Here is a 57,671-nt window from a genome sequence, read left to right as displayed (position 1 = left end):
CGGCACCGCCGGCCGCCCGAGCACCACGTCCTGCCCGTGGAATTCGCCGAGGCCGATCCGGGCCAGCCCCGCCTGCCGCAGTACCGGCCGCAGCCGGGGCTCCGCGTACTCCCAGCTGTCCGGGCTCAACCCCGCCGCGATCGGTTCCAGCAACTCGGCCACCGCCTGTTCCAGTTCCGGTCCGATCTCCCCGTCGAACCGCCGGAACAGGATGTCCAAGCTGAGTTTGGCCTGCGCACTGCCGCAGCGATAAGTGATCTCATACGAATCCGGGTCGTACTCCGCGACATCGACGCCCTCGAATGCCAGCACCTGCGCAAGAATGTGCTTGCCGAATCGATCTCGCGGCGAACCGAAGATCCTCCCCATGAAGCTCACTTTGCGGACTATACGGCCGAAAGAGTGGTAGTGGGACGGTCGTCCGAGTACGAGCACAACGGCCCCGACTGTGGAAAGCTGTAGCGCCATGAGCACGCCCGTCTCCACCCTGCCCGAAGAGTTCCTCCCCCGCGATACCGCGGATGTGGTTCGGACCGTTCGGGATTCGCGAAGTTCGACGAAACCCCTGATCATCCGGGGTGGCGAGCGACCGGAGGACGATCTCGGACTGCCGGATCAGGGCGCGGTCCTGAGCATGCGGAAGATGAACCGCGTGCAGGTGGTCGACGCGGACGCGCGCACGGTGCGCGTGCAGGCGGGCGCGCGACTGTCCGATATCGATCGCACTCTCGGCGCGCACGGGCTCGGGCTGCCCATCGTCGGCGACCATCGGGAGATCACGGCGGGGGGATTCGCGGCAGTGGGCGGGCTGTCGGCGGCCTCGCACCGTTTCGGCATGTTCAGCGACAATGTGGTGGAGCTCGAATACGTCGATCAGGACGGACGTTTCGGGACCTGCGGGCGGCATCATCACACCGAGCGGTTCCGGCGGATCCTGGGCGGCGGCGGCCGCACCGGCATCATCACCGCGCTCACCCTCGAGGTCACGGATGTGGACAAGGACCGCACCTGGCTCACCACGGACGCGCATCGGTTCCTGGATTTCGATACCTGGGTGGAGCACTCCTACAAGGAGATTCAGTCGCCGGGTGACGCCATGCTGCAGGTGGGCCGCTGGGTGGATACCGCGCCCCTGAAAGTCGCCCGACCGGTCGGTACGGGCACCGTGCAGCTCGGCACCGTCCGCTTCGGCCAATGGTCCAGCCTGCACCCCACCACCCCCAACCTCTCGCTGCGCGCCCGCCGCGAGGTCGGCGCCCGCGCCCGGAAGTCACTGGGCGCCATCGCCGCATCCGCGGGCGGCCGCGCCGGCATGCCCGTCCGCAATGCCGCCGCGGGCGCGCTCATGTTCGCTCCGAAGGTGCTGACACTGCGCGATGCGGAGTATCTGGCCGATACGGTCATCAGCTCCTCGGAGCGCGGACCGGCCTACCGCGTCTCGGTTTTCGCACCCCTCTCCAACTACGCGCGGGTCTTCCACGGCCTGCACGACCTCTTCTCCGGGCACCGCGAACGCACCGGTTGCTTCACCGTCATGTCGGCCATGACCTACGGTGTGCGGTCGCGCTACCTGCGGGAACTCGATAACGAGGACCACGGCTTCATCACCTTCACCTGCCGGCTGCGCCCCGCCGCACTGCCCTCGGAACTGTTGCGCGACATCGTCTCCGGAATCGACGAGATCTGCGTCTCGGAACGCGCCCGGCGTTATGACCCGACCGATTAGAATGTGTTCCGCCGCACTTCCAGCAACCGGTTAGCAGCCGGGAAAGCGCGGCGGCTTCGGCACTGTCGGCGGGGTGCCGGTGCATGGTTCATGCTCAATCCTCAGATGAAGGTTGCTGTTCCATGATCGAATTCCGTGCTGCCCGCCGTCCCCGCACCGCCGTGACCAGCGGCTCCACCCGAGCCGAGGCGCCCGAATCCATTGCGGCCAAACGCGTCGTCGTCACCGACGCCTGCTCCGACATCGGCCGCGCCACCGTGCGGCTGCTCGCCCTGCACGGCGCCGAAGTGATTCTGGTGTCGCGCAACGGGAGTGAACTCGTCGAAGAATGCGCCCAGATCATCGAGGCCGGGGGCCGCGCGCACTGGTTCCGGTGCGATCTGTCCGCGCTCGGCGATGTGGATCAACTCGTCGAGTATCTGCTCACCGATTTCGACAGCATCCACGTGCTGGTCAACAATGCCGGACGGCCCTCCCGGCGGCCCGTGCTGCAATCCCTGGATCGCTTCCGCGACTACCAGCGCATGATGGCCACCAACTACTTCGGGCCACTGCGATTAACCTTGGGCCTGCTACCCGCGATGCTGGCCGGCGGTTCCGGCCACGTCGTGAATGTGGGCCCCTGGAGCCTGACCACCGGTGCGGCCCCGAACTTCGCCTCCTACGCCAGTTCCCAAGCCGCCTGGACCACCTTCGGCCAATGCGCCGACGCCGAACTCTCGCCCCGCGGCATCCACGTCACCACCGTCCACTACCCGGCCTTCCGGATGGACGACACGGTCTCGGACAACTACTCCGAGAACCCGATCCTGGACCCGGCCGAAGCGGCCCGCTGGATAGAGACCGCCATCCGCACCCGCCCCACCCACCTGCACCCCCGCTTCCCCCGCGCCCTCCTCGGCCTCACCGGCGTGAACCCCCGCATCCGCCTGAAACACGCCCTCGGCATCTGACCCGGTAACCCGCACCCCGACCCGACCGATGAGGGGAGAGCGGGGCCGCCCACCGGAGATGGGCGGCCCCGCTTTCTGGTTCCGGGTCTTCTCGCAAAAGCACTTCTCGCAAAAGCAAAGCGCCCCACCCGAATTCGGGTGGGGCGCTGCACAGCTGTCAGCTCAGTGCTTTTCCGGGCCGAGGTGGTACTCGAACACCAGTCCGCCCGCGGCGAACAGGATGCAGACCACGCCGAGGCCGATCAGCCAGAACTGGAAGAACGCCAGGCCCAGAGCGGTGATGGACCCCGCGCCGGCCAGCAGGATGGGCCAGAACGACCCGGGCGAGAAGAAGCCCAGATCGCCCGCGCCGTCCACGATCTCCGCCTCTTCGAAGTCCTCGGGACGCAGGTCCAGACGACGGGCGACGAAGCGGAAGTAGGTGGCCACGATCAGCGCCAGACCCGCCGAGAGCACGATGGCGGTGGTTCCCGCCCACTCGACGCCGGTCCGCGACTGGCCGGTGAAGTAGCCGTACACGACGGCCACGATCACGAAGAAGACCGTGATCAGTTCGAAGATGCGAGCTTCGACCTTCATGTCAGTTCATCCCTCACTTGACTTCGGAGGCGAGTTCGTTGCCGCGCGCATCACGCTTGGTGTTGAACGGGTGAGTGGTGGTGGCTACCGGCGACTGTCCGATGCTGGCCAGCGCGTCGGCGTTGGTCATGCCGCCCTGCCGCGCCTTCAGGTACTTCTCGAAGTCGGCCGGCGAAACCGCCCGGACCTCGAAGTTCATCATCGAGTGGAAAGTACCGCACATCTCCGCGCAGCGGCCGACGAAGGCGCCGGTCTTCTCGATCTTGGTGATCTGGAAGACGTTGTCCGAGTGGTTCTGCTTCGGGTTCGGCATGACGTCGCGCTTGAACAGGAACTCCGGCACCCAGAAGGAGTGGATGACGTCCGCGGCGGCCAGCTGGAACTCGATGTTCTTACCGGTCGGCAGCACCAGCACCGGGATCTCGGTGGAGGTGCCGACGGTCTCGACCTTGTCGTAGTTCAGGTACGAGATGTCATTGGCCGGCAGACCGTTGTTCGGGCCCGGCTGCGGGTGCCCGTCCTTGGTGCGCTCCTTGTACTCGTCCTGGATCTGCGTGTTCATGTCCTGGCGGGCATGGTCCACGCCGTCGTAGACGGTGCCGTCGCTCAGCACGACCTTCTGGTACCCGAACTTCCAGTTCCACTGGAAGGCGGTCACGTCGACCGTGACATCCGGGTTGCTGACCTTCTCCATCACGAAGTTCTGGACGACCACGGTGAAGTAGAACAGCACCGCGATGATCACGAACGGGATGGCCGTGTAGCTCAGCTCCAGCGGCACGTTGTAACCGGTCTGCCGCGGGAACTCCGGGGAGTTCGGCTTCTTGCGGTGGAACGCGATGGTCCAGAAGGTCAGACCCCACACCAGCACGCCCATCGCGAGCGCGGCCAGGACGGACCACGTCCACAGCTCGCGCATCCGGGTGGCCTGCGGGGTGACGCCCGAGGGCCAACCGAACCGAAGCCACGGGTTGTCGATCGAGCAGCCGGAGACGAGCATCGCGGTCATCCCGAGGGACACCGCCAGCCCGGCCCGACGAAGGATGCGGCCCCGCCGACCCCGGGCGGGTCGTGCCCCTATCGCTTCGCTCGCCTTGTGCGCCACACTCAACGCCTTCCTGGTCGTCATTCCGACTCCGCGCCACCCGGACCCGCTTCCGCCGGATGACACATGTTCAGCACGTATCAGGGACCTCAGGGTGCGACGCGCGAACGCGCCACAGCACCTGAGAGTTTCCCAAGTACTACGGAGCGTAGACCAAACCACGCCCCACGTTGTGATCGGGTCGGGCTGTGTCTAAATTTGCCTCCGCTTCGCTCCGGCGGTTCGCGGCCCTCGTGACCCCGGTTCTTCCCTCCCTCCGCTCCTCCGCTGCGCTCCCCCGCTCCACTCGGTCCAGAACCGGGGCGGGCCGCGAACATGGGTGCGTGCCAGCGCAATAGTGATCCGGCGGAGCGGGAGCAAGCCGACTGCGGCATACTCGGACAGTACGTTTCGTGCCCATCCCCGATTCCGGAAAGAGGATCTCGGCTCAGTGTGTGGACTGCTCGGTTTTCTGACAGCTGACACGGCTTCAACCGCGGATGGGCGGACGGTCGAAACGACCGCGGCACAGGTGTACGAGGCGCTGCACTGCCAGCGGCATCGCGGCCCCGATGAAAAGGGCACCTGGAACGACGAGCGGATGATCTTCGGATTCAACCGGCTCTCGATCATCGATATCGAGCACTCGCATCAGCCGCTGCGCTGGGGACCGCCGGAGAACCCCGAGCGCTACGCCATGACCTTCAACGGCGAGATCTACAACTACCTCGAGTTGCGCGAGGAGCTGAAGACCGCGCACGAGGCCGAGTTCGGCGATCAGCCCATGTTCCGCACCGAGGGCGATACCGAGACCATCGCCGCCGCATTCCACTACTGGGGCGCCAAGGCCGCGAGCCGGCTGCGCGGCATGTTCGCCATCGCCATCTGGGATACCGAGCTGAACAAGCTGTTCATCGCGCGCGACCCGTTCGGCATCAAGCCGCTCTACCTGGCCACCGGCCAGGGCGGCACCGCCTTCTCCAGTGAGAAGAAGAGCCTGCTGGAACTGCTTCCGGCGCTGCAGCTCTCGGACGACCTGGACCCGCGCGCGCTGGAGCACTACACGGTGCTGCAGTACGTGCCGGAGGCCGAGACCCTGCACCAGGACATCCGCCGCCTCGAATCCGGTTGCTACGCCTGGATCGAGCCCGGCGAGGCGCCGCGCGTCACCCGCTACTTCAACCCGCAGTTCCGGGTGCGGCCGTTCGCGGCGGGCTCGGAGCGGGCGCGGTACCGGGAGATCGCGGCGGCGCTGGAGGATTCGGTCGCCAAGCACATGCGCGCGGATGTGACCGTCGGCGCGTTCCTGTCCGGCGGCATCGACTCCACCGCGACCGCGGCCCTGGCCATCCGGCACAACCCGAACCTGCTGACCTTCACCTCCGCCTTCGAACGGCACGGCTACTCGGAGGCCGATGTGGCCGCCGAGACGGCCGCGGCCATCGGCGCCAAGCACATCGTGCGGATGGTGAGCCCGGAGGAGTACGCGGCCGCCATCCCCGAGATCGTCTGGTACCTGGACGAACCCGTGGCCGATCCGGCGCTGGTGCCGCTGTACTTCGTGGCCAAGGAGGCCCGCAAGCACGTCAAGGTGGTGCTCTCCGGCGAGGGCGCGGACGAGCTGTTCGGCGGATACACCATCTACCGGGAGCCGTTGTCGCTCGAGCCGTTCGAATACCTGCCGCGCGGGCTGCGCAAGCTGGCCGGCAAGCTGTCGGACCGGATTCCCGAGGGCACCCGGGGCAAGAGCCTGCTGCACCGCGGCTCGCTCACCCTGGAGGAGCGCTACTACGGCAATGCGCGCAGCTTCAACGACGCCCAATTGCGTTCCGTGCTGCGCGATTTCCGTCCCGAGTGGACGCATCAGGACGTGACCGGCCCCATCTACGCCATGCAGGGCCGTGATTGGGATCCGGTGGCGCGCATGCAGCATCTGGACCTGTTCACCTGGTTGCGCGGCGACATCCTGGTCAAGGCCGACAAGGTGACCATGGCCAACTCGCTGGAACTCCGTGTCCCGTTCCTGGACGCCGAGGTCTTCAAGGTGGCCGAGCAGATCCCGGTCGAGCAGAAGATCACCAAGGAGACCACCAAGTACGCGCTGCGCCAGGCGTTGGAGGACATCGTCCCCCCGCATGTCCTGCACCGCGCCAAGCTCGGTTTCCCGGTCCCGCTGCGGCATTGGCTGCGCGGCCCCGAACTCTACGACTGGGCCCGCACCCAGATCACCGAGTCCGGCACCGACCACCTCCTCAACAAGCCCGCCATCCTGGCCATGCTCGAGGAACACCGCACCGGCCCGCTCGACCACAGCCGCCGCCTCTGGACCCTCCTGATCTTCATGATCTGGCACGGCATCTTCGTCGAGAACCGCATCAAGCCCGAAATCCAGGAACCGGTCTACCCGGTCAACCTGTAGCGAGCAGCATTCGGCGGCCGCACCCTCGGACGAGGGTGCGGCCGTTCGCATTCGTGGGGGTTGATCGAACTGAAACGGCCGTCAGGTGCTCGCGTCCGTGCGGGCGATCGAACGGGAGGGGCCGCCAGGTGCGCTGCGGCCGTTCCGCGTTCAGTTCGCCGGCCGAATCCCGTACGCCTGAATCTTCCGATACAACGAGGACCGCGCGATCCCGAGATGCCGCGCCGCCTCCCGCCGATTCCCACCCGTCTGCACCAGCGCCCGCACGATGGCCGTCCGCTCGGCAGCCTCGATCGGCGTCAAACTCCGATTGGCCGACCCGAAACACGTCTCCGGCAGATCACTCTCCCTGAGATCCCCCGCAGGCCGCCGCCCCAACGCCACCCGCAACGCCTCCCGCAACTCCGCCACATTCCCCGGCCACTCATACCCCAGCAACACCCGCAACACCGCAGGCGAACACTCCACCGTCCGCCGCGGCGCCAGCACCCGCAGCAAATGCGGCACCACCTGCCGCAAATCATCGATCCGATACCGCAACGCCGGCACACTCACCCCCGCCCCGAAATGCCGCAACACCGCGTCCAGATCGCCCTGCCGAACGCCTTCCCCAGCCGAGATCTCCCCTGCGTCGGCGACTCGATCGTCCTCGCCGACACCGGTCTCCGCCGCACCCACCGCCCCGTCTCGAAGGCCATCGGCCGCGGTAGCGGCATTCGCGACAGCCGCCATCGGCGCGAGCCGATCTCCGACGGCAGCGCCGGTCGCGATCGTGGCGCGCTGATCGTCCACGCCGGCGCCATTTTTCGAGGCCGGCGCCTTTGCATCATGTCGATCGTCCTGGGTGGTGCCGATATTCGCGCCGCCGGCGACTCGCGTGCGCAGGTCATCCACCACAGCAGCAACATTCGCGGCAGCATCCGCTCCAGCACGCAGGTCGCCCACGGCAGCAGCGATATTCGCGGCGGCAGCGGCGCCGGCGCGGAGGTCGCCGACGGCGGTGACGGTGGCGGCGACGGCGACGGTGGCGGCGACGGCGACGGTGGCGGTGAGCCAGCCGCCGGGTGGGCGGGATTCCAGCCATTCGTCGAGGTCGGCGAGGAGGTCTGCCGGGAGTTCGTCGAGGTGGGCCAGGACGATGGTGGGGCGGCGGTCGGGGTCGGGGAGGTGGTGGAGGCGGGTCACGGCGTCCGGGGTGCGGCAGTCTATGGCGACCAGGGGGCGGGCGGGGTGGGCGCGGCGGTGGGCGGCGGCGATGACGGACAGCTTGCCCACGCCGGGTTCGCCGGTGACGACGACCGCGGTGTCGGTGCGGGCGGCGGCCAGGACCTCGCCGCAGACGGCGCGCCAGACCGAGGACGCGCCCGGCACTTCCGGCATACCGGTGGGGGCCGTCCGGGCGGCGGGCTCGCGGGCGGTGAGATCGACGCGCAGGACCACGCCGACCACGTCGCCGCCCGCCTCGACCGGATCGGGGCGGACGCGGGCCCGGCGGCCGGTCGGGAGTTCGACATCGAGCATCATGCTCTCGCGGACACCGGCCAGTCCGTGGGCGATCTCGCGGAGGAAAGCCTTCTCCTGGGGGCTGAGCTCCTCGTTGGCGCGGGTATCGCTCATGAAGACGTCACCGGCCAGCGACACCACCGGTCCGCGAGCATTGCGGCTGACGCGCAGGAATCGGTCCAGCACCGCGCGTTGCCGCACCGAACCGCTGGCTTGCAGGGCGGCCTCGATATTGCGGGCCGCCTGCTGCGCCAGCGAGTGCATGAAGGTGCTCGCGTCCTTGGCCAGGCAGCTGAGATCCAGTACGCCCTGCACGGACCCGGTCAGCGGATCCCGGACGGGCGCGCCCGCACACGCGAAAATCGTGATGTTCTCGGCGAAATGCTCCGGCCCGCGGATGAAGATTGCCCGCCCGGACGCCAGCGCGGTGCCGATTCCATTGGTGCCCACGGCTTCCTCGGCGTACGAGAAGCCCGGCGCCAGGAACACGTTGTCGAACCGCCCGCCCAGTCCGCGCTGATTGTCGCGCCGGATCAGCACCCGCGAATTCTGGTCGGTGAGCAGGATACTCACCGGAATATCACTCAATTCCTGTGCCAGCCGGTCGATCACGGGCTGCGCGCAGTGCACGAACCTGGTCTGCAGGTCGACATCCCCCACATACCCGCGATCCAGCACATTGGCGACGTCATTGACCCCCGCGTCGCGGGACCGCCGCCAGGACGCCGACACCACGCCGGACACCGCGTCCACGGGCACCTGCCCCGCTGTCAGGAAATTCTCGCGTGCCAGTTCGACCCGGTCGATGTCATGGGTCCGGTTCACGAGCGCTCCTCTCCGTCGGCTCCGATATCCGTCGAATATCGAGTGTCCCAAAGTGGGACATCGAGATCGAGCCGTTCTGGCCAGACTGAATGCACCAACGACCGCGACCATGGCCGCTGATGGATACGTGCCCCACGCCGTGGCGCTTGTTGGAAACGCCCACCCGCCCCGGCCTTCGGGAGACACCGTGGTCGCCCGAAAGCCACCGCCCAAGGCTGCTTCGGGCCGGGGCCGGTGGTGCATGGCACTCCCCCACCCGCACAGTGTGGGCTTGGCGGACTCACAGCTTCGGATTAGTCTCAGGTCTGATCTGGGGTGGAGTATCTGCGCCGGTCCCCCAGGGGAGTGGAGGTCGCAGTGCACGGCAGTAGGAGTTCGGGGTGAAGTGGCGCCGTTCGCGGGGCGAGGACGGGCGTGGTGAAACGCCGGGCGCCGAGGGTGCTGCCGGATCGGATTCGAGCGGGCCGGCGGCAACGGTTCCGCCGCAGCCGCGCATCGCACCGATCGGTGAAGTGACCTCACCGGTGTGGCGGAAGTTCCAGGACCGGCTCACCGCGGCCGACAATGCGGCGGATCCGGCCGAACGCACACGACTGATCGTCAAGGCGATCCACGAGTTCCTCGCACTCGGCGAGGATCACGAATTCCGGGCCGGTCGCACCGTCTTGCAGGACCGCACCGCCCAGGTCGCCACCGTCGACCCCGATGCGGCAGTCCGCCTGGTAGCCCGCCTGAACAGCTGGATCGGCATCGACGAACCCACCACCCGATCCGTCTACACCGCCTGGCTGCAGCACCCGAACGCCGAATCGTTCGCCGAAACCTGGTCCGCCACAAGCGACCTGCTCGAATCGGACGCGGAACTCGCGACCTGGCTCTGCAATACGGTCCGCGCCGGCACCGAACCCTCCCCCGAGTTCGCCCGCCTCGCCCGCACCCACCTCGTAGACCTGGTCGACAGCGACTTCACCCGCTACGAATTCTCCGGCGCGACCTCCCCCGTCTGGATGCTCCTCTACGCCCTGGGCCCCGCCACCCGCCCCGACTGGTTCCTCCACTTCGGCGACCGAGCCGCCGCACGCGGCGACGAGACCGAGGCCGCCCGCCGCTACGAATTCGCCGACCGCTTCGGCGGCGGCACCAAGGCCCGCACCCGCCTCCGCCACCTCCACGACATCGGCGCCTACCACCGCCTCCGCCGCGGCATCACGGCCTCGGACCAGCTCAAGGGCCCCGGCACCCCGACCCCGTACCGCAATCTGGTCCTGGCCACGGCGGCCGTAATGGAAGGCCGCCCGGCCGCCGCTGCCCTGACCGAGGTAACCCGCGAGGGCGACAAGCCGATCCAGCACTTTGCCAAGTTCCTGGCCGCCCTCGACCACCTCCGCAACGGCGACCGCGCCACCGCCCGGCGACAACTCCGCGAGCTACTGGACGCGACCGCAGGTACGCAGCCGCCGGCAAGCGGCCCCGGATCGATACCCAGCGACTCCGCGGCCGCCGGCATCGACTCGATGGTCGGCCACACCGGCACCGGGGCCGATGCAAACCTCAGCGCTGCGGGCACTGACGGCGCCGGCGACCCGTCGGATATCGGCCTTCGGGCCAATATCCGGCTCGTGCTGGGTGCGCTGGAGGACGACGATGCGCTCGTGGCCGAGGGCGCGAGCATGCTGCTCACCGAGTTCCGGGAACACTGGCCCAGCCGCGCGATGGTGGACGCCGCGACCGTCCTGACCGCGGTATCGCGCGTCGATGCCACGCTGCTGCCCGAGTTGATCGGCGCGGCCGACTCCGAATTGCACGGCGCCGGCGGCGAATTGGATGCGTTGCGCCTGAATACGGCGCGGACCTTCCTGTCGCGCGCGGCACGGGCGACCTTGTTCGCCCGCTTCGACCGGACCCGCACCCTGCTGGATCAGGCCACCCAGCTGCTCACCGGCGCGGACGGGGAGGCAGCGGATGAATTGCGGCAGCATGCGATCCTGATCTCCGAGACCATGGTCCGCTTGCAGACCACGGCGGCCCTGGAACGCCCCTTGGATCGGCTGGCGTTCGCCGCCCTCACCGAGGACGGCGCCGCCCGGCCCTGGACGCAGACCGCGCTGCGCCTCTGGCAGGACAACGACACCGAGAGCGAACCGAACCCGGACAGCCTGCACCATCTGGCCATTGCCGAGCACGCCCGCGCGTACCAGCTCGAAATCGAGGGCGACGCAGCTGCTTTCGAGCATTGGCGCAATGCGCTCGCCGCCTGGGCACGGCTGCACGCCGATGAAACCTTCTGGGATCGGCTGCGCACCCATCTCACCGCGGTCAGCGCCGCGACCACTCCGGACGAGGTGACCCGCGCGGTCGACGAGGCCCGCGGCGAGCTACCCGCCCAGGTGCTGGAACCACACGTCACCCGCGTCCAGGACCTGCGCAAGGACGAATTGCCCAGGGCGCGTGCCCATCTGGACCTCATCCGCACCGCCCCGTTCGAGCCCGCCGATATCAAGCGCGCCCGCGCCCGCCTGGCCCGTGAGGCGGGTGGCCAGATCCGTCGCATGACCCGGGAGGCCCGCTTCGACCGTGCCCTCGACGAGGTGCAGGCCTGGCTCGAGATCGATGCCGACAATATCCCGCTGGCCGAGCTGGCCCTCGACGTCGGCATCGAGACGGTCGAGGACGAGAACCGCCGCGGCGAGGGCTGGGGCGATCGCGCCCGGCCGGTGCTGGAGCGTGTCGACACGATGGTGGAGCCGCTGCGGGCCGAACTCGGCCTGACCGTGCGCCAGATGACGATCGGCACCCGCCCGGTCACCGAGGACAGCGATCGGGCGGCCTTCAGCGGCAAACTGGCCCGGCACGAGTTCTGGCTCGGCGTCTGCTCACTGGTGACGACCATCGATCGCGTCCGCGCCAACCCGTACGCCGATCGGACCGGATTCCGTTCCGCCGTCACACATTTGAACATCGCCCTGCGCCTGGGCCTGCCCGGCATCAGCCCCTACGACAACGCTCGTGACCTGCTCGTGGCCGCCGGTAAATGGGAGCGCGCCGCGCAGGGCGGCAGCGTGGTGGGTTTCTTCTAGCGATGACCTCCCCTATTCGTATCGGAGCAGCAATGAACCTCTGGTCGTGGCGTGACCGTAATCCCTACTACGAGACGGCCTTCCAGGTCCTGGACGTGGACCCGACCGCCGATCGCGCCGCCACCCGCGCCCGCATCGCCGCGCGCCGCAAGCGGATCTCGTACGATGCCAAGCGTTTTCCGCTGTTCGGCGCGATCCTCACGGTCGCGCAGGTCAACGAGGCCGAAGAGCAGCTCGCCACCCCGCGCGCCCGCATCGCGGCCGAGCTGCTCACCCACCGCCCCGAACCGTCCGGCGACGATCTCGCCGACCTGAACGACCTGCTCGAACTGAGCCGAACCCTGTCCACCGCAACCGAAGCCCCGGCCCAGGACCACGAGGCCGGCTTCGACTACCGGGTGCTGCTCGCCTTGCTGCCCGCCCCGGCCGACCAGGAGCCCTCCGCATGAGCATCGTCGCCGGTATCGATCTGGGGACCACCAACTGCTGCATCGCCATTCCGGCCGATGCCGATATCCCGGACAAGCAGCAGCTCATCGACAGCCGCCGCCTGCGCCCGCTGGGCGGCGCGCTGCTGGTCGCCAATCCGGATCTCTCGCTGACCACGCCGTCGGCGGTGTGGATCGGCCCCGACGGCACCCCGCTGGTGGGTGCGCTCGCGAAACGTAAAGCGCGCCAGCCGGGTACGCCGCCGGCCATGTTCTTCAAACGCAATATGGGCACCGATCAGCCGGTCACCGCGGGTCATGCGACACTGACCCCGTTGCAGGCGTCGGTGCATCTGCTGCGGCATCTCAAGTCGGTGGCCGAGCAGGCGCTGGGCGTGCCGATCGACCGCGCCGTCATCACCGTCCCGGCCTACTTCGAGACCAGCGCCAAGACGCAGACCACGCAGGCGGGCGCGGAGGCCGGGCTGGAGGTGGCCGAAACCCTCATGGAACCGGTCGCGGCCGCGCTGGCGCACATGCACGAGAACGGCGGCTCCGACGCGGAATCCCGCCGCTTCCTGGTCTACGACCTGGGCGGCGGCACCTTCGACACCTCGGTGGTGTCGTGGGATCCGGAGGACGGCTTCAGCAGCCGATCCTTCGACGGCGACCGCTATCTCGGCGGCTACGACTTCGACCAGGCCATCGTCGACTGGATGATCGCCCAGCTCCCCGCCTACGACCTGCGCGTGGAACCGGGCGACGCGGCCGACGCCGAACGCCTGGCCCGCCTGCTCGCGCTGGCCGAAACCGCCAAGCACGAACTGACCCGCGAGACCGAAACCGAGATCATCAACCAGGATCTGGAGGATCGCGCGGGCCTGCCCATGTCCATCAATCTGCCGTTGAGCCGGCACGAGTTCAACCGGCTCATCGACGGTCACGTCCGCGGCACCCTGGATCGTTGCGCCGAGGCGCTGGACAAGGCGCGGCTCACTCTCGCGGATCTGGACGAGATCGTGCTGGTCGGCGGCTCGTCGCGGGTACCGCTGGTGGCCGAGTTGCTGGCCGGGCGCTTCGGGCTTACCCCGCGGCTGTTCCATCCGGAGCTGGTGGTCGCGGTCGGCGCGGCGCTGAAGGCGGGGAGTCTGGCCACTCGCCGCAGCATTCTGGAGCTGGAAAACCTGGTGCCGGAGGGTGATTCGGTCGATATCGCGGGCCGAGTGCTGTGCGGGGAGCTCGAGGCCGGGGAGCTGGTGGTCGAGGTCGAGCCCACTGGCGGCGAGGTATTGCGCGAAAGTCTCGACGAGACCGGCACCTTCCTGTTCATCGAAGTGCCGCTGGACGAGACCGGCGAATGCACCGTCCGAGTGCTCGCCGACGGTGTGGAGATCGCCGCCGAACAGGTGGGCGTGCGCATCGAATCCGGCCCGGCCGTACCGGATCTGGCCGGCGATATCCTCGCCCACGACTTCTCGGTGGAGCTCCTCGACCGGCAACTGTGCCGAGTCGTGAAGGCGGGCACCAAGATTCCGCATCGCGTCTTCCAGCGCCTGGAGACCGCGACCCGCGGCACCACCCTTGCCGTGCGCCTCTACGAGGGCTGGATCCCCATCGGCACCGTCCGCATCCGCGACCTGCCGGATGATCTGGAACCCGGCACCCCGGTCGAGCTCACCCTCGAATTCGCGGTGGGCTGGACCATTCACGCCTCGGTCCGCATCCCGCACCTGGACCGCAGCGCCACCGCCGCCATCGAGATTCCGGTACGCGAGGTCGCGCCGTGGGCCGAATTGCGTTCCCGCACAGCCACGGCCCGCACCGACTGGCGCCAAGCCGGCCGCGAGGTGCACCGCGCCGAGGCCGCCAAGGCCGAACCGGAGATCGAATCCCGCCTGACCGCCCTCGAACCCCTGGTGGCCCGCACCCAGGACCAGGCCAAGGCCCACCACCTGCTGCTCGAGGTGGAAACCATCCTGCAGGGCCTCCTCCACAGCCGCGGCCCCGAAGACTATCTGGAACCCCCGCTCGCCGACTTCGAACGCAAACTCGAATCCCTCGACGACCTCGTCCTCTACCTGCAACGAGTCGAGCCGGACCGCGCCCCCGCCTTCCGCCTACGCCGCGAGGCCCTCGAATCGGAAGGCCGCGAAGCCTTCCAAGCAGGCGATTTCGTAGCCTGGCCCCGAGTCCACGAAAAACTCGAAGACCTCATCCAAGAGGCGATGGCCATCCCCGCGATCCGGGAAATCGTCATCATGCAACAAACCCCCAGTGCCCTCCGCGGCTGGCTCCGCGAGCGCATAGACGAGGTCGACACCGCCATCCGCACCAAATACGCCGACCTCCAATCCGATTCCCGCCTGGAACCCCAGGACCGCATCGAACTCCCCGCCCAACGCGACGACTTCTTCGCCGACCTGGCAGCCATCTCCCTCGCGGTAGACGACGTAGACCCCCAACGCCCCTCCGCCCCCGAACAACTCCGCAACATCTACTACGACAAACTCCGTCCCCTCCAACTCCGCATAGCCGGCTGGGGCCGCGAAGCCGGAATGCGCCAGTCCCCCTGACAGATTCAGCCTCGCCCCGGCCGCCGGTTCACCGCAGTCGGCGCGCATTCGCCCGAGCGCGGAGCAAGGTCCAGTCGGGCCGACGCACGTTCAGCGTGAGATCGGCCCCAGCACACGGGACATGGCCCCGTTGGGGTGATCCGTAGCCCGGGAGCACGTTCGCGGCCATATTCGGGCGGACGCGAGGTACGTTCCCCGACTCCGACAGAGCATTACCTGGCGGCGACGGTTCAGTTGGAGCGGATCTGGAGGCCCGGGACGGCCGCGATGACGGCGTCGATCGGCTGGGCGGTGATGGAGCCGGTGGGTGAGCAAGCGTCGGCGGAGGTGCTGGCGCTGACGATGCCGAGGGCCTTGGTGCCGGTCATGACCGAGCCGCCGCTGTCACCGTGCAGGCCGCAGGTGTTCACGCGGAAGAAGCCCTGCATGGTGACCTTGTCGGTGCGGCCGGGCAGACCGCCCTGCGAATAGCTGCGGCCGACCTCGAGGACTGTGCCGCAGGTGAATCCGGAGATGGCGCCGGATTTGCACGCGGGGGCACCCACCACCGGCGAGGCGGTGCCGTCGATGCGCAGTGGTTCGGACGCGGCGCTCAGCGGGGTCGAGGGCGTGGCGGCCTCGGGTGTGCCGGGTTCACCGCCGCTGCCGCTGGGCAGGGCCGTCTGGTCGTTGGAGCCTACGCTGCCGCTGTTCCCCGGCGCGTCCGCGGCAAGTTTGTCGGGTGTGTCCGCGGCGGGCTTGCCGGGTGCATCGCGAGTCTCGGTGGATACCAGGTTGTTCCGGAATCGCGCCGCCTGCTCGTCGCGTACGTGCACGATCGAGAAGTCGTGCGGCCCGAAACTGGAGGTCTCGATGACGCCGAGCTCCTCGCCCTTGCTGCCGTCGGAGTAGTCGTAGACCGGCTGCGGGCCCGAGCCTTTCACGCTCGGATCGAGATTGGCAGGATCGCAGTGGCCGGCCGTCAGGAACAGCGTGTTCCCCTTGGCATCGGTGGCATTGAACGCCACCGAGCAGCGCGCGGTCCCGCCGTGGAAGTCGAACGCAAAAGCCCGGCCGCCCATGTACTCGCCACCGGGCGCGCTGATCACCAGCGGCTGCACCCCGGTCGATTCCGGCGAGGGCCCGACCGAGGGCTCCCCCGCGCTGAGCACCCGCACCGGCCCCAGTTCCGGCGGCACCGGCGGCAGTTGCGGCGCCCCGGTGGTGTGCAGGACGACATCATTGTGCGCGACATCGATCCCGTCGCCGTACACCGTCCCGGTGATATTCGCAGGCTGGCCACTGATCCAGCGCAGCACCGCATCCCGCCGCTGATGCAGCGCGGCTTCACTGTAGGTGACGTCCTCGACAGTGAATCCGGCCCGCTCAGCGGCCTTTCCGGCATCGGCGCGGCTACTCCCCTTGGCCAGCGCGACAATCGCGCGATCCCCGTCCATGCGGACCCCCGCGAACGAGTCGTGGTACCCGACCCGCGCCACGGTCTCGAAATCGGCCAGATGCTTGGCCTGCTCCGCGCGCGCCAGATAATGGGTCGCGTCGAGCCCGAGATCGCGAGAGATCGCCGCGGCAAGCGTCGCGGGCAGATCGCCTTGATGCGGTGCGGGATCCGCCGCCGCGACACCGCTCCCGGCGGCCAGCAACAGGCAGCACCCGTATGCGGTGTGACGAGCAGCCTTCGGGAATGCCATCCGCCGTCCTCCCAGGACACCGCACCAATGAGACCGATCGTTTTCCCGAAACGGACTTTAACCGCCCCGAGCCACTCCGACGCCGCCCCACCGATTCCTGGGCGTGTCGGAAATGCGCTGGTCAACCGACCATTCATTGCACGCGGTGGCGATTTTCCCGATCTCGGGAGAGACTTCGGTGCGTGAATGCTTCCATCCGGAACCACATACAGCTGGAACGAGGAGCCGGTGACAACGCTCGCGCGCGGTGAAAACCGCCCCGCCCCGGGCGATCGAATGCTCGTCACCGTGACTTCCACTGCCCCACTCGACGTCTCGGCCCTCCTGCTGAGCGCCGACGGCAAGGTCCGCACCGACGGCGACTTCATCTTCTTCAACCAGCCCGTAGGCCCCGGCGTCACCTACCGCAACGGCGCCGGCGCCCCCGACCTGGTCGACATCCGAACCACCGCCCTCCCACCCGATATCGACACGGTCGTGGTCACCGCCAGCCTCGACGGCACCGGCCCCACCACCTTCGCCGCCGCGGCCCAGGTCACGGCCACCATCGAATCCGACACCGCCACACTGACTTTCCCCCTGACCGGCCTCACCACCGAAACAGCCGTGGTCGCCGTCGAAATCTACCGCCGCGCCGCCACCTGGAAAGTCCGCGCCGTAGGCCAGGGCTACGACGACGGCCTGGCCGGCATAGCCACCGCCTTCGGCGTCAACATCGACGACGAACCCGAAACCCCGCCGCCCCCGATCCCTCCGGCCAATACCACTGCCGGGCAGGGGCGCTCGCCGATGCCGGTGAATCCCTCGCCCGGGCCGAGTCTCCCGCCGGCGATGGCGCCCTCGTCCCCGGCACACCCGCCGATGCCACCTTCCAGCCCGATCCACCCGCCGATCCCACCGGCGGCGTTCGCCCCGCAGCAAGGAGCCCAGCCGATGCAGAGCGACCTCTTCAGCCCCGCACATGCCGAGGTCCAGGGCGCCGGAATCCAGAAGCAGAACGGCAAGATGATCCGGGTCGCGGTGAACGGGGAGGTCATGGCGCGCGCCGGATCTATGGTTGCGTACCAGGGCGACTTGAAGTTCCAGGCGCTGGGCGCGGGCGGGATCGGCCGGGCCATCCAGCAGCGGCTCACGGGTGAGGGCGTCCCACTCATGAAGGTGTCCGGCCGCGGCGACCTGTTCCTGGCCAACGGCGCCTCCGACGTCCACACCATCGACCTCGACGGCACCGACGGCCTCACCATCAACGGCGCGAACGTCCTGGCCTTCGACCCGACCCTCCGCTACGACATCCGCCTCATGCAGGGCGCCGCCGGATACGCCTCCAACGCAGGCTTCTTCAACTGCGTCTTCACCGGCCGAGGCCGCATCGCCATCATCACCCACGGCCACCCCGTGGTCCTCAACGTGGACCAGCCCACCTACGCCGACCCCCAAGCCGCCGTAGCCTGGTCCGCCGGCCTCCAAACCGGCATCAAACGCAACGACTCCTTCGGCTTCGGCCGCCTCATCGGCCGCAGCACCGGCGAAGGCCTCACCCTCGCCTTCTCCGGCCAAGGCTTCATAGTCGTCCAGCCCTCCGAACAACCCCCGGGCGGCCTCATCGGCGGCGAGGGCCGCGGCCAGCAAGCCGGCCAGAACGGCGGCATGCTCGGCGGCATCTTCGGCTGAGACCGGGCGATTTCGGGTCGACCCGAGGCGGCTGAGAACAGGAGATTTCGGGCCGGCCCGAGGCGGCTGGGAGCACGCGAATTCGGGTCGGCCCGAGGTGCCGGTTTCGTATACGGCACGGGCCCGGAACCATCGGTTCCGGGCCCGTCCCCTCAACGCCGCAATACCCTGCGGGCCAACCAGTTTCCGAGGAACTGGATGCCTTGTACCCCTGCGATGATGACCAGCGTCGCCACCAGGGTGACCTGCCAGTCGAATCGTTGATAGCCGTAGACCAGCGCGAAGTCGCCGAGGCCGCCGCCGCCCACCGTGCCCGCCATGGCCGACATGTCGACGATGGCGATCACCACGAAGGTGTAGCCGAGGACCAAGGGGCCCAACGCTTCCGGGATCAGGAGGGTGAGGATGATGCGCAGCGGGCCCGCCCCCATCGAGTGGGCCGCTTCGATCACACCCGGATCCACCGTCACCAGGTTCTGCTCGACGATGCGGGCGATACCGAAGGACGCGGCGACGATCATGACGAATGCCGCCGCATCGGTGCCGATCGTGGTGCCGACGACTTTCAAGGTCACCGGCCCCAGAGCGGCCAGCAGGATGATGAACGGGATGGGGCGCACCACATTCACCACCACGTTGAGCACCAGGTTGATCGGGGTGTTGGCGAGTAGACCGCCCTTGCGGGTGGTGTACAGCGCGGTGCCCAAGGCCAGGCCGATGATGCCGCCGACCACGAAGGTCAGCCCCACCAGGTAGATGGTGGTGCCGACGGCATCACCGAGCACCGGCCGCAGCCGATCCCAATCCGTGTGGACCGCTGCGTAATTCACCTCGTCGGCGTGCCAGCTCGTTCGCGCGGCCGCATAATTCGCCGCGGAATGCACGAGGCTCATACGGCCGCCCTCCGCTCCAGCTCGTCGACGACCTTGTTGACCGCGTCGTCCGGCCCTTCGAGCGTCAGCGTCACGCTGCCGAACGTCTTGTCCTGCAACGCGCTCACGCCGCCGTAGACCACCTCGAACCGCACACCGGCATGCGCGGCGGTGGCGAGCGCGTCCCCGATACCGCGCTCATCGTCGATATCCACGGTGACGAGCCGCCCGGAGTGCCGCTCGCCCAGCCGTTTCAGCTCGTCGACACTGGGCCGGTTGTGCAGCACCGTCTCGACGAACGACCGCGTCGGCACGGCCTGCGGTGCCGCGAACACCTCGAAAGTGCTCGCCAATTCGACGATCCGGCCCTCGGCCAGCACCGCGACCCGGTCGGCCACGGCACGGATCACATCCATCTCGTGGGTGATGACCACGATGGTGACGCCGAGCTCGCGATTGATCTTCTGCAGCAGCCGCAACACCTCCTGAGTGGTCTCCGGATCCAGCGCCGACGTGGCCTCGTCGGCCAGCAGCAGCGACGGCGAGGTGGCCAGCGCCCGCGCGATGCCGACCCGCTGCTTCTGCCCGCCGGACAGCTGATCCGGGTAGCTACGTGCCTTCTCCGTGAGCCCCACGAACTCGAGCAGTTCCGCCACGCGCGCCTTGCGCCGCGCACGTGGCCAGCCCGCGACCTTCAGCGGGTATTCGATATTCCCGGCCGCGGTACGCGAACGAAACAGGTTGAACTGCTGGAACACCATGCCGATATCGCGCCGCAACTGCCGCACCCGCGACTCCGGAACCCCGGTGATGGGGTCGCCGGAGATGAGCACACTGCCGCTGGTCGGCTTCTCCAGCGCGTTGATCAAGCGCACCAGCGTGCTCTTGCCCGCGCCGGAATAGCCGATCACACCGAAGATCTCGCCCCGTTCGATCCGCAGATCGATTTCCGACAGCGCGGTGTGACTCTGTTTACCGGCCTCGAAAACCTTGGTGACCGACCGGAATTCGACCGCGGCGGGCTTGTCACTCACTTGGTGTCGCGGATGGTCTGCTGCACCCGCTGCAGGATCTGTTCCAGCTCCGGCCCGCTCTTGGTCACCTCGACCGCGGTGCCCTTCGAGTTCTCGGCGACCGCCTTCTCCACATCCGGGTCGTGCCAGATGTCGACGAGCTTCAGGTAGGTGGGGTTGTTCTTGTCCGCAGCGCGGGTGACGAAGGCGTTGATGTACGGTGCCGCGCCCGGGCTGTTCGGATCATCCTTATACAGCGCGGAATTCGGGTCGATACCGGAACGCTCCAGGTAGGTGTTGTTGACCACGGACCCGTCCACGGAGGCCAGCGACAGCGCCGTCTGCGCGGCGTCCACCGGGGTGACCTTCACCTTGGAAGTACCCTTGTCGATATCGGCCGGCGTCGGCTGCGGGTTGCTGTCGGCGAGCTTCAGTAGCCCGGCTGCCTGCAGCACGAACAGGGCGCGCGCCTGATTAGTGGGATCGTTCGGCACCGCGATCTCGCCGCCCTGCGGGATGTCGGCGAGCGTCTTGTGCTTCTTGGAGTACAGCCCCAGCGGCGTGATCTGAGTGGCTCCGATAGGCGTCAGATCCTGATTGTTGGCGACATTGAACTGGCCCAGGAACTGCAGGTGCTGAAACAGATTCACGTCGATCTGCTTCTGTGCCAGCGCCTGATTGGGCTGCGAGTAGTCCGAGTAGTGGACGATGTCGATATTGATGCCCTGCGCTTTGGCCTTGTCCTTGAACACGTCCCACTGCGGATCGGTCTCGGTGGTGCCGATGCGCACGGTATTCGCGTCGGAGCTATTGCTGCTGCACGCCGTTGCCGTGAGGGTGAGGCCCGCGACTGCCGCTACCAGGACCGGGATCGCCAGTACCCGATGGAATTTCACTCGTACTCCCACATGATCGGTCGAAATCGAACCCGGCCATGCAACCGTGCGGGCAATCGACCGGCAATGATTGAGATCCGGCCGAGTCCAAACCTCGCGCTGGTACGTACCAGTCGCCTAGCTTGCGTGAAATGCGAAAATTGCGCCGCTACCTGGTGTTTCCTCTACTGCTAAGCCTGGCCTTGACCGCCGCGTGTGGCGGGGAACACCACGACAATGTGGTCCGCATCGGTGTGAACGATCTCGCACAACCGCACTGGGACGTCTTCAAGAAGAAGGCCGCCGCGGCGGGCATCACGGTGAGCTTCACCAACTTCACCGACTACAACCAGCCCAATCCCGCACTCTCCCAGGGCCAGATCGACCTCAACAAGTTCCAGCACGTCCGCTACCTGGCCAACTACAACGCCCGGAACAACGACACCCTGGTCCCCCTCGGCGCGACCGAGATCTACCCGCTGACCTTGCACTCGAAGAAGCACAAGTCGGTCACCGACATCCCCGAGGGCGGCGAAATCACCCTGAGCAACAACCCGGCGGTCGCGTCGGCGCCGGCAGGGCAGTGGCGAGCCTCCGGCGCGCCGTGCGCCCAGCCCAGAAGTCGCGGTGCATCGAGGCGCCGGACACCGGCGCCTCGGCACGCAGCTTGAAAGCGACGACGCGTCTTCGCGCGAGATACCGCCGCTTCGGGCGGGCCGGCTACAGGCGGCGGCGCATCTTTGCGCGGGCGGCGGCGATGATCGCGATGATTATGACCGTCATCATCTGCAGGGTGGTCCAGGCCGGGTGTGCGGGGACCGGAGTGGAGGCCACATACGCGGGCCTTGGACGAGGTGGAGGTACTGCCACGGGTGGCGGGAGAACCGGTGGTGTGACCTGCGGAGGCGGCGGAGGCGGCGGAGGCGGCGGGATGATCGGGGCGGCGGCCGGGACCACGGCCGGCGGTGACGGAATCTGCAGGGGGATAGCGGGTTCCTGCAGAGGGACGGGGAGCAGGAGCAGGCAGGTCAGCAGAGCGCTGCCGCTGGCGGCGCTGCCGACCGCCGCACTGCCCGCGGCGGAGCCGGGACCCACCAGGCTGGAGCCGCCGGGCCAGAGTCCGGGCCACCAGCCGGGACCGACCAGTCCCGAGCCCAGCGAACTACCGAGGGCACTGCCGACACCGGAGCCGAGTGAACTGCCGGTGAGAATGCCCAATCCGAGTGCGGCACTGCCGAGTACAGCACTACCCGCGCAGGCCGTCGCCACACTGCCGGAATCCAGTCCGGCCAGGCCTCCCAAGGTGTTCGGCGCCGCCACCTGACCGCCCAATGCGCTCGCAGCCTTCGGTGCGGCCAGCGCATGCCCATCCGACAGAGCGAGATTCGTGGGATCCGCACCGACGGCGCTACCGCTACTACTCCCCGAGCCTGAACTGCCATTCCCGAGGTAAGCACCGCCACCCGCCACTCGGCCCGCGCTCAGACCGAGTCCGCTCCCGGTCGCTGAGCTGCCCGCTCCGGAACCGGTTGCACCGCTGCCGCTCCCGAGCGACAGCGCGCTGCCCGAAGGAGCGTCCACGGCGCCGGGACCGGCGCTGCCCGAGGGCCCGCCCGCGCTGCCGCTGGCAATCTGATCGATCACAGTGGGTAGACCCGGGTCCGCCGAAGCAGGCCCGGCGAGTAGGAGCGCCGCGACGGGCACCGCCGAGGCCACCGCCAATCCTCGTGCGGCTCTGTGTGTTCTGGTCATTGGGTCCGCCTTGTCCAGGCGGGCGGTCGATTCCCGTTCATCGGTTCGGCACCCCGCTCGAGACCGGTGCATTGCCTGCGGGCGCGCCGGGAGCCGAACTGTCCGGCACCAGCGTCTTGCCGAGTTGGTCGTACCGTTGCTGCGCCAGCGTGTAGGCGTCCCGCGGCACCACATTGCCACCGGAGAACGGGCGGTCGAGCTGGTAGATCGACAGCATCACGGTCCCGACCACGATCCCGAACAGGGCCGTCATCAGCAGATTTCGCTTGGTCACCACCACACCGGCGAGCACCGTGCCGAGCAGCAGCATGACCGTGCCGAACCACAGCGCGACGTACAGAATCGTCGGCATGCGGTATTGCGCGTCCAGCCCGCGGTCATAGCGTGCGTCGGAGGCCGCATCCAAAGCGGTGGACGCTTTGTCCTGTGTGTCCTTCACATCCGGGTCGGTCGTCGGCACCGAATCGACCGCAGCCCGCAGTTCGTCGAAGGTGCCCTGCACCTTGTCGTCGAGCCGCTGATGATGGTCCATGGTCGACCATTCCTGCGTCACAACCTCTTTCGTGTACTCCCGGGTGAGCCCCTCGATATTGCTGCGATACGGCTCGGGCAGATCGTGCGCCGCCTCGTACACCGTCACCAGCCCCTTGGCCTCGGCCACAGTGTGCGAATGCGCGTCGTCATAGCTCTGCCAGCAGATCACCACGACGAAAGCGACAATCGCGGCAAAGAACATGTTCACCAGGTCCAGAACCATGGTGTGCGCACCCTCTTCGCCGTCCTCCTTCCGCCACGCTTTGGGCCGTACGCGATCCCCGACCACGAACACGATCACGGCGATCACCGCGAACAAAACGGGCAGCAGGAATATCCACTGCATGGTCACTCCATCCTCGGCGAACACGGTGACGGGACAGCCGAACACGCTGTATTCGCAACCACCGCCCAGTCGGATTGCGAGCCGCAACAAACGCCGTCACCACCCCCGGCGCGTCCCCCGGAGTGTCGCCCCACACTCCCAGCCGAGCCTCCCTCCACCCGGACCCCCACACCCCAAACCCCATCGCCCCCTTGGCGGCGCGCGACTCACTGCCCTCGGTGGTGCATGTCGTGCTCCCCCGGTGGTGCGCGACTCGCTCCCCCGGCGGTGCGCGACATATGCCGCTCGGCGTATGCGACTCAGCGGAAGGAGAGGACGCAGGCCGCTACGGTGACGCTGATTTCCAGTGCGGCGCCTAGCACATCACCGTTCAGGCCACCGAACCGCCGCACGCAATGGCGGACCAGCACCGCGGCCACCGCCAGCGCGAGCGCGACCGCGATCGGGCCCTGCCACCGATTCCCGCCCGCGAATACTGCCGCAACCAGAGCGATCCCGCCCCACACGGCCGCTACGACCGGCCCTTGAGTCCCTGCCACCAGCGCACCGAATCCGGCGCCGGGCGCCGCATCGATCCCTCGTCGACAGGCCAGCACCACCGCCACCCGCCCCACCGCGACAGCGAACACCACGGCGAGCCATCGCCCGTTCGCCGCCAGCCCCGCGAGCGAAACCGCTTGAATCCCAATAACGAACACCAGCGCAGCCACCCCGAACGGACCGGCCCCGCCGCTCTTCATGATCTCGCGAGCCCGCTCCGGCGGCCCGTAGCTCCCGAGCCCGTCCATGGTGTCGGCCAGCCCGTCGACATGCATTCCCCGCGTGATCAACGCCAGCCCGGCCACCGCCACCAGCCCACCCAGCAGCCAGCTACCCCCCAAAGCCCCTATCCCCCAAAGCACCCCGGCCGCACCCACCCCGGCCAATATCCCCACAACGGGCGCCCACCCGATAGCCCGTCCAGCTGCCTCCCGATCCACCTGCTCCGGCCCCCTGACCGGCAGCACGGTCAACCAGGAAACCGCCAACCGCAAACCATTCACCACCACACCTCGCGCGCAACAACGATTCTCCGCATCCCCGCCATACCGCCCCCGACACACGTCGCTCCGGGAACGCACGCGCAGGCCGACCTCACCTGGCCCGGCCGCATCGTCCTGCCCGACCGCATCGTCCTGCCCGACCGCATAATCGTTCGCGGCCGCATAGTCGTTCGCGGCGATGGCCGACCGGCGGACGGCCCCTGCCCCCGGCTTGCCACCGAACATAGTTCGGCGGCAAGCGTTTGGGAGCTGTCAGGCACCGGCGGGTTCGGGGGCGTCGGCGGTACTGACTCCCGCGTCGGCGAAGGTCGCCATGTCGGACAAGGTGGCGACGGACGCGCGAAGCAGCGGCAGCGCGGTAAGGGCGCCCGAGCCTTCGCCCAGGCGCATGCTCATTTCGAGCAGGGGCTCCAATTCCAGGCGGTCCAGGGCGATCTTGTGGGCCGGCTCACTGGAGCGGTGTCCGGCGATCCACCAGGCGCGGGCGCCGGGCGCCAGCTGATCGGCCACCAGGGCGGCGGCCGTGACCACGACGCCGTCCAGGATCACCGGGGTCCGCCGTGCGGCCGCACGGGCCAGGAAGCCGGCCATGGCGGTCAGATCCGCGCCGGATGCGGTGCGCAGCAAGGCAACCGGATCCTTGACGACAGGCCGCGCCCGCCACATGGCGTCGCGAATGGCCGCGGTCTTGCGAATCCAGCCCGCATCGTCGACACCGGTGCCCCGCCCCACCGCGACGACCGGTTCGGTGTCGGTGACGGCGGCGATCAGCACGGTCGCCGGCGTGGTGTTGCCGATCCCCATCTCACCGGCGATGAGAAGGTCTGCGCCGGAATCGATCTCCTCGTCGGCGATGGTGGCGCCGGCGGCCAGTGCGGCCTGCACCTCGGCCTCGGTCAGCGCGTCCTCGCGGTCGATGGACCCGCTGGACCGCCGCACCTTGTGCCGCGAAATCTCCGGCGTCGTATCCCCTTCGACGGCAATGTCTTCCACCCGCACGGTCGCATCGGCCAAGCGCGCCAGCACATTCACCGCCGCACCCCCGTGCAGGAAGTTGGCCACCATCTGCCCGGTCACCTCACTCGGGTAAGCCGACACCCCGTGCCGAGCCACCCCGTGGTCCCCCGCGAAGATCACCACCCGAGCCCGCTCGAACTGCCGAGGCGGACACACCCCCTGGCAAGCCGCCACCCAATTCCCGAGCTTCTCCAGCCGCCCCAACGCCCCCGCCGGCTTGGTCAACTGCAACTGCCGCTCCTCCGCAGCAGCCCGCACCCCCAAATCCGGCCCCATCACCGGCCCGAACGCAATCCGCACCCGCGGCTTGTTCAGATTCGGGCTCTCAGCACCGTCGACGCCGGTCCCCGCCACAACACCCTGAACTGCGGCCCCGGCAGCGCGGGCGTCGACCACGGCAGCGCCGGACACCGCCGCCGCGTCGTCTCCCGCCACGACACTTCCGGCCGACTCGAGCGGCGTTTCGACGTCGAACACCTCGGCGTCCGCCGGCGCGATAGTCCCCGCAGCGCGCGCGTCGACTGAAGCTCCCTGCGTAACAGCGGGGTTCATTGCATCGTCTGGAGTGACGCCAGGCAGATCGCCGAGCCCGGACACCGCACCGGCCGCGGCCACGGTTCCCCCGGTCGCCGCAACGGCTTGCGCCGCAGGCGAGTTCGCGGCATCGCGCAGAGCGGCCGCCGACACATCGCTGAGCTCGGTCACGGCATCGGTGACCACGGTGGCGCGATCGGGCTTGATCTGCAGCGCCTGGCCGGCGACAACGAGGTACACCTCGTCGCAGACCTGGGCCAGCCGCTGATTCAGCGTCCCGAGTTCATCGCGGAAGAGCCGCCCCGAAGCGGTCCCCGGGATGACCCCGAGCCCCACCTCGGGACTGACAATGACCAGCCGATGCCGATACCCGGTGACCGCCGCAACCAGCTCTTCGATATCAGGCCCCACCCTCCCCCGCGGCAACTCCCAAGCTCCGCGCGCATCGATCCGCGCGGTGAGCCAAGTCCCGAGGTCGTCGATCAGCGTCGCCCCGCCGCCCGCGCTCAAGGCCCCGATCGGGTCGCCTTCGACGGTCGTCCACTCCGCGGGCCGCCGCGCCCGATGCGCCGCAATGCGTTCGGCGAAGTCCTGATCATCGGCATCGGCTATGGCGGTGGCGACGTATCGCACCGCTTCCGACGCGACCAGCTGTTCCGCGAAGGCCGATTTCCCGGACCGGGCGCCACCGAGCACCAGCGTCCGCAGCGGCCGATCGGTTGTTTGAGCAGTGTGCGACACGACAGCACGGTATCAACAGCGGCTACCCACCGCTCGCACCGGATTCACGGCGTCGTCTGGTTGTGCACGCACTGGAACTTTCTGCTGACGGCGCTCTGGAACGAAGAGTCGGTACCGGCCGGGCATTCGGATGCCAGATCCACGGTCGCGATGATCTTCCCGTAGTGGTCCTTGTGGCAGTCGACCACCTTGATATCGAGCTTCCCCTGCGCGACGCAGTCGCCGGCCGCATCGGCGGCCTTACCGCATCCGGTAGCCGCACCACCCAGCACCACAGCCGCCGACAAGCCGATCACGAACGCTCCCCACCTCATGGCTGCGGATCGTAGCCGACTCGAATTCCCCGCTCCGAGCGGAAGTTCAGGAGGCGCGAACCCCGAACCGCCGGCGATATTCGACCGGTGCGATGCCGACCGAACGCTGGAAGTGGTGCCGGAGCAGGGCGCCGGACCCGAACCCGCAGCGGTTCGCGAGGGATTCCAGGTCGAGGTCGGTCTCTTCGAGAAGTTGCTTGGCGAGCAGAATGCGCTGGCCGGTAAGCCATTTCACCGGGGTGGTGCCGGTTTCGGCGGCGAAGCGGCGGGCGAAGGTGCGGGTGGACATGGAGGTCCGGTCCGCGAGCGCCTCCACGGTGTGCGGCAGGTCCAGATTCTCGCCCATCCAGTGCAGGGTTTCGCTCAGGCTGTCCGAGCTGCAGTCCACGACGGGCCGTTCGATGAACTGCCGCTGCCCGCCGTCCCGCTGCGGCGGCACCACCATGCGCCGGGCGATGGCATTGGCGACGCTGCTGCCGAGTTCGCGTCGCACCAGATGCAGGCAGGCGTCGATGCCGGCGGCGGTGCCGGCGCTGGTGATGAGATTGCCCTCGTCCACGAACAGCACGTCGGGATCGACTGTGGCGTGCGGAAACTCCCGCGCGAGCCGATCGACGTAGCGCCAGTGCGTGGTGCATTTGCGCCCGTCCAGCAGTCCGGCCTTACCGGCCAGGAACGCCCCCGAGCACACGGTGAGAATGGTCGCTCCGCGCTCCGCAGCGGCCCGTACCGCGTCCACGACCCGCTCGTCGTAGCCGTGGTCGATGGGGAAGGCCGGAACGGCCACGAGATCCGCGTCGAGTAGCTCGTCGAGGCTGTATTCGGGCGCTACGGTGATGCCGGGTGAGCTGGTGGTGAGGGGTTTCCCGGGTTCGGCCCCGCAGACGCGGAAGTCGAAGAGCGGCAGTCCGTCGGCGCTGCGGTCGAGGCCGAAAACCTCGCAGACGACTCCGAATTCGAACATGGCCAGGCGGTCGTTCAGGACGACGGCGACCTTCTGCAGCATGACCCGACCTTTCTGGCCGAATATTTGCGAACAATGACGTTACTGCCACTGTTGGCTGTAAGTTCTCTATAGAAAACTTACAGCCATGCAGCCCCTCACCGCAATCGTCACCGCCGGAACCGCCATCTGCGCGCTCGGCTACTTCACCTACATCGGAATGGCCTGGGGCTCCACCGATTCCACAGAGGAAGGCGAAAACCTGTCATGACTGCCATCACCCCCGCACCCGGAACCTTCCTGCACGTCACCGCCACCGACCGCGGACACGTCTTCACCCGCGTCGTCGCCCTGCTGTCGGCAGCCGGCCGTGCCGTCCCGTTCCACCGCGACTCGCTCCGGAACCTGGCCGGTTCCATCAATTTCGACGACCGCGACGCCCCCCGCGTCGCCCACGACCTCCGGGCCATCGCGACCTACCGCGAGCACGGATAACCGCTCGGAGTCATATGGACTCGGTGATCGCGAAGCACTCCGAGAGCCAGGTCTCCACCCACCGCACTCGAGTGCGCCGGCCATGGATGCCGACTGCGTCGGCCGCCGATAAGGCGGCCTCGCAGCGCACCAGAACTCAGATGCTGTCGCCCGCGCTGACCCGCGGCTTCGGGGCGCGCATGCGGCGCACCTGCGAGGCGCGCACGAAGGCGTACCAGCCGAGGGACATCGAACGCTCGGTCGTATCCGGGAAGCGCTCGCGCACGCGGCGGTTCACGATGCGGCCGAGGATGAAGCCCTCGGTAATCATGAACAGCATCATGATCAGCATGGCCAGCGTCACGATGGCCTGCAGACCGGGCGACAGGATCATGCTGAAGATCAACACCACCGCCAGCGGCATGAACAGGCCCAGCAGGTTGCGGCGCGCGTCGACGATGTCGCGCACGTACCCGCGAACCGGCCCCTTGTCGCGCGGCAGCAGGAACTGCTCCTCACCGGCGAGCATGCGGGCGCGCCGATCCTGGGCCTCCTTGCGGCGGTCGGACGAGCTCGCCTTGCGTTCCTCCTTGGTCCCGCGCAGCGACTTGCGCCGGGCACGGGCCTCCTTGGAGGTCATGGGCGCTGGGGCGACCGGGCCGCGACGGCGGCCTTCGGCCTCCCGTCGCTTGGGGGTCGGCCGGCCTTTGCTCAGGGTGACCGACTTGTCCTCGACCGTCGCCGTACCACCGGCTTCGACGCTGGAGGTATCGGTTGTGGGGTTGGACTCGCCACGGCGCAGGAACTTCACGCCGACCAGGCTATTCGATGACGCGTCCGCCGGAAAATCCTGGTCTGCCTGTTTGTTGTGTCGCCCACGCCCACAGCTACCTCCTGGCGACCAGGATCGCCGGGTCACGCCGGGGGAAAGCCCGCGAACAGGACAAGTGACAGACGACCCGCCATCCGCGCAACACCCTCCGCGTAGGATTGGGAATAGTCGCCCGCGAAGCGGCGTTGACAGGCGTCGAGCCGTACGCCTCTGACGGGTTGAAAACAGGTCCTTTAGGAGAGTTCATGACTGTGCAGAACGAGACCACCACTCACGGTGTGACTCTGACCGATGCTGCCGCCTCCAAGGCAAAGGCGCTGCTGGATCAGGAAGGCCGCGACGATCTGGCCCTGCGCATCGCCGTGCAGCCGGGTGGCTGCGCCGGCCTGCGCTACCAGCTCTTCTTCGACGACCGCACCCTCGACGGTGACCTGATCGTCGAATTCGCGGGCGTCAAGCTGGCCGTCGACCGCATGAGCGCCCCCTACGTGCAGGGCGCCTCGATCGACTTCGTCGACACCATCGAGAAGCAGGGTTTCACCATCGACAACCCGAACGCCACCGGCTCCTGCGCCTGCGGCGACAGCTTCAACTGAGGCACTAACCCACAGCGCGGAACATCCCACGGGAGGTTCCGCGCTGTTGCGTTGCCCGGACCAAATCCGCTCCGGAGACTCGGGCGAAGCCCAGACAGCCGCCGGGGTCCGGCCGAAGCCCACACAGCCGCTTCCGGGGCTCGGCCGAAGCCCAGACAGCCGCCTCCGAGGTTCGGCCGAAGCCCTGAGAGCCACCTCTGGGGGTTCGGGGGCGAAGCCCCTGAGAGCCTCCGAGAGTTGGGCCTCCCCGTCTCGGACAGAGTAGTTTTGTTACTGCGGCGATTCCCGCCGTTCACCCCCACCGAAGGATTCCCCGTGACCATCGCCGTGTCCGCGTCCATCGCGACCGATCACCTCATGCGCTTTCCGGGAAAGTTCTCCGATGTGCTGCTGGCAGACCAACTTCAGCACGTATCGCTCAGCTTCCTCGTCGATGACCTGACCATCCGCAAGGGCGGGGTCGCGGGCAATATCTCGTACGCCATGGGCGTGCTCGGCCAGCGCCCGCTGCTGGTCGGCGCGGTCGGCAAGGACTGGGGCGAGTACCGGAAGTGGCTGGAGGACAACGGAGTCGACTGCTCCGCCGTCCGCGTCTCGACCGAGGCCCACACCGCCCGCTTCGTCTGCACCACCGACGAAACCATGGCCCAGATCGCCTCCTTCTACCCCGGCGCCATGAGCGAGGCCCGCGACATCGACATCACCAAGCTCGGCCGCGACCTCCAGCTGGTCCTGATCGGCGCCGACGACCCCGAAGCCATGCTGCGCCACACCGAACAGTGCCGCACCGCCGGAATCCCCTTCGCCGCCGACCCTTCTCAGCAGCTGGCGTACGTGGACGGCGACACCATCCTGAAGCTCATCGACGGCGCCACCTACCTCTTCACCAACGAGTACGAGTGGGGCATCCTCCTCCAGAAGACCGGCCTGTCCGAGGCGGAAGTCGGTGAGCGCGTAGGCATTCGCGTCACCACCCTCGGCTCCAAGGGCGCCAAGATCGTCGACCGCGACGGCACCGAACTCCACGTGGACGTAGTCCCCGACACCGCGAAGGTCGACCCCACCGGCGTAGGCGACGCCTTCCGCGCCGGCTTCCTCACCGGCCGGTCCGCCGGCTTCTCCCTGGAACGCTCCGCCCAACTCGGCTCCCTGGTAGCCGTCCTCGTCCTGGAAACCGTTGGCCCCCAGGACTGGACCCTCGACCACGACGCCGCCATGAAGCGCCTCCGCGACGCCTACGGCCCCGAAGCCGCCGACGAAATCGAAGCCATCCTCGTCCGCGTGTAGCGCGCACCCACACCCCGAAGCCGCCCGCCGGACACATCCGGCGGGCGGCTTCACATTTCGAGGCCGGGCCCTGGGCTGCGCCAGCGCGATCAACCACCACAAGGCAGCCTCCACGAGCGGGCACTCACCAAAGTCCCCAACGGCGTGTCGCCACAATGAGTGCCCTCTCGCCACAGCCGAATCCGGGCCGCCTCGGAGGAGTTCCAGACTAGCGAGGTGCGGCCGTCGTCGCTGGGCCCGTGAGAGGGCACTCACCAAAGTCTCCGACGGCGTGTCACTTTGGTGAGTGCCCTCTCGCTGTGCCCCGGTTCCCGCGGGCGCGAGAAGTGGCAGCCTCGAGCGACTGCCGTCTCGCTGAGGATCGGGCCCGGGCCGGAGTTCGGGTGGGAGGGCGGGTCCGGGTGGGGCGGATACATCGCGCGCAATAGGCTTATGGGTATGGCCTCCGACCGTTTGTATTTCCGCCAGCTGCTGTCCGGCCGCGACTGGGCTGCCGGCGATCCGATCGCCACCCAGATGCGGAACTTCGCGTACCTGATCGGCGATCGTGAGAGCGGCGAATGTGTGGTCGTGGACCCGGCTTACGAGGCGGGGCAGCTGGTCGAGATCGCCGAGGGCGACGGGATGCGGCTCACCGGTGTGCTGGCCACGCACCATCACCCCGACCATGTCGGCGGCACCATGCTCGGGTTCACGCTGCGCGGGGTGAAGGAGCTGCTGGAGAAGACCGACGTGGCGGTGCACGTCAATGCCGAGGAACTGCCGTGGGTCGCGAATGTCACCGGCATCGCGCCGAGCGAGCTGACCGGCCATGCGCACGGCGACAAGGTCGCGGTCGGCGGGTTCGAGATCGAGCTCCTGCACACCCCCGGCCACACGCCCGGCAGTCAGTGCTTCCTGTTCGAGAACCGCCTGATCGCGGGCGACACCCTCTTCGTCGACGGCTGCGGCCGCACCGACTTCCCCGGCGGCGATTCCGACGCCATGTTCCGCAGCCTGCGGTATCTGGCTGGGCTGCAGGGCGATCCGGTCGTCTACCCCGGCCACTGGTACTCGGACGAGCCCAGCGCCTCGCTGTCCCACATCCGCGACCACAACTACGTGATGCGGCCGCAGACCTTGGAGCAGTGGCAGATGTTCATGCCGGGCTGATCGACTGCGCGGCGGCCCGGTACGCGTCAGGGCGTCCAGAGCGTCCCGTTCTCGGCGTCGTAGAGCTGATACCCCAGCCCGTCGACGAGCAGTTCGAGCACCGACCGAATAGCACCCGCCACCCCGACGAGCCCTGACCCCCGAGGTCTCCACCGTTCGGCGACATCTGCGGGCGTGACCCGCAGCGCCATGCCCGCGGCTTCGACGTGCAGCACCGCCCGCCGCGCCGAAACCGGCAATTCCTCGTTCCACATCCGCAGCCCGGCCGCGAGCAGCCGCAACTGGTCGTCGACCGGAATTCCTTGCTGCGCGCGCAGATACCCCGCGACCTCCCCCGGTGATGCGACGGCCCCCACCGGCAGCACCACGAATTCGTACCTCACCCCATCAACCGTAGCCCGGAATGCGGCTTTCATGAGTGCCTACGGGGTTGCTGATCCAGCTGGTATAACCCGGCGGCGGACCCGAATACGACGCCGCCCGCCCCGATTCGGTTCGGGGCGGGCGGTTTTCGTCGACGCTGTCAGGCGAGCTTGCGCATCCACCCGTGCTGGTCAGCGAAGGTGCCGCGCTGAATTCCGGTGAGCGTGTCGCGCAACGCCATGGTGACCTCACCCGGCGTCCCGTCCCCGATGGTGAAATCGCCGTCGTCCGAACGCACCGACCCGACCGGAATCACCACAGCAGCGGTCCCGCATCCGAAAACCTCGGTGATCTCACCGGATTGGACGCCCTTCCGCCACTCGTCCACGGAGATCTTCCGCTCCTCCACCTGGTAGCCGGAGTCGGCCGCCAGCGTGATCAACGAGTCGCGCGTGATACCCGGCAGCAGCGAGCCGGACAGCTCCGGCGTCACCAGCCGAGCCTGCGACCCGCTCCCGAACACGAAGAACAGATTGTTGGTGCCCATCTCCTCGACGTAGCGATGCTCGCAAGCATCCAGCCACACCACCTGATCGCACCCCTGTTCGGCCGCCTGTCGCTGCGCCAGCAGCGACGCCGCATAGTTGCCTGCCACCTTGGCCTCACCGGTGCCACCGGGCGCGGCCCGCGTGTACTCGGTCGACAGCCACACCTTGACCGGCTTCAACCCACCGGAGAAGTACGCGCCGGCCGGCGACCCCAGCAGCAGGTACTTGTACCCCGAAGCAGGTTTCACACCCAGCCCGACCTCGGTGGAGAACATGAACGGCCGCAGATAGAGGGACTCTTCCCCACCCGCCGCCGGCACCCAATCGGCATCGACTTCGAGCAGCTGCCGCACGGATTCGATGAACAGCTCCTCCGGTAGCTCCGCCATAGCCATCCGAGCCGCGGACCGCCCGAATCGCGCCGCATTGGCATCCACCCGGAAGGTGGCGATGCTGCCATCGGCCTGCCGGTACGCCTTCAACCCCTCGAAGATCGCCTGCCCGTAGTGGAACACCATGGTCGCCGGATCCATGGCCATCGGCCCGTAGGGCTCGACCTTGCCGTTGGTCCACTGCCCGTCGATGTAGTCCAGCGACACCATGTGGTCGGTGAAGAACCGCCCGAACCCGGGCTCCGCGAGAATCTCCTGCCGCCGCTGCGCCCCCAATGGCGCGGGATGCGGGACGCGAGCGAATTGTGCGGCAAGAGTCATGACCGGGAGTCTAATTCGCCCTCTCCGACGCGCCGGTGCCACCCTCCGCTGCCGTCAGCAAACCCCGGGGTAGGGGCCCGGTTCGACGGCAACGGCACAGCGGGGGCGGGCAGCGCGACTAGGAGGTCTTGACCTCGACGAAAGGCGGCTTGACTACCTCACAGCGGAGGCGGCGGCCACGGACATCGACCTCGACGATGTCGCCGGGCTGGATGCCGGAGGCGGTGTCGATGAGGGCCAGGGCGATGCCGAGCTTGAGGGTGGGCGAGAAAGTGCCGGAGGTGGTTTCGCCGACCTGATCGTCACCGCGCAGGACGGTCTGGCCCTGGCGGAGGACGCCGCGGTCGAGTCCCTTGAGGCCCAACAGGAGTCGGCGCGGGCCGGCCGCCTTCTCCTGTTCCAGTGCGGATTTGCCCCAGAATTCCGGCTTCTTCCAGCCGACGGCCCAGCCGCAGCGGGCTTGCAGCGGCGAAATCTCCAGGGAGAGTTCGTGTCCGTGCAGGGGGTAGCCCATTTCGGTGCGCAGTGTGTCGCGGGCGCCGAGGCCGGCGGCCTGGCCGTCGGCGGCTTCGACCTCGGCCAGTAGGGCGCGGAAGAGGGGCTCGGCGTCGTCCCATTTGGGGAGGAGTTCGTAGCCGTGCTCGCCGGTGTAGCCGGTGCGGCAGACGCGGATCTGGCGGCCGTCCCATTCGGCGTCCGCGTAGGCCATGTATTCCATGTCGGTGGGGAAACCGAGCTTGGCGAGCACTTCCGCCGATCGCGGGCCCTGCACGGCGAACACCGCGTAACCGCGATGTTCGTCGGTGACGGTGATGCCTTCCGGCGCGACCTTCTGCAATTCCGCCACCACGGCAGCGGTATTGGCCGCATTGGGCACGAGGAACATCTCGTCATCGCTGACGTAGTAGGCGATCAGGTCATCGATGACCCCGCCCTCCGGCGTGCAGCACAGGGTGTACTGCGCCTTCCCCGGCCGGATCCGCTCGAGATCGTTGGTCAACGCCGAGTTCACGAATGCCGCCGCGCCGGTCCCCTTGACGGTGGCCTTCCCCAGGTGGCTGACATCGAAGATCCCGACCGCGTTCCGCACGGCGGTGTGCTCACCGACGGTCCCCGCATACGAGACCGGCATCTCCCACCCCCCGAACGGAGCAAAAGTGGCGCCCAACTCGACATGGACGGCATGGATAGGGCCCTGCAGCAGCTGTTCGTCGGTCACCCGTGCGAGCTTATCGGTCAATGAGGTTGCGCGTAATTCGCCCGTTCCCGGCAATCACTCGGCGGCGGATCGGCCCTCAGATGCCCAGGCTGCGGGCCATTCCCGGCCAGGCCGCGTGGAAGTCGATCTGCCAGGAGGGCCAGTTGTGGCCGCCGTTGGGGAGGTAGGAGTAGGTCGCCGGAATTCCTAGTCGTTCAGTGGCGGACTGGAGGGTCTGGGTGCATGCGGCGACTGTGGATTCCAGCAGGTTGCTGGATACGGCAGGCTGGCTGAGGCCCATGTTGCCGTTCGCGCCGGAGGCGCCGTCAGGGCCCGCACCGGCGGCGATGTAGAGGTTGGTGCCGCGGAGTTTGACCAGATTGGCGTCAGTGGAGGGGTCGTGGGCGGTCCAGGAGGGCGAGCCATCGGGACCCCAGATGTTCCACGGGTTGGCGCCACCGGAAGCAACCGTTATCTGGAAGTACCGGCGGCCGGGATCGGTACTGGTCTGCGCGCAACCACTGAACGATCCGACACTCTGATACAGGCCGGGGGCGTCTTCAGCGAGCGCCAGCACCGAGGTTGCCGACATCGACACGCCCGCAATGGCATTGCGGCCCGAGGAATGGAGCGCGGAGTCGATTACCGGCGGCAGTTCCTGGGTCAGGAAGGTGGTCCACTTGTTGCGGCCGATCACCGGATCGTCGGCCTGCCAGTCCGTGTAGTAGCTGTATCGCCCGTCGAGGATATTGACGACATTGACGTTCTGATCGCCCATGTAGCTGACCAGATCCGTCTTGGTCTCCCAGGAGGTCTCCTGACCGTTCCCGTCGACCCCGTCCTCGGCGCCGTTCAGCAGATACAGGGTGGGCCGCGGCGCACTGCTGTCCGCGGGCAGGATGACCTGCATAGCGATCACCCGGTTCATGGCCGCCGAGTAGACGTAGAAGGTGGCGCGCCGATCATCGTGCTGCACCACATGATCGAGATGCGACCCATCCGCATCAACCTGTGCACTGGAGAATGCCGGAGGCTCGGCCTGCGCGACACCCGCGCAGAAAACCCCCAGCACAGTCGCGGCCAGGATCGCCCCCGCTCCCTGACACAACCGACCCCGTGCACTCTTCATATTGGCCTCGACATCATCGTCCGAAAGATCGTCTCCATCCTCTTTACCGACATCACCGGACCCCGGCAATGAAGTAATTCCCACACTTCAACATTCCGGCCGGTCGGGATTAGCTATTCCCCGGCAACAGGGAGTCGGAGGTTGACTGGGCGGTCGCCTCACAGTGTGTGGCCGACTCAGTGGCCGGCCCGAGCCGCGCAAGCAGTCCCTGCTCGTCGAGCACCTCGATCCGGTGACCGCCCGCCCGCAATTGCACGACCCGCGCCGCCTTGGTCGTGGTGAACGCCGCCGGATCACCACCGGTGAACCCGTCCCCGATGACGAGGCACGTAGTCCGCCTGGTCACATTCCGCGCCGGCGTCGCCCCGCAAGCCGCGATCGCATCCCACGCCTCCTGCCGCGTGAGTTTCGCGAGATCCCCTGTGAACACCACGATCTGGCCGTACAACGGATGTTTCGGATCCGTCCCCGTGATCTCGGGCATGACGAGTTCGGCACGCGGAAACCAAGATCCACGCTCCCGCCGCTCCCCCGCCTGCCGCTGCCCCGCCGGCCGCCGCATCCTCTCATCCGGCTGCTGGATCGCCGCGCTGGGATTCCGGATCGTCTCGCCCGGCAGGCGAACCACCTCGTCCTGCCGCCGGATCGTGTCGGCTGACGAACGTCCGGCCGCGCCCCACCTCGAATGCCGATTGCCCGACCGCTCCCGCCGATCCGCTTGCCCGCTCCGCCCATTGCCCGAACCTCGCGACGGCCGGTCCGCCCCCGACCGCTCCAACTCGGCCAGTGACCCAGCCCCGGTCCGCTCCGCCAGCGCGAGCACGATATCGGCCGCCGCGGCGGCATCCGCAGCCGCGTCATGATGGCTGAACCGCGCAATCCCCAGCGCCTCCGCCACACTCGGCAACCGATAGCTCTCCAAATCCAAATGCCTCCGCGAAATGGCCAAGCTGCAAGCGAACTCCCACTCCGGAGCCCGAATCCCACTGTGCCCACACGCTTCCCGAATAGCAGACTTGTCGAACGGTGCATTGTGCGCAATCACCGGCAGCCCCTCCACCATCCGCAACACCTCCGGCCACCGCTCCCCAAAGGTAGGCTCCCCCGCCACTCGCCCAGCCGAAATCCCATGCACCCGAACGTTATGCCAAGAAAAGAAGTCCACCCCCACCGGCGGCCGGCAAAGCCAAGACTCCGTCACCACCCGCCGCCCCTCCCTCACAACGGCCACCCCCACCGCACAAACACTCCCCCGAGCAGAATTAGCCGTCTCCACATCAATAGCAACAAACGACATTCCCCCCATACTCACCCCACCATCAACGGCAGTGCCCGCACCCCCACACCCCCGAACTCCACTAAAAACGGCCGCACCACCCGCAACGACTCGAACGCCGCCCACCCATCCGCCATCTCCGCCAACCCCCGAGCCACCCCCAACGCCGGCCGCACCACCTCCTCAACCTCATTCCGCGGCAACCCGGCCTCAGCAGGGTGAGCGATCACCGGCCACTCCGGCCGAATGAGCTTGTTCCCCGCCACCTCCTGATGCGCCGAGAACGCCTCATCAGCCGCAGCAATCTCCCCCTGCACGGCATCCACGGTGGCCTCCAAATCCACAACCCCCGCAACCCCCTCCGGCGCCTCCACATCCGAACCGCACCTGACAACCCACCGCCCCACAGTCAACGAAGCCAGTTCAACTGCGTCCGCATCCAGCACCCAAGCCCCCGACAGCCGCGAAAGCCCCAAAGCCGCCCCCACATTCACATGCCAGACCACCACCCGACCACCCCGCCGATCGAGCACCGCCACCGGATGAAGCCCAGCCGAAGAAGTCATGACCCTCCGAAGTCGCACGGACAAATACACGGGCTACCGTAAAGCATCGGTCCGACAAGTCCTGCACTCGCCCGAAGTCGAAATCCACAGCAGGACAAACAATTCCAACCAGTATGTCTACCCCACCCTGTCACACCCGCCGATTACCGTGACCACGTGGCCCAAAATCAGTCGCTCCCCCACCCCTCTCGTCATAGAAGAGGTCAACTCGGCCCTGGCCCGCCAGTTCGGCTACGGCAGCAACCCGAAGTAGGCCAGCTGCCGGGCATAAAGGGCGGTCTGCGAAGGCTATTCCGACGTCGCTCTCAACAGGCTCTCATGGAATCCGATCCACTGGAGATGCTCGTCGGGCTGGAGCGAAACCTCGCCCCATTCGACCGAGTGCAGGCCCTGCACAGAACTGCAGATCGCGACAACAACCAACCGGCCAATCGCGGGATCACTCAAGACACTCTGCGCGATCTCGACGAACTGCTGTTCCTCCTCGCTCAGCTCCGGATCCGGCAAGCCGAAGTCGAGCATCCCCTGCACAGGCCGGGGCCGCAGATTCGCCACCGCGAGCCGTGCGTCGGAGGTCCCGAACCGGCTGGATCCGAGGTCGCCCTCCGGATTTCTCGAGTGCCGCCATGGGTACAACGCCACTCCGTTCACGACAACTACGTGGTACGGAGCCCGGCCGGGCCGAACGAGCACGGCCCCCGGAAGCTCCCCGAAGGCGGCGAACCGCTCGCTGATCCCGGCGTAGAACTGCCCGTATACCGATTGAGAATGATGGCCACAGGCTTCCTGCGCACTGACCGATGCCGCATGCTCGGCCTCCACCATCTCCGCGATATCGTCACGAATCCGCGGGCCGTAGGTTCCGAACACTCCTATCGACCAGCGCCGCCCCTCGTCCATCGCTGCTCCTCCCGAACCTCCCCCCTTCCGACGGTAACGCGACCCGCGAAACCACGAAAAGTGTCTACAGCCAATCGAACTCATTGCGATATCGACGCCGATCCCGATTTGAGGCTCTCGAATCGACGCCGGACATCCGAGCCACGCACGGCACGGCCGATGCGAAGCCGACCTGAGAGTGCCGGTAGGAAACGGGCAGACTCGGCAAACTTCGTTGTGTTGTCGCCGCGCAAGATCGATTACAGACCACGCATACTGAGGGTCACCAGTGTGCGACGCCGAATCTGGCGATCGACGAGGGGATGATATGGGGTCCCACCCACCACCGAAGCCGGCCGTCGGCCACAGCCGCTCCCCCTCCAGCTCACCTCACTCCGGGGGGTAACGCGAGCAGGGCAATCGCGAAGTGTTCTCGCGCCCAATCGGATTCATTGCGATGCCCACACCGACTCCGGTTTGAGATACCCGGATCGACGTCTCGATATCCGAGTCCTGCATGGCAAGGTAGATCTGCGGACACTTATAAACTATTAAAAGGAAAACTAGTTGGTTTGCATTAGGCGAGTAACTCGAACGACCAAGAGCACAATCCGGTAAACCCTTGCAGCGCAACGCAATATCGACTGTATGCTGACCCGTTGTCAAATGGGAGGCGGAGGCATGACATCAGCAGAGGAACTCGAGGCACATGCGCTACGAACTACCATTGGTCTCGTCGATTACCTCTCGGACCTGACCGATTCTTCGACCCGAAAGCCATTACGGGACATCACAAGCGATCAATCGGGCGCAATTGAGAATATTCTGTGGATCGACGATTTTCCGCCCGACATAAGGCTCGAGTCCGATACTGAAGACACGCTGCTGATAATTCGCCCGGTACCGAAATCTTCACCACCGAAGCCGCCTCGCGAGCTAGCAGGGCGGATAGATTCACTATCGATCGCGAAGGCAGACGGTCCGGAACCAAGACTACACAGCGACTCCGAGAAGCCACTCGAATCTGACTATTCGGACCAATTGATTCAGCGCACCTTCGATGATTGGTTGCGAAAGTGGCGGTCATGGGCTGAAGCAGAGCAGCAATGTGCCCCTCGCCGCGTTCTGTACGAACATCTCGAAACCGCCGCGAAGATCATGGAGCAACAAGACGACGAGTACGAGCTCGTGCTCGGCATCGGCCTGGTGGCCATACCCGCGGAGGACGAGTCCGAACGCCGCTGTCGGCACTTGCTCACGGAGCAAGTAGTTCCATCGCTTGACCGGACCGGCACGATACAGCTCAACCGACCGGGCAAACGTCGCTTGGAAGACCGGGAGATCTTCGAAGGCCTGGCCGTCTACCGCCCCGATCGAGGCAGGGTCACCAAAGACGATTTACTCGGCGCCGACGAGCCGGTGCTGACCACCAAGACGATCGATGGCCTGCGTCAATGGCTGGGACTCGCGGTCGACGAGGTATTCGAATTCGAGGTAAAGCGCAGCAAATCAACGCAATTCGGTATAGGCCCACGCTTCACGCCCGCACCGGCGCTGATCCTTCGCAGGCGGAGTCAAGAGCGGATCTCGGAGGCGTACCGCAGGATCGGCGAAGCCCTCCGGCAACCGGGGGCCGAGATCCCGGTGGCGCTTGCCCAGATCGTCGTCGATAGCGAGCGCGTGGACCGCGAACGCTGGCTTGACCGTCAGGGCGCCGTGCGGGGCGATGTCCTCGGACGCGATCCTCTTTTCCCGTTGGATACGAACGATGAGCAGTTGCGTGTGCTGGAACTCCTCCGTACCGAAATCGGCGTCGTCGTCCAAGGGCCGCCCGGGACCGGAAAGACCCACACCATCGCCAACCTGATCTCAGCCCTACTCGCACAGGGACAGCGGGTGCTGGTCACCAGCCAGAAGGATCAGGCGCTGCGGGTCCTTCGTGACAAGATCCCAGACGAGCTCCGGCATCTGTGTGTGCTGCTCACCGGTGGCAGCAAGGACGCGTCGATAGAGTTGCAGCAAGGTCTCGATGCGCTGTCCACTGCCATCGCTTCCACCGACGCCACGTCGCTGGCCGCGGAAGCACGCCGGTTGTCCGACAAGCGGATTGAGCTCAAATCTCGAAACGTCGTACTCAATTCCGAAATCAGCGATCTCCGCGGGGATGAGTCCCGGCTGTACGAGCCGGTCGTCGCCGGATGTGGAGACCGGCTCTATCGCGGGACCTTGTCCGAGATCGTGCGTGACGTGAAACTCCAGGCGGCATTGCATGATTGGATGCCACCCGTTCCCGATACCGCAGACGATCTCCCGTGCCTGTCACCCGCCGAATGGACAGAACTGCGCTGCCTGCTGCTCGATGGCCTGCTTCCTGATCGCAGGGTTCACGCCGGGCAAAGTCTGCCACCGGACGGCCGGCTGCCCAATGTCGCGGAGATTGCGAACCTCGTCGCAGCCGAACGCGAATCGGTGACCGATGTCGAGAATGAGCCGGATCAGTCCGCCGCGCTACTCGGTCGCCTCACCGATGACGATCTGTCGCAGCTGGGCATAGCAGCCAACAATATGTGGGAGCGGTTGTACCACTATGGATTAGCAGGACCCGTATCACCGGAACGCCAGTGGGTAGCGCGGGCGGTCGATGACCGCCTGGGCGGCCGGAATATCGGACTCTGGGCCGGGCCGCTGCAGAGCATCGGCGAACCGGCTCGAATACTCATGGCTCTCAACGCTATTGCCGCCTCCGGCCACGTGATCGAGTTCCGTGCGCCGATTACCTACCAATCCCTCGGTGCCGCTCGTGCATGCCAGCGGACCGGTACCGCACTCGTCAGCTACCTGAAGGGCGGCGGGCAGCTCAAGGCACGCTTCCCATCCAAGCCGCAGAAGGAGGCACAGCCTTTTCTCAATTGGGTAGTGGTCGACGGAACCGCCCCCGACTCGGTGGAAGCGCTGGAAGCCGCGCTGGGCAGAGTTGACGCCGAGATCTCCGCGATACAGTTGAGCCACAACTGGTTCGAGTCCGGAATCCCGGTGGCGGCCGGCGTTCAGTTCGCCGCCCAGGCCAACCACATCCTGTACGAGCTGGCCGAGCATGCACGAATGCTCGGAGCAATCGGGGAGATCCACTGGGCGCGAGATCAGATCGCGGGAATCCTTGGTAGGTACTCAATTCCGCTGCCGCTCTACGACGTCAACTCGATTCGTGCCATGTTGCAGGCAGTTCCCGCTGCCGAGAAGCATGCGCAGTTGACGCGTGCGAAACGTCGAATCGACCAAGTCCGAGCCGACATCATCGCGCTGGCCTCGGTGCCCAACTCGTGCATCGAACTCGCGCAGGCAGTTGAGGCTGTTTCTCAACGGGATGTACAGCAATACGCCCAAGTGATCGATTCACTCGATTCGTTACGGACCCAGCAGACCCGGGAGCAACGCGCGAACCAGCTCGAACACGCGCTCATCGCGGCGCATCCCAGACTGCTGACGCTGCTGCACTCGACATATGCGGACTCGGTGTGGGAGGACCGGGATATCAAGGCAGCGTGGGCATGGTCGAAGGCGCAGCAATTCGTGAGCGTCCGACGGACCGCTGACCACGAACACGAGCTCCTCGACGAGTTCGAGGCAAATGAATCCGATATCAGGACGCTGTCGGCCCGGCTCGTCGCGATCGAAGCGCAGGCCGCGTGCCTGCGCCGCTTGACCGACGATCAGCAGCGTGCCCTGAATGCCTATCGGACCCATATGTCGAAGATCGGCGCTGGTACCGGCCGCAAGACCAAGGAGTTCCGGAAGGCAGCGCGCGCCGCGATGATCAAAGCGCAGGATGCCGTGCCGGCCTGGGTTGTTCCATTACCCAATCTGCTGGACAACATCGAGGCGGACCGCAATCGATTCGATGTCGTCATCGTGGACGAGGCCAGCCAGGTGGGTATCGAGCACCTCTATCTGCTGTGGATGGCTCCTCGCGTGATCGTCGTCGGCGACGACAAGCAATGCACTCCGGGCATGAGCACTCTCGGCCTGCTTGATCAGGTGTTCGCGCGCAACGATGAACACCTCGCCGACGTCAAGCTGGATATCAGCCGGCTGCTTACCTCACGGTCGAATCTGTACGAGGTGTTGTCGGCTCGTTCGGGCAAGGATGCCCTCGTGCGGTTGCGCGAGCATTTCCGCTGTGTTCCCGAAATCATCAACTGGTCGTCACGCCAGTTCTATGGCGACGGGTCCGGGCAGGGCGGCCTGATTCCATTGCGGGAGCGACGAAGCGACGCGCTGCCACCGCTGCGGGTCACGAAGGTCGAGGGCGGCTTCACCGAGGGGCGTGATATCCGACGTCGCAATCCGATCGAAGCCAAAATGCTCGTCGAGACGCTCGTCCGATGCCTCGACGATCCGGCGTACGAGCGCAAGACCTTCGGCATCGTCGTGTTGCAGAGCACGAAGTTCCACATCCAACTACTCGAGAACCTCGTCAACGAATCGATCTCACCAGAGGTTCGCGAGACACGCGGAATACGAGTAGGCACCGCACCGAACTTCCAGGGCGATGAACGCGACGTTATCTTCCTGTCGATGGTTGTCGCGGAGTCGCCTCGGCTGATCTCGTCCGAAATCTACCGGCAGGCATACAACGTCGCCGCGACCCGCGCCAAAGACCAGCTCTGGTTGTTCACCTCGGTCGGGCTGGATCAACTCCGGCCCGGGTGTCTGCGGGCGTCCCTACTCGGCTATATGCTCGATCCGCCGTCAGTGTTCGGAGACTCCCCCGCACTCAACGAGGTCTCCGAACACAAGCGAACACCGCCCTTCGAATCACTCTTCGAACAGCGGGTTTTCCGCATTCTTCGAGACCGCGGCTACCACGTTGTCCCTCAGTACCCTGTCGGTTCGCGAACGCTGGATCTCGTGGTCGTCGGCGATGACGGGAGGATCGCGGTCGAATGCGACGGCCACTACTGGCACACCGACATCACCGCGCAGGCGAACGACGCCCGCCGAGACCGCGAATTGTTCAGAATGGGCTGGACCACGGTCCGAATCCGGGAAAGCGAATTCGAATTCGACCCGGAACAAGCCATGATTCCAGTCTGGAAAGCCCTACAGGACAAGGGAATCCTGCCCGGAACCGGCAGCGGCAATGGCCGGCACGCCTGGCAACCCTCAACTCTCGCCGAAGAGGACGAGGCCGAACAGGAAGTGCAGCCATGACCGACGCCACCAGTCCGACTGTTCAACTCGACGAACGTGTGCTCGAGCACCTCGCCCTCTTGATCTGTGGCGAAGACGGCACCCCGTACTACCGGAGCGCGAAGGAATTAGAGAGGTTCTTCCGGGCAGCCGGGCTGCCCAGAGTTCCAGAATATGAAGGCTACCGCAAAGACTGGACCATGGATCGCCTGAACGAGATCCGGCAAGATTCGGAGAGTCTCCGAAAAGTGTTGCTGCGGTTGGCCGATCGACGCGAGTACATCGACAATGAGGATGGATACGCCGCAGTATGCGAGGAACTCGACGCCCTGCTGGCCATCGAGGCCTTGCAAATCATAGAAGAGCACGGACGCCCCCAACTCATCGAACGCTCAACCGAGACTTCGCGTCTCGCATCGAAAGCCCCTGCCGAACTGACCGCGAACATCTCGGACATCGTCACCGACACCGTCTTCGCACGACAGCTTCGCGAGCGCCTCGATGAGGCATACACCTGCTGGCAGTCCGGCGCCCCAACTGCCGCAATCATCCTCCTCGGCAGCGTACTCGAGGGCGTGCTCTACGACGTCGCCGTGAATCACAGCGCCGGCGGCAAACAGCCCACCGACCATCTGCAAACTCTGATCGCACGAGCCCGCGACGAAGAATGGATCGGCCGCGACGTCGCGGACTATGCCGACGTACTACGCAATCACCGAAACCTCGTCCACCCCAAGAAACAATGGAAGGAGCTGTACCGGCCCGAAGACGACCTCGTCCGAATCGCATGGAACGTCGTAGTCGCCGCGCTCAACGACCTGGCAGCGCTGCCGTAAAGGACCTCAACCGGATCCCAGGTTGGCTAGCTGTTAACCACCGGTTCGAGCGGAAGGCAGAGTGGCGTGGAGGTCCACATCTATACCGATGGTGCATGCAGTCCGAATCCGGGACCGGGCGGCTGGGGAGCCGTGTTGCGGTACGGCACCCGCGAACTGGACTTGTATGGCAGCGATTCCGGTCCGACGACCAACAATCGGATGGAGCTGACAGCACCCATTCAAGCGCTGGAACGACTCGAGCGACCATCACGGGTACGGATCTTCACCGACAGCACCTATGTCCGTGACGGAATCACCTCGTGGGTGAAGAAGTGGCAGGCCAACGGCTGGCTCACGCAGAAGAAGGAGCCGGTCAAGAACGCCGACCTCTGGCAGCAGCTGTATGCCGCATGCTCGGTGCACCAGGTCGAATGGGAGTGGGTGAAGGGCCACGCGGGGCATCCGGATAACGAACGAGCCGACCGGTTGGCAGTGCGGGGTGCCGTCGAAGCGGGCGGGTCGGCACAGCAGCCGACCGCGTCTCCACCGCGAGAACGTTCCCCACGCAACCCCGCGAACTCATCGACGAAACCCTGTCGCGCCCTGACGAAATCGGGCGCACCATGCCCGAACTCCGCCCGCGATTCCGGGCTTTGCCACATCCACGACCCAGCGCTGCAATGCGGTGCGATCAACCGAAAGGGGAAGCCGTGCAGCATTGCCACCGGCGGCGGCCGCTGCAAAACCCATCATGATGTCCCGGATTCGACGACGGATACCACACCATCGCTGCTCGACACATCCGGTTCGTGAACATTCTGCCGTCCCCAAACCTCCAGCACTGCCCGCCCCTCCCTCTCACCGACGTCGGACCGAAATCCTACCGACGCATCGGGCGCCGACACCGGTCCACCGCTGCTTCGAGCATCACTGCCTCTGCCGTTCGAATCAGGACTCCGAGCGGTGACCCTTACCACTCAGCTGAGCGATGCTGAATAGTTGCCGATAGGGTGTCCGATCGTGAGTGCTGAGTTCAGGGCCGATGCGGTCGAGTTGCGGTCGACCGCCGACGGCCTGGACCAGCTCACGACCGAGCTCACAGAGCGGCTCGACAAACACATGCGAGCCGTACGCGGGTTCGTAGGCGTCGAGTGGACCGGCACCGCGGCGAACTCTCATGAGGATCCCTGGGCGAAATGGGAGAACGGCGCCCGGCAAATCCTGGATTCCTTCCGCACCGACGCCGGTCTACTGCGCCGTGTGGCCGACGAGATCGGCGCGGTCGATCAATCGCGCGCGGCGGCGACGCAGCAAGCGGGCTCGAGTCTCGATCTGCCGGACGTGGTGTGAGTGGCCGGGTATCGAGTGGATCTGGTCGGATTGGGTCGATTGGTCGATGCATCCGCCGCATTGGAGTCGGCGATCGAAGAGACCGTGACCAAGATCGAACAAGACGTCGACAACCTGCACGTCTCCTGGGCCGGAGCCGCCGCCACAGCGCACCGCGAAGCACATGAGGCCCGCGTCCGCGCCGTCGGCGAGATGCGCGCCGCGCTGACCGAACTCCAGACCAAGCTGGACAACGCACAGCAGGCATACGGCAAGGTCGGCCCCACCAACGTGGAGATGTGGCCGTGAGCCCCACGCCGACCGTTCCGCTGATCCTGTGCCAGATCGACGATTATCACAGTGCCGCTGAGGTTTTCGCGTCCATCGGCACGGACGCCGCCAATACCCACATCGCTCTCCTGGGCGTACTCAACGCGAACGCCGGCATGGCCGGCAGCGACAGCATCGGCCAGGCATGGGCCAAGCCATACGACGAGGCCGCCGGCCTCGCACTCCAAACTTCCGACCGACTGATGACCGCGTGCGTCAGCACCGCGGACCTGGTAACCAGCGGAGCCCACAACCACGAACGCACGGAGGTCGGAGCCGACTACCGCGACGTCCCGGAACCCCCGCGCCCGCCGGCACGACCGATCCCATGCGTAGTGACTCAGGCGCTCTCGGCAGCAGGCGACGGACTACCGGAACCATTCGGCTGGTCGATCGTCAAGGATGCCGTCGGAGCCGCCTGGCCCAACGGACACCAGGACAAACTGCGCGCCGCCCAAACCGCCTGGACCACCGCCGCAACCGATTTCCGCGTCCTCGCATCCCGAGTGGGCGAGGCGAGCGCCCTCCTCACCAACCAGGAATCACAGGAAATCCCCGCCGCACTAGCCACATTCACCGACCGCAAGAACGACCTCTCCGCCCTCGCCGACATCTGCCAAACCCTCGGCGAAGCCTGCGGCGAATACGCCGGCCACCTCGACGAAGCCCACTCCAAGATCCTCCACGAGCTCGCCGAATTCGGCCTCGAAACCGCGTTGTGGGAAGCAGCTTTCGCGCTGCTCGCACCAGTAACCGCCGGCCTTTCGGAGGTGATCGGCAACTCCGGCTTGGTCGCCCGCGCCGCCGCGAAGGCCCAACGCATCGCGAACATCATCAGCCGCCTCGCCGCTCGCGCCGCAAAGATCGCCAGCGAGACCGTGCGCCCACTGGTCGAACGCATCAAGCCGTTGCTGGAGAAGATCAAGGCATGGGTCGCAGCCGCTCGGACGAAGATCGCGACTCTGGTCGAGACCCCGAAGCTGTACCCCTCCGGAGAAAGGCTCACCGAGGCGGAATATACGGCCAAGTACGGCGCACCCGGCAACTGGAGGTACCCGAGTGAACTTACAGGCGAATACGCAGTCGCGGGTACTCGCAAGGTCGTCGACCTTCCAGCAGGAACCCGAATGGACCGGTATGGCTACCCCGGCGGCGGATGGCTGGCGCCCGAAGGCGCCCCATACGCGGAACGTGCGCTACCGCCAGACACAATCCCCAATGGGAAACCTCTGCTCGGATACGTGACCACCGGCAGACCCCTCCCCCCGGGTTGGCGAATCGAACAATCCGAAGTGGCACCATGGTTCGGCGAACCAGGTGGCGGACTCCAATACCGCATCCTCAACGAGCACGGCGAAACCGGATCCGTCAACGAGCTGATCCGCGCGAAGTACCTGCAGGCACTGCCATGAGCGACAGCCGAGGAGAATCAATGCACACGCAGATCACTGTCGACCTCCGGCAGTTCCCTTCCGAACTACACCGCCTCGTCCTCGACTGGTACCGCTGGCAGGAAGCAACCCTGCGTGGCATCGGGCGGCAACTGGGCGGGAACCCGATCCCCAATGCCACTCCCGAATACAGCTTCTGGCATGCCAATCCGCCGCAGATGGCTGACGGCGAACTGATCCTCGACATCGGCGACATCAAGTACTACCTGTCGATCGAACCCACCGGAGTGTCGATCACCAAGCGGGAGCGCAACACCCGCACCCCGGTCGCACACCTTCAGCGCATGGATGACGCCAAGAAGTACCTTCTGTGCGTTATGGGCGATGCGGCCTGGACAACTGACTTCGCCAACTCTCCGAGCAGTCGCTGGTACGACCAAGGCGTCGCCGCCGGCGTGCATCTGGAACCGGTCAACCCTGACGCCGAATTCTCGGACCAGTTCCTCTTCGTCGCCGACGAGGGAGACCCCCGGGCAACAATGCGCACAATGGACGCGACTTGGTTTTCGCATCCCCTACTGCAGGCCTACGAACAGGTCGACGCAAAGTATCGGGAAAGTCTGCCGTCCAACCGGTTCACGATCGACGTCGTTCCGGCCTGATGCCAGGGCACGATGGAATGAGATTCGACGATAGCTTCTTCTCGCGTGAATACTGGTTTTCGCTCGGCAGAGAAGGGGGAACGGGCAAGTACTACTTGTCGATCCCGGTCAGCAACGGCCTTGTGGACTACGAGGAGTATTACGAGATCCCCGAGCTCACCTTCGAGCGCTTCATGCAGGATCCCAGTAGCGCAGTCGAATTCGCCGAGAGTTGTCGGCATCAGCAGATGGATGCCCTCCTCATCGTCCCCGCGCCTGCGACCGGTCGCGGCACAGCCGTGTAGCGGGTGTTCACTCAGCCGTGACAGCGTCCTCGACAATGCGGCGGGCCACCTCGGCTTTCATCCTTCAATGAGCCCGTCAGCTCGCAATGCTTCCTCCAGGTCGAGATAGCTGTAATAGCTGTCTTCACCTTCGAAACCGCGGACATCGATCAGGAACTTCTTGAAGGCCGATACCCGGGCACGTCCGAGATGCTTGGTGGCGCGGTAGAAGTCGACCGCGATTCTGGGCATATCGCTCGCTTGGCGGCACTGCTTGTTCGCACACCAGTGGTCGAGCGCCGAGATGACATCAGATGTGTCGAGGAAGGCAGCGTGCTGAACGAGGAGATCTCCCGCCGCCTCTCCGTATCGAAATGTGCTGACATCCTGCAAGGTCGTGAGGACTGCCGTAGCGAAGTAGGGGTCGGGCGGAGCGGCCGTCAAGACCATGATCCGCTGAATCCACGGCAGGCCACCGAAGCGCTCTTCCAACGTAGGCAAGTGCTCCCGCGCGAATCGGCTGCGCACCAAGGCTATTCCCATAGCGATTTCTCCCGGCAGGGGTTCCAGCTCCCCCTTCGGTATTCGGCCGCACAGTAGTGCTTCCAGCCGAGGCACCACCGATTGCTCGAGCGAATCCCAAAAGTAATCGTGCACGCCGAGTCGCACCATTGCCCTCAGTTGAGCCGCGCTCACGAGCCGCTGGAACCGGTCCGTGAGCTGGGCCAGCGCGGTGCGCACAAGCTCACGGTCCCGCTGCGCGAAGGCATCGAGCGCCGCCGCCATCCGGTCGGCGTGTTCGATTGCCGGCATGCGCCCTGCCGGATCCAGCTCGAGCAGCGCGTGTTTGGCGGCAACCTTTATGATATTCCCGCGCGCCGCTGATCTGACGCGATCGAAGAATACGGCTTGAATATGCGGAGCGCTGGCGATGAAATAGGGGTCACAGATATAGGTGTGGAACTCCTCCAATATCTTTCGCCCTTGCACGGGAGGATGGGTAAGCAGAGTCGTCAGCGCGACGGCGAGGTGCCCACGTGCGACCTCCGGCCGAGGTTCGTAGACGTCGTCGAGTGTCCGGAGCGACGGATGCACGCAAAGGTTTCGATCCTCGCGGACCCGCTGCAGTTCGCGAAGGCCGATTGAGTCGATCAGTTCGAACTGCTCGGCTTCACCGAGCAATCCGTTCTCGATCTGCTGCATCGCCCGGACACCCTCCTGCGTCAGACCCTGCTGCTGGGCGTTGACGAGCCGATCGCAGAAGGCGACGGCCTTGGTATCGCCGCCGTCAGCCAATCGCACGAGTTTGGTGATGATATCCGCCGTTACGGCGGTCCAAGTTGTAGCGATGCAGGCACGAACGGCGCCGGCGTTGTAGCATCGCCAAGCCTCTTCGGCCAGCGAACGTACGTCCGGGCTCCATACCTGGCCGATCAGAATCTCGAGATCCGCCATGGCATCAGCCCTTCACTATCCCAAGCCAGACATATTCCCGGGCTCTCGTGATGGCGACGAATCGCTGATTGACCACCAGCTCGGTGCGATCGCGAGCGGCGTCGCTGAGTGGTTCCGTGGGAAGGGATTTCGAGAAGAAAGGATGGAGTATCGCACGAAAATCGAGCCCTTTCGCACGGTACACGGTACCAACCTTGATCATGTCCTCATCGATACCGACGTAGTCCTCCAGGTTCCGGAACGGCACCTGCCATCGGCGTAGCGCCGCCCGAAAACGGTCTGCCTCATAGTTCGTCAGTGTGAGAAGGGCTGTCGCTGAGAGCGGGATACCCTTCGCCGCGATCTTTTCCAGCTGGATTCTTACCTGCCCCTCGACGTCTTCGTCACTGCCGCTCCATGTTTCAGCGGTCCCGCCGGGCAGTACGGCCTCGGAGCGACTCAGTGCAACGGCGACCTCGAGATCATCGACTGAGCCCCTTCCCTCGAGCGAAGCGGCCAACGCGAGCACAGCAGCGCAGTTGCGGTAGTTGACTCGAAGCACCTCGCCGCGACCGACGATCGGGATACCGGCATCGGACAATCTCCAGCCGCCCGCGTAGATCTTCTGCTGCCCGTCGCCGACCAGCAACAGCGCGTTGGGCGCATTTCCGGTCAGAGCGTGCACGAGTCGCAGTCCGAGCAGCGACATGTCCTGCACCTCGTCGACAACGACCATGTCATAGCGCTCGTCAGGCGGATTCTCTTCCAGCTCGGCAAGGGCAGCGGCTATGAGGTCATTGGCGTCGAGAAAGCCTTGCCTCTGACGGATTGTCTCGTACTCGTAGAACAATTCCCACACGGCTTTTCGAGCCGTCGCGTCCAGCGATCCGTGCCGACCGCGGCGATCGAGGTCCGCGTACACATCAAAGTCATGTATCCCGCGCCCCTTGATCAGGCGATCGATTTCCTCACGCCAATACCGATTGTCGGGCTCGATCTTCGCGAGCGGGCCACGGCTACCGACATGAGACCAGGCGCGATTGAAGGCATTGTCGGCGAGCCTGAGCTCCATCTCGGATCTCTCTCCACGCAGGTTGAGGAACTCGCGAGCCCAGGAGTGCAGATTCTTGAACTCCGTGCGCTCCAACGCCTCTGGAGCCATCTGGACGAACGCCTGCTCCTGACACTTGGGAAGGTTTCGGACGAAGGTTGTGAACAGCAGTTTCCCGGTGGTCTTCCGAGCACGCCGGGCCATGCGATGCAGGGCGACGACCGTCTTGCCTGTCCCCGCCGGCCCGGCAATGCGCGCCGGACCGTTGTAGTTCTTCGCCACCAAAGCCCGTTGATCCGGGTCGAGAAACGTCATCCAGGTCGGGAACGGCTTCTCGATCGCTTGCGCTCGTTCGTCCTCGAGCAGACGTTCGGTATCGATCAATCCAACGTCGTCCGACGGCTGCCGAGCGGGCGGATCGTCCAGCGACAGCAGTGTGTATCCACGCCCACGCGCCGAAACCATCCTCGCGATCCGACCGGCGACACCTCGATCCAGCCGGTCCTCGCTTTTCAACAGCGACTGGTAATCCAGCTCGCTGACCACTCGAAAAGCCCCCGGTAGTCGTACCCGAGCATGCGGAGCGACGACCAACACGAGTTCGATAGTCTCCGGCACGAACACATTGCGGTGGTTTCCTACCGGAAGATTCGCGAACAGTTCTTCGGCATGAGCCTCGATCTCCTCGGCGATCGACGCCTCAGGCACCTCGTCGTCGAACGCGAGTGCGAAGACACCTCCGGTCCCGATAAGAAGCGCATCGGCGTATCCCGACCCGGGCGTTTGTTCATCCCGAACGAGCAGACACCACCCCCGACGCCCCTCGGCGAGCAACCCGCCCAGCACATTCTTGCCCCGCGCCGACACGGGCCCGAACGCGGCCAAAGCTTTCTCCGCTCGCAGGCGCCGTACTTCTCGATCATTACTGCTTCGACGTGGCATCGCGATACCCCCATCCGCTTGCGACGACCGCCGCCCAAATGAACGGCATTCCACCCAGACTGACGCAATTCCCCTGCGAGCCGCAAGTTCCGGTCAGTTGGTTTGTTAGCCACAAATTGACGCTTGTGAAATGCCGGATCCCCACTCTTTTCGAACTGATCTCAGGGGACAATCACACTGCGCAAAGAGCAACGGAGGAATGCCTTCCGGCGCTCATGCACGCTTCCGACCGGGCGCAATCGATCGTTCGAGGCGCCATGCCGAATTGCATTCTCCCACCGGGCAATTCGATTGCCGTCGTGATGCCGAAACCGGCACCGACGGCAGTTCGGGACGCAACTCACCAAGGCCCCCGAACAGTACAGCTAGGGGTGGCCGAAACCACCGGTCGCCACTGCATGAGTGAAGCAGTCCCACGCTGGTCCGTCGAAAACGAGAACAGGGCCGGACTCCCCCAGCTTCGAATCCCGCACGGCGACCCTGCCGCCACGCAGATGCGCCGCCTCCACGCATTCCCCACCCGAGCTACTGCGGCTCGACTTGAACCATTCGGCTGCAGACAGGTCGCTGTTCACTACCGATACTCCTTGGCTATCGACAGCACCAGCTGCCGGGTTATGTCCTCATCCAACGCTACCCGGCTGATCTCGGCGAAGGCGCTCCGATACCGCGCCACTTCGGCTTCTCTCTCGAGATACAGGTCCCCGGCAAACTCTTCGACGTAGACCATCGGCGGCTCCATCAATCCGGTCGCCGCGAGCTTCGGAAACTCGAGCAGCACAAACGATCCCACTCGCGAACCCAGGTGGCCCGCAGCGTCGAAGGGGACGACGCGCACCGACACGTTCGACAGCTCCCCGATATCCGCGAGCCGCTGGAGCTGATCAGCCATCACTCCCGGGCCGCCTATTTGATCCCGAAGAACCATCTCCGACAGGACGACATCCACCGCGAAGTCCGGTTCCTCGAGTCGCGTCTGCCTCCGCATGGCCATTTCAACACGCTTCTCGACCTGTTCGGTTGGCATGCCTGGGTATTCGGCCCACGCGATCGCCCGCCGATACTCGGCCGTCTGAAGCAGTCCTGGCACGATGGTCACCTTCCAGACCGCCATCCTGCAGGCCGATTCCTCGAGCCCCATGTAGTGATCGAATCCGGCGTTCATCTCATCGGCGAATGCCCGCCACCAGCCTCCACCGGACTTCTGAGTGGTACGCACTTCGAACGCCAATTCCAAGAGCATCGAACGCTCCTCGCTAGAGGCTACGTACGCGTCGCAGAGCGCGTTGATATAGAGATCCGACACCTTGGTCGGCAACCCGTCTTCCATGCGTCCGATGGTCTGAGGTGACACCCCGATCACCCGACCCGCAGCGGACTGATTCAGCTTCTTACCTTCTCGCAGACGCTTCAACTCCCGCCCCAAGGCCCTGCGCGCGAGCGTGGATCCGGTCGCCATCTCGTTAGCCTCACTATCCGACGCGGTGGATTCTGGAAAGCCCTGCCGTAGAGATGGCCGTGGAAGAAGCGCGGCATCACTACCGTCGAATCGCGCGTTTGGAGATTCCATACGCTCCTGATCAGGAGTGTACTTATCGCATTCCCTCGGTGACCGGGAATCCGAACAGCCCGTACAGGTTTCATCGAACCTAAGGGAGGTGGCCGAAGATGCTCGGCCTTCCACCGATCAACCACGACGCCGTGCCCGAATCGACCCTCACCGCATCGCGCGCCCATCGAATCATGCAGGACCACAAGCGCTGCCCGATCTCGGTGTGCGCCGCCAAGGCGCAGGCCAAGCGGACACTGATCGTGACGGGCAGGCTGGTCCCCGCCGACGCTCCGCATGTAGGGAGCTGACCATATGGGCGACAACCCTGTCTTCCACCAGATGCCAGATCACCCGATCCTCAATTTCGAAGTGGCACAACGCGCCTTGGAACGGCACAAGGATTGCGGAGCAGGCTGCGAAGCGAAGGGATACTTCAATGCCCTCGTCCCCTACCTCGAGCGCGGCCGCGGCACCTGGAACATTTGGGCCTCACCCTGGCTGAAAGGTGCAGGAGAACCCGAACCTCCAAGGCAGGAGCGATGATAGGCGAACTCGTCTACCTCACGGTTGGCACCGGAGCCGGCATACTTCTCGGCTGGCTCGCCAACCCGTCCCGCCCTGCACACAGCCCGCGAGCCGGAGCCGGACGCACCGTCGCCGAGATCCGGTCCCGCCTCGAATCGGAGAGCCACGATCGACGGCACCGGATGGGCGGCAAGGTGCTTTGACGACGCGACATCCCTGTACGCGAGCCGCCCTTGTACCTAAGCCTTTTCAGGATCTAGGTCGGAGTACTTAACTGCCCGTCCACGCGCCAGCTCGACCGGATAGCGCTCTTCGTTCAGCCGGACCTTCGCCTCCGCAGCCGCCACAAGGTCAACTCGCAGGGTATCGGCAAGACTCAGCAGATATATGAAGACGTCGGCAAGTTCGGACTCCACCTTGGCGCGGGCCGTAACATCCGCACCTAGGGCGATACTTTCCTCTGGCGTCAGCCACTGGAAGATCTCCGAGAGCTCACCGACCTCCCCGGTCAGCGCCATCACCAAGTTCTTGGGTGTGTGGAATTGGCCCCAATCACGTTGCTCCGCAAAGTCGGCGACCAGGGTCTGTAACCGTTCCAGCGACATGAGGACTGTCTATCAGTCGAGCTCGACGATTGACTCTTCGGGTGAGCCGAATGCCATCTCCGGTCTCGGGCATTTGGGGACGCCGAGATCGGCGAACAACCTCCGAGTGGCCGGATCGGTGGAGTAGAGCACGGTGCCATACATGGAGCGAGTCACCTTGAATCCCCCCGGGTTTCGTGCACCCCCGGTTATCTGTCTCCGGCAGTCAGCTGAAGCAGGCTTGCATAGTAGTCGGTCTCGTACTCGACCGGTGGTTTGCGCCCGAGCCGGTGCATCAGCCGGGACTCGTTGAACCAGGCGACCCATAAGCTGGTGAGCTGTTCGACATCACCGATCCGGTGCAGCGGACCGGTCCGAAACGGCGAATCGTCTCGGACCGCTTCGGTCTTGTAGAGCCCAATGATGGTCTCCGCCAACGCATTATCGTAGGCGTCGCCCACCGAGCCGATCGACGGATTCCCGATCCCGGAAAGCATCAGTGTCTCACCGAACTTCACCGACGTGTACTGCTCAGGTTCAACCGGTGGACGCAACACCCGAGGTCATGGAGGGTGTTATGGGACGACCATCGGACTGGATGCGGGAGGTCACCGGACGAGCTCCGATGCGGTCGCCAGGGGCTCCCGGGCACCCGCGTTCGGTGGAGCGGCTGTTCTGGGACAAGATCGCGGAGGGCCTGCTTCCCACGGAAGCCGGTGTCGCGGTGGGGGTATCGCCAGTCGCGGGCTCTCGCTGGTTCCGGGAAGCTGGCGGGATGTCACCGTACTCCTGGAGCCCGCCCGGCGGCCGCTACCTGTCGTTCGCCGAGCGCGAAGAGATCGCGCTACTCAAGGCGCAGGACAAGGGAGTACGGCAGATCGCGCAGGCGCTGGGACGCAGCCCGTCGACCATCTCGCGGGAGTTACGGCGAAACGCCGCGACCCGCGGAGGCAAGCTCGTTTACCGCGCCTCGGTTGCCCAGTGGAAGGCCGAGCTGTTCGCCAGACGCCCGAAGAAGCCGAAACTCCTTGAAAATCAACAGCTTCGGAAGTATGTCCAACATCGGCTGTCGGGACGGATCGCGGACGCGGACGGCAGGATCGCCGCCGGCCCGGCGACACGAACATGGACCGGCCGCAACAAGCCGCACCGCTCGGACCGGCAATGGGTGCAGGCGTGGAGCCCGGAGCAGATCTCGCAGCGTCTGCGGATCGACTTCCCCGACGACAAGTCCATGCGGATCAGCCACGAATCGATCTACCAGGCACTATTTATCGACGGCCGCGGTGTCCTCGATCGTGAACTGATCTTGAATCTGCGGACCGGCCGGGCACTGCGCATGCCGCGGGCCCGCGCCAAGCGTGTGGCCTGGGCCCACGTCACACCGGACGTGCTGATCGACAAGCGGCCAGCCGAAGCCGAGGACCGCACGAATCCGGGCCACTGGGAAGGCGACCTCATTATCGGCACAGACCGCTCCGCGATAGGAACCCTGGTCGATCGGTCCACCCGGTTCACCGCCCTTGTCCATCTGCCACGCGAGGACGGATGGGGAAGATCAGCGCCGGTCAAGAACGGCACTGCGCTCAGTGGCTACGGGGCCGAATCGATGAACAAGGCTCTGACTGCGGTGTTGAACAAGCTCCCGACCCAGATGCTGAAGTCTGTGACCTGGGACCGGGGAAAGGAGATGTCGGCCCACCCGGCACTGACGTCGAAGACCGGCGTCCCGGTCTTCTTCGCCGACCCGCACAGTCCTTGGCAGCGCGGAACCAACGAAAATACAAACGGGCTTCTGCGGCAGTACTTTCCGAAGGGAACCGACCTATCGCGCTGGACTGCAAAGGATCTCGCGGCCGTCGCACACACTCTCAACACGCGGCCACGGAAGACTCTTGGATGGAGCACTCCAGCCGAAGCGATGGAACATCACCTACAATCGCTCCAACAACGAAGTGTTGCGAGGACCAGTTGAATCCGCCCTGGCTACCGGCATCGGAATGGTGAACAGTGCTGGCACCCAACGGATTGCCCTCACGCAACCGCATAGAGGCCGCTTGACGGATCGCCGACTCGA

51 protein-coding genes and 2 pseudogenes (1 of these 53 running past the window's edge) are annotated in these 57,671 nt (G+C 66.1%); 24 read left to right on the top strand and 29 right to left on the bottom strand.

What is annotated here, in order from left to right:
- On the bottom strand, nt 1–378 hold the start of the coding sequence (locus ACH438_RS36645) for a hypothetical protein (protein WP_397013988.1). It extends 837 nt beyond the left edge of the window; 378 of the gene's 1,215 nt are visible here — the first part of the coding sequence; it begins with the start codon at nt 376–378; the stop codon falls past the left edge of the window.
- An 88-nt stretch (nt 379–466) separates the two neighbouring features.
- Between ACH438_RS36645 and ACH438_RS36640 the strand changes: the two genes are divergently transcribed.
- Nucleotides 467–1,726, top strand: a complete 1,260-nt coding sequence (locus ACH438_RS36640; RefSeq protein WP_397013986.1) for an FAD-dependent oxidoreductase — start codon at nt 467–469, stop codon at nt 1,724–1,726.
- Nucleotides 1,727–1,848: 122 nt separating this feature from the next.
- Complete coding sequence (locus tag ACH438_RS36635; RefSeq protein ID WP_397013984.1) at nt 1,849–2,679, top strand: SDR family NAD(P)-dependent oxidoreductase; 831 nt, start codon at nt 1,849–1,851, stop codon at nt 2,677–2,679.
- A 162-nt stretch (nt 2,680–2,841) separates the two neighbouring features.
- Here ACH438_RS36635 and ACH438_RS36630 read toward each other — a convergent pair whose 3' ends face one another.
- Both ACH438_RS36630 and ACH438_RS36625 read right to left on the bottom strand, forming a co-directional pair.
- A complete protein-coding gene (locus ACH438_RS36630) occupies nt 2,842–3,258 on the bottom strand; it encodes a cytochrome c oxidase subunit 4 (RefSeq protein ID WP_397013982.1) in 417 nt (138 codons plus the stop codon).
- 13 nt (nt 3,259–3,271) lie between these two features.
- Nucleotides 3,272–4,267, bottom strand: coding sequence for a cytochrome c oxidase subunit II (locus ACH438_RS36625; RefSeq protein WP_397013980.1), 996 nt, complete (start codon nt 4,265–4,267; stop codon nt 3,272–3,274).
- Nucleotides 4,268–4,793: 526 nt separating this feature from the next.
- Here ACH438_RS36625 and asnB point away from each other — a divergent pair.
- Entirely contained in the window at nt 4,794–6,761 is a 1,968-nt protein-coding gene (gene asnB, locus ACH438_RS36620; protein WP_397013978.1) for an asparagine synthase (glutamine-hydrolyzing), read from the top strand.
- 150 nt (nt 6,762–6,911) lie between these two features.
- Here asnB and ACH438_RS36615 read toward each other — a convergent pair whose 3' ends face one another.
- On the bottom strand, nt 6,912–9,089 hold the full coding sequence (locus tag ACH438_RS36615) for a sigma-54-dependent Fis family transcriptional regulator (RefSeq protein WP_397013976.1): 2,178 nt from the start codon (nt 9,087–9,089) through the stop codon (nt 6,912–6,914).
- A 380-nt stretch (nt 9,090–9,469) separates the two neighbouring features.
- On the opposite strand from ACH438_RS36615, the gene ACH438_RS36610 reads away from it, so the two are divergent.
- From ACH438_RS36610 to ACH438_RS36600, 3 genes are read left to right on the top strand one after another with little or no spacing between them, the layout of a single operon-like run.
- On the top strand, nt 9,470–12,166 hold the full coding sequence (locus ACH438_RS36610; RefSeq protein WP_397013974.1) for a hypothetical protein: 2,697 nt from the start codon (nt 9,470–9,472) through the stop codon (nt 12,164–12,166).
- 32 nt (nt 12,167–12,198) lie between these two features.
- Nucleotides 12,199–12,615: a hypothetical protein gene (locus ACH438_RS36605; RefSeq protein ID WP_397013972.1), complete on the top strand. Its 417-nt coding sequence runs from the start codon at nt 12,199–12,201 to the stop codon at nt 12,613–12,615.
- Nucleotides 12,612–15,167, top strand: coding sequence for an Hsp70 family protein (locus ACH438_RS36600; RefSeq protein ID WP_397013970.1), 2,556 nt, complete (start codon nt 12,612–12,614; stop codon nt 15,165–15,167). The genes ACH438_RS36605 and ACH438_RS36600 overlap by 4 nt, the downstream gene beginning before the upstream one ends.
- Nucleotides 15,168–15,397: 230 nt before the next feature.
- Here the strand turns inward: ACH438_RS36600 and ACH438_RS36595 are convergent, their stop codons facing one another.
- On the bottom strand, nt 15,398–16,855 hold the full coding sequence (locus ACH438_RS36595) for a S1 family peptidase (protein ID WP_397013968.1): 1,458 nt from the start codon (nt 16,853–16,855) through the stop codon (nt 15,398–15,400).
- A 276-nt stretch (nt 16,856–17,131) separates the two neighbouring features.
- Between ACH438_RS36595 and ACH438_RS36590 the strand changes: the two genes are divergently transcribed.
- Nucleotides 17,132–18,526 (top strand): AIM24 family protein, encoded by a 1,395-nt coding sequence (locus ACH438_RS36590; protein ID WP_397014263.1) that lies wholly within the window; start codon nt 17,132–17,134, stop codon nt 18,524–18,526.
- Between the two features lie 152 nt (nt 18,527–18,678).
- Here ACH438_RS36590 and ACH438_RS36585 read toward each other — a convergent pair whose 3' ends face one another.
- Genes ACH438_RS36585 through ACH438_RS36575 form a run of 3 tightly spaced genes read right to left on the bottom strand, consistent with a single transcriptional unit; the run spans nt 18,679 to nt 21,307 of the window.
- Nucleotides 18,679–19,419, bottom strand: a complete 741-nt coding sequence (locus ACH438_RS36585; RefSeq protein WP_397013966.1) for a methionine ABC transporter permease — start codon at nt 19,417–19,419, stop codon at nt 18,679–18,681.
- On the bottom strand, nt 19,416–20,432 hold the full coding sequence (locus ACH438_RS36580) for a methionine ABC transporter ATP-binding protein (protein WP_397013964.1): 1,017 nt from the start codon (nt 20,430–20,432) through the stop codon (nt 19,416–19,418). The genes ACH438_RS36585 and ACH438_RS36580 overlap by 4 nt, the downstream gene beginning before the upstream one ends.
- Nucleotides 20,429–21,307, bottom strand: coding sequence for a MetQ/NlpA family ABC transporter substrate-binding protein (locus ACH438_RS36575; RefSeq protein WP_397013962.1), 879 nt, complete (start codon nt 21,305–21,307; stop codon nt 20,429–20,431). The genes ACH438_RS36580 and ACH438_RS36575 overlap by 4 nt, the downstream gene beginning before the upstream one ends.
- A 131-nt stretch (nt 21,308–21,438) precedes the next feature.
- Between ACH438_RS36575 and ACH438_RS36570 the strand changes: the two genes are divergently transcribed.
- Entirely contained in the window at nt 21,439–21,957 is a 519-nt protein-coding gene (locus ACH438_RS36570; RefSeq protein ID WP_397013960.1) for a MetQ/NlpA family ABC transporter substrate-binding protein, read from the top strand.
- A gap of 49 nt (nt 21,958–22,006) precedes the next feature.
- Here the strand turns inward: ACH438_RS36570 and ACH438_RS36565 are convergent, their stop codons facing one another.
- From ACH438_RS36565 to ACH438_RS36540, 6 genes are all read right to left on the bottom strand, one after another.
- Nucleotides 22,007–23,038, bottom strand: coding sequence for a hypothetical protein (locus tag ACH438_RS36565; protein ID WP_397013958.1), 1,032 nt, complete (start codon nt 23,036–23,038; stop codon nt 22,007–22,009).
- Nucleotides 23,039–23,075: 37 nt separating this feature from the next.
- Complete coding sequence (locus tag ACH438_RS36560; RefSeq protein ID WP_397013956.1) at nt 23,076–23,918, bottom strand: DUF4239 domain-containing protein; 843 nt, start codon at nt 23,916–23,918, stop codon at nt 23,076–23,078.
- A gap of 299 nt (nt 23,919–24,217) precedes the next feature.
- Nucleotides 24,218–24,961: an adenosylcobinamide-GDP ribazoletransferase gene (locus ACH438_RS36555; RefSeq protein WP_397013954.1), complete on the bottom strand. Its 744-nt coding sequence runs from the start codon at nt 24,959–24,961 to the stop codon at nt 24,218–24,220.
- Between the two features lie 252 nt (nt 24,962–25,213).
- Nucleotides 25,214–27,253: a nicotinate-nucleotide--dimethylbenzimidazole phosphoribosyltransferase gene (cobT, locus tag ACH438_RS36550; protein ID WP_397013952.1), complete on the bottom strand. Its 2,040-nt coding sequence runs from the start codon at nt 27,251–27,253 to the stop codon at nt 25,214–25,216.
- Between the two features lie 44 nt (nt 27,254–27,297).
- Entirely contained in the window at nt 27,298–27,567 is a 270-nt protein-coding gene (locus ACH438_RS36545) for a hypothetical protein (RefSeq protein WP_397013950.1), read from the bottom strand.
- A 46-nt stretch (nt 27,568–27,613) separates the two neighbouring features.
- A complete protein-coding gene (locus ACH438_RS36540; RefSeq protein ID WP_397013948.1) occupies nt 27,614–28,573 on the bottom strand; it encodes a helix-turn-helix domain-containing protein in 960 nt (319 codons plus the stop codon).
- Nucleotides 28,574–28,658: 85 nt separating this feature from the next.
- On the opposite strand from ACH438_RS36540, the gene ACH438_RS36535 reads away from it, so the two are divergent.
- Nucleotides 28,659–28,781 carry a hypothetical protein gene (locus ACH438_RS36535; protein WP_397013946.1) on the top strand — a complete coding sequence of 41 codons (123 nt, stop codon included), beginning with the start codon at nt 28,659–28,661 and terminating at the stop codon, nt 28,779–28,781.
- On the top strand, nt 28,778–29,005 hold the full coding sequence (locus ACH438_RS36530; RefSeq protein WP_397013944.1) for a hypothetical protein: 228 nt from the start codon (nt 28,778–28,780) through the stop codon (nt 29,003–29,005). Before ACH438_RS36535 ends, ACH438_RS36530 begins: the two co-directional genes overlap by 4 nt.
- A gap of 136 nt (nt 29,006–29,141) precedes the next feature.
- Here the strand turns inward: ACH438_RS36530 and ACH438_RS36525 are convergent, their stop codons facing one another.
- Nucleotides 29,142–29,795, bottom strand: a complete 654-nt coding sequence (locus ACH438_RS36525; RefSeq protein WP_397013942.1) for a DUF3043 domain-containing protein — start codon at nt 29,793–29,795, stop codon at nt 29,142–29,144.
- Between the two features lie 266 nt (nt 29,796–30,061).
- Between ACH438_RS36525 and ACH438_RS36520 the strand changes: the two genes are divergently transcribed.
- The 3 genes from ACH438_RS36520 to ACH438_RS36510 all read left to right on the top strand — a co-directional run bounded on the left by ACH438_RS36520 (nt 30,062) and on the right by ACH438_RS36510 (nt 32,851).
- A complete protein-coding gene (locus tag ACH438_RS36520) occupies nt 30,062–30,412 on the top strand; it encodes a HesB/IscA family protein (RefSeq protein WP_397013940.1) in 351 nt (116 codons plus the stop codon).
- 315 nt (nt 30,413–30,727) lie between these two features.
- Nucleotides 30,728–31,699 (top strand): carbohydrate kinase family protein, encoded by a 972-nt coding sequence (locus ACH438_RS36515; protein ID WP_397013938.1) that lies wholly within the window; start codon nt 30,728–30,730, stop codon nt 31,697–31,699.
- A 438-nt stretch (nt 31,700–32,137) separates the two neighbouring features.
- On the top strand, nt 32,138–32,851 hold the full coding sequence (locus tag ACH438_RS36510) for an MBL fold metallo-hydrolase (protein WP_397013936.1): 714 nt from the start codon (nt 32,138–32,140) through the stop codon (nt 32,849–32,851).
- A 26-nt stretch (nt 32,852–32,877) separates the two neighbouring features.
- Here ACH438_RS36510 and ACH438_RS36505 read toward each other — a convergent pair whose 3' ends face one another.
- The 7 genes from ACH438_RS36505 to ACH438_RS36475 all read right to left on the bottom strand — a co-directional run bounded on the left by ACH438_RS36505 (nt 32,878) and on the right by ACH438_RS36475 (nt 39,469).
- On the bottom strand, nt 32,878–33,234 hold the full coding sequence (locus ACH438_RS36505; protein ID WP_397013934.1) for a hypothetical protein: 357 nt from the start codon (nt 33,232–33,234) through the stop codon (nt 32,878–32,880).
- A 140-nt stretch (nt 33,235–33,374) separates the two neighbouring features.
- Nucleotides 33,375–34,475 carry a branched-chain amino acid aminotransferase gene (locus ACH438_RS36500; protein ID WP_397013932.1) on the bottom strand — a complete coding sequence of 367 codons (1,101 nt, stop codon included), beginning with the start codon at nt 34,473–34,475 and terminating at the stop codon, nt 33,375–33,377.
- Nucleotides 34,476–34,593: 118 nt separating this feature from the next.
- A complete protein-coding gene (gene gcvT, locus ACH438_RS36495; protein ID WP_397013930.1) occupies nt 34,594–35,694 on the bottom strand; it encodes a glycine cleavage system aminomethyltransferase GcvT in 1,101 nt (366 codons plus the stop codon).
- A 76-nt stretch (nt 35,695–35,770) separates the two neighbouring features.
- Nucleotides 35,771–36,802, bottom strand: a complete 1,032-nt coding sequence (locus tag ACH438_RS36490) for an alpha/beta hydrolase (protein ID WP_397013928.1) — start codon at nt 36,800–36,802, stop codon at nt 35,771–35,773.
- A 109-nt stretch (nt 36,803–36,911) separates the two neighbouring features.
- On the bottom strand, nt 36,912–38,099 hold the full coding sequence (locus ACH438_RS36485) for an exonuclease domain-containing protein (protein WP_397013926.1): 1,188 nt from the start codon (nt 38,097–38,099) through the stop codon (nt 36,912–36,914).
- Nucleotides 38,100–38,110: 11 nt separating this feature from the next.
- Nucleotides 38,111–38,617: a hypothetical protein gene (locus tag ACH438_RS36480; RefSeq protein ID WP_397013924.1), complete on the bottom strand. Its 507-nt coding sequence runs from the start codon at nt 38,615–38,617 to the stop codon at nt 38,111–38,113.
- 315 nt (nt 38,618–38,932) lie between these two features.
- A complete protein-coding gene (locus ACH438_RS36475; protein WP_397013922.1) occupies nt 38,933–39,469 on the bottom strand; it encodes a hypothetical protein in 537 nt (178 codons plus the stop codon).
- Between the two features lie 735 nt (nt 39,470–40,204).
- Here ACH438_RS36475 and ACH438_RS36470 point away from each other — a divergent pair.
- The 8 genes and pseudogenes from ACH438_RS36470 to ACH438_RS36435 all read left to right on the top strand — a co-directional run bounded on the left by ACH438_RS36470 (nt 40,205) and on the right by ACH438_RS36435 (nt 49,527).
- Nucleotides 40,205–44,734 (top strand): AAA domain-containing protein, encoded by a 4,530-nt coding sequence (locus tag ACH438_RS36470; protein ID WP_397013920.1) that lies wholly within the window; start codon nt 40,205–40,207, stop codon nt 44,732–44,734.
- Nucleotides 44,731–45,549, top strand: coding sequence for a DUF4145 domain-containing protein (locus ACH438_RS36465; protein WP_397013918.1), 819 nt, complete (start codon nt 44,731–44,733; stop codon nt 45,547–45,549). The genes ACH438_RS36470 and ACH438_RS36465 overlap by 4 nt, the downstream gene beginning before the upstream one ends.
- 66 nt (nt 45,550–45,615) lie before the next feature.
- Nucleotides 45,616–46,050 (top strand): annotated as a pseudogene (rnhA, locus tag ACH438_RS36460) (ribonuclease HI); the annotation flags it as partial.
- Between the two features lie 501 nt (nt 46,051–46,551).
- Complete coding sequence (locus tag ACH438_RS36455; RefSeq protein ID WP_397013916.1) at nt 46,552–46,881, top strand: WXG100 family type VII secretion target; 330 nt, start codon at nt 46,552–46,554, stop codon at nt 46,879–46,881.
- Nucleotides 46,882–46,920: 39 nt separating this feature from the next.
- Complete coding sequence (locus tag ACH438_RS36450) at nt 46,921–47,169, top strand: WXG100 family type VII secretion target (protein ID WP_397013914.1); 249 nt, start codon at nt 46,921–46,923, stop codon at nt 47,167–47,169.
- Nucleotides 47,166–48,602, top strand: a complete 1,437-nt coding sequence (locus ACH438_RS36445) for a TNT domain-containing protein (protein WP_397013912.1) — start codon at nt 47,166–47,168, stop codon at nt 48,600–48,602. The genes ACH438_RS36450 and ACH438_RS36445 overlap by 4 nt, the downstream gene beginning before the upstream one ends.
- Nucleotides 48,603–48,622: 20 nt before the next feature.
- Nucleotides 48,623–49,243 carry a hypothetical protein gene (locus ACH438_RS36440; protein WP_397013910.1) on the top strand — a complete coding sequence of 207 codons (621 nt, stop codon included), beginning with the start codon at nt 48,623–48,625 and terminating at the stop codon, nt 49,241–49,243.
- 17 nt (nt 49,244–49,260) lie between these two features.
- Nucleotides 49,261–49,527, top strand: a complete 267-nt coding sequence (locus tag ACH438_RS36435; protein WP_397013908.1) for a hypothetical protein — start codon at nt 49,261–49,263, stop codon at nt 49,525–49,527.
- A 57-nt stretch (nt 49,528–49,584) separates the two neighbouring features.
- Here ACH438_RS36435 and ACH438_RS36430 read toward each other — a convergent pair whose 3' ends face one another.
- The 4 genes from ACH438_RS36430 to ACH438_RS36415 all read right to left on the bottom strand — a co-directional run bounded on the left by ACH438_RS36430 (nt 49,585) and on the right by ACH438_RS36415 (nt 54,392).
- Nucleotides 49,585–50,961, bottom strand: a complete 1,377-nt coding sequence (locus ACH438_RS36430) for a hypothetical protein (RefSeq protein WP_397013906.1) — start codon at nt 50,959–50,961, stop codon at nt 49,585–49,587.
- A 4-nt stretch (nt 50,962–50,965) separates the two neighbouring features.
- Complete coding sequence (locus ACH438_RS36425; RefSeq protein ID WP_397013904.1) at nt 50,966–52,876, bottom strand: UvrD-helicase domain-containing protein; 1,911 nt, start codon at nt 52,874–52,876, stop codon at nt 50,966–50,968.
- 422 nt (nt 52,877–53,298) lie between these two features.
- Entirely contained in the window at nt 53,299–53,508 is a 210-nt protein-coding gene (locus ACH438_RS36420) for a DUF397 domain-containing protein (protein ID WP_397013902.1), read from the bottom strand.
- On the bottom strand, nt 53,508–54,392 hold the full coding sequence (locus ACH438_RS36415) for a helix-turn-helix domain-containing protein (RefSeq protein WP_397013900.1): 885 nt from the start codon (nt 54,390–54,392) through the stop codon (nt 53,508–53,510). Before ACH438_RS36415 ends, ACH438_RS36420 begins: the two co-directional genes overlap by 1 nt.
- A 209-nt stretch (nt 54,393–54,601) precedes the next feature.
- Between ACH438_RS36415 and ACH438_RS36410 the strand changes: the two genes are divergently transcribed.
- Nucleotides 54,602–54,793, top strand: coding sequence for a hypothetical protein (locus tag ACH438_RS36410; RefSeq protein ID WP_397013898.1), 192 nt, complete (start codon nt 54,602–54,604; stop codon nt 54,791–54,793).
- A gap of 4 nt (nt 54,794–54,797) precedes the next feature.
- Nucleotides 54,798–55,028, top strand: coding sequence for a hypothetical protein (locus ACH438_RS36405; protein ID WP_397013896.1), 231 nt, complete (start codon nt 54,798–54,800; stop codon nt 55,026–55,028).
- A 221-nt stretch (nt 55,029–55,249) separates the two neighbouring features.
- Here the strand turns inward: ACH438_RS36405 and ACH438_RS36400 are convergent, their stop codons facing one another.
- The 3 genes and pseudogenes from ACH438_RS36400 to ACH438_RS36390 all read right to left on the bottom strand — a co-directional run.
- On the bottom strand, nt 55,250–55,615 hold the full coding sequence (locus ACH438_RS36400) for a nucleotide pyrophosphohydrolase (protein ID WP_397013894.1): 366 nt from the start codon (nt 55,613–55,615) through the stop codon (nt 55,250–55,252).
- Between the two features lie 12 nt (nt 55,616–55,627).
- Entirely contained in the window at nt 55,628–55,771 is a 144-nt protein-coding gene (locus tag ACH438_RS36395) for a hypothetical protein (RefSeq protein WP_397013892.1), read from the bottom strand.
- A 32-nt stretch (nt 55,772–55,803) separates the two neighbouring features.
- Nucleotides 55,804–56,124, bottom strand: a pseudogene (locus tag ACH438_RS36390) (IS3 family transposase); the annotation flags it as partial.
- A gap of 68 nt (nt 56,125–56,192) precedes the next feature.
- Between ACH438_RS36390 and ACH438_RS36385 the strand changes: the two are divergent.
- Nucleotides 56,193–57,569, top strand: a complete 1,377-nt coding sequence (locus tag ACH438_RS36385) for an IS30 family transposase (RefSeq protein WP_397013890.1) — start codon at nt 56,193–56,195, stop codon at nt 57,567–57,569.
- Nucleotides 57,570–57,671 lie beyond the last annotated feature (102 nt).

This window comes from Nocardia sp. NPDC020380, assembly GCF_044386975.1.
GTDB lineage: Bacteria > Actinomycetota > Actinomycetes > Mycobacteriales > Mycobacteriaceae > Nocardia.
This window is presented reverse-complemented; position numbering and strand designations above follow the sequence as displayed.

Excerpts from the sequence above, each read along its gene's own strand:
- ACH438_RS36640 (WP_397013986.1), top strand. The coding sequence starts at position 467 with ATGAGCACGCCCGTCTCCACCCTGCCCGAAGAGTTCCTCCCCCGCGAT.
- ACH438_RS36635 (WP_397013984.1), top strand. The coding sequence starts at position 1,849 with ATGATCGAATTCCGTGCTGCCCGCCGTCCCCGCACCGCCGTGACCAGC.
- ACH438_RS36630 (WP_397013982.1), bottom strand. The coding sequence starts at position 3,258 with ATGAAGGTCGAAGCTCGCATCTTCGAACTGATCACGGTCTTCTTCGTG.
- ACH438_RS36625 (WP_397013980.1), bottom strand. The coding sequence starts at position 4,267 with ATGACCGCGATGCTCGTCTCCGGCTGCTCGATCGACAACCCGTGGCTT.
- ACH438_RS36605 (WP_397013972.1), top strand. The coding sequence starts at position 12,199 with ATGAACCTCTGGTCGTGGCGTGACCGTAATCCCTACTACGAGACGGCC.
- ACH438_RS36600 (WP_397013970.1), top strand. The coding sequence starts at position 12,612 with ATGAGCATCGTCGCCGGTATCGATCTGGGGACCACCAACTGCTGCATC.
- ACH438_RS36595 (WP_397013968.1), bottom strand. The coding sequence starts at position 16,855 with ATGGCATTCCCGAAGGCTGCTCGTCACACCGCATACGGGTGCTGCCTG.
- ACH438_RS36590 (WP_397014263.1), top strand. The coding sequence starts at position 17,132 with ATGCTCGTCACCGTGACTTCCACTGCCCCACTCGACGTCTCGGCCCTC.
- ACH438_RS36585 (WP_397013966.1), bottom strand. The coding sequence starts at position 19,419 with ATGAGCCTCGTGCATTCCGCGGCGAATTATGCGGCCGCGCGAACGAGC.
- ACH438_RS36570 (WP_397013960.1), top strand. The coding sequence starts at position 21,439 with ATGCGAAAATTGCGCCGCTACCTGGTGTTTCCTCTACTGCTAAGCCTG.
- ACH438_RS36565 (WP_397013958.1), bottom strand. The coding sequence starts at position 23,038 with ATGACCAGAACACACAGAGCCGCACGAGGATTGGCGGTGGCCTCGGCG.
- ACH438_RS36560 (WP_397013956.1), bottom strand. The coding sequence starts at position 23,918 with ATGCAGTGGATATTCCTGCTGCCCGTTTTGTTCGCGGTGATCGCCGTG.
- ACH438_RS36545 (WP_397013950.1), bottom strand. The coding sequence starts at position 27,567 with ATGAGGTGGGGAGCGTTCGTGATCGGCTTGTCGGCGGCTGTGGTGCTG.
- ACH438_RS36540 (WP_397013948.1), bottom strand. The coding sequence starts at position 28,573 with ATGCTGCAGAAGGTCGCCGTCGTCCTGAACGACCGCCTGGCCATGTTC.
- ACH438_RS36535 (WP_397013946.1), top strand. The coding sequence starts at position 28,659 with ATGCAGCCCCTCACCGCAATCGTCACCGCCGGAACCGCCATCTGCGCG.
- ACH438_RS36530 (WP_397013944.1), top strand. The coding sequence starts at position 28,778 with ATGACTGCCATCACCCCCGCACCCGGAACCTTCCTGCACGTCACCGCC.
- ACH438_RS36520 (WP_397013940.1), top strand. The coding sequence starts at position 30,062 with ATGACTGTGCAGAACGAGACCACCACTCACGGTGTGACTCTGACCGAT.
- ACH438_RS36510 (WP_397013936.1), top strand. The coding sequence starts at position 32,138 with ATGGCCTCCGACCGTTTGTATTTCCGCCAGCTGCTGTCCGGCCGCGAC.
- ACH438_RS36500 (WP_397013932.1), bottom strand. The coding sequence starts at position 34,475 with ATGACTCTTGCCGCACAATTCGCTCGCGTCCCGCATCCCGCGCCATTG.
- ACH438_RS36490 (WP_397013928.1), bottom strand. The coding sequence starts at position 36,802 with ATGAAGAGTGCACGGGGTCGGTTGTGTCAGGGAGCGGGGGCGATCCTG.
- ACH438_RS36485 (WP_397013926.1), bottom strand. The coding sequence starts at position 38,099 with ATGTCGTTTGTTGCTATTGATGTGGAGACGGCTAATTCTGCTCGGGGG.
- ACH438_RS36475 (WP_397013922.1), bottom strand. The coding sequence starts at position 39,469 with ATGGTGGAGGCCGAGCATGCGGCATCGGTCAGTGCGCAGGAAGCCTGT.
- ACH438_RS36470 (WP_397013920.1), top strand. The coding sequence starts at position 40,205 with ATGACATCAGCAGAGGAACTCGAGGCACATGCGCTACGAACTACCATT.
- ACH438_RS36465 (WP_397013918.1), top strand. The coding sequence starts at position 44,731 with ATGACCGACGCCACCAGTCCGACTGTTCAACTCGACGAACGTGTGCTC.
- ACH438_RS36440 (WP_397013910.1), top strand. The coding sequence starts at position 48,623 with ATGCACACGCAGATCACTGTCGACCTCCGGCAGTTCCCTTCCGAACTA.
- ACH438_RS36435 (WP_397013908.1), top strand. The coding sequence starts at position 49,261 with ATGAGATTCGACGATAGCTTCTTCTCGCGTGAATACTGGTTTTCGCTC.
- ACH438_RS36430 (WP_397013906.1), bottom strand. The coding sequence starts at position 50,961 with ATGGCGGATCTCGAGATTCTGATCGGCCAGGTATGGAGCCCGGACGTA.
- ACH438_RS36415 (WP_397013900.1), bottom strand. The coding sequence starts at position 54,392 with ATGGCGACCGGATCCACGCTCGCGCGCAGGGCCTTGGGGCGGGAGTTG.
- ACH438_RS36410 (WP_397013898.1), top strand. The coding sequence starts at position 54,602 with ATGCTCGGCCTTCCACCGATCAACCACGACGCCGTGCCCGAATCGACC.
- ACH438_RS36405 (WP_397013896.1), top strand. The coding sequence starts at position 54,798 with ATGGGCGACAACCCTGTCTTCCACCAGATGCCAGATCACCCGATCCTC.
- ACH438_RS36400 (WP_397013894.1), bottom strand. The coding sequence starts at position 55,615 with ATGTCGCTGGAACGGTTACAGACCCTGGTCGCCGACTTTGCGGAGCAA.
- ACH438_RS36385 (WP_397013890.1), top strand. The coding sequence starts at position 56,193 with ATGCGGGAGGTCACCGGACGAGCTCCGATGCGGTCGCCAGGGGCTCCC.